55 protein-coding genes and 1 pseudogene (2 of these 56 running past the window's edge) are annotated in these 55,631 nt (G+C 65.6%); 22 read left to right on the forward strand and 34 right to left on the reverse strand.

Annotated features, from left to right (window positions below):
• The 3 genes from secB to RQI28_RS16740 all read right to left on the reverse strand — a co-directional run.
• A protein-coding gene (gene secB, locus RQI28_RS16730; protein WP_311222431.1) for a protein-export chaperone SecB crosses the window boundary here: on the reverse strand, positions 1–289 show its 5' portion. Its footprint begins 173 nt before the window's first position; the window shows 289 of its 462 coding nt (coding positions 1–289); the start codon lies at positions 287–289; the stop codon falls past the left edge of the window.
• A gap of 125 nt (positions 290–414) precedes the next feature.
• Positions 415–675: a glutaredoxin 3 gene (gene grxC / locus RQI28_RS16735; protein WP_311222432.1), complete on the reverse strand. Its 261-nt coding sequence runs from the start codon at positions 673–675 to the stop codon at positions 415–417.
• 73 nt (positions 676–748) lie between these two features.
• Positions 749–1,156 carry a rhodanese-like domain-containing protein gene (locus RQI28_RS16740; RefSeq protein ID WP_311222433.1) on the reverse strand — a complete coding sequence of 136 codons (408 nt, stop codon included), beginning with the start codon at positions 1,154–1,156 and terminating at the stop codon, positions 749–751.
• 82 nt (positions 1,157–1,238) lie between these two features.
• Here RQI28_RS16740 and gpmA point away from each other — a divergent pair, with 82 nt between their 5' ends.
• The 4 genes from gpmA to RQI28_RS16760 all read left to right on the forward strand — a co-directional run bounded on the left by gpmA (position 1,239) and on the right by RQI28_RS16760 (position 4,931).
• Positions 1,239–1,982 carry a 2,3-diphosphoglycerate-dependent phosphoglycerate mutase gene (gpmA, locus tag RQI28_RS16745; protein ID WP_311222434.1) on the forward strand — a complete coding sequence of 248 codons (744 nt, stop codon included), beginning with the start codon at positions 1,239–1,241 and terminating at the stop codon, positions 1,980–1,982.
• Positions 1,983–2,088: 106 nt separating this feature from the next.
• Positions 2,089–3,525, forward strand: a complete 1,437-nt coding sequence (locus tag RQI28_RS16750) for a S41 family peptidase (RefSeq protein WP_311222435.1) — start codon at positions 2,089–2,091, stop codon at positions 3,523–3,525.
• A gap of 131 nt (positions 3,526–3,656) precedes the next feature.
• Positions 3,657–4,415 (forward strand): molybdopterin-synthase adenylyltransferase MoeB, encoded by a 759-nt coding sequence (locus RQI28_RS16755; protein ID WP_311222436.1) that lies wholly within the window; start codon positions 3,657–3,659, stop codon positions 4,413–4,415.
• Positions 4,416–4,529: 114 nt separating this feature from the next.
• A complete protein-coding gene (locus tag RQI28_RS16760; RefSeq protein WP_311222437.1) occupies positions 4,530–4,931 on the forward strand; it encodes a response regulator in 402 nt (133 codons plus the stop codon).
• Positions 4,932–5,042: 111 nt separating this feature from the next.
• Here RQI28_RS16760 and RQI28_RS16765 read toward each other — a convergent pair whose 3' ends face one another.
• The gene (locus tag RQI28_RS16765) at positions 5,043–5,675 is read right to left on the reverse strand and encodes a response regulator transcription factor (protein ID WP_311222438.1); all 633 of its coding nucleotides are present in this window, start codon (positions 5,673–5,675) and stop codon (positions 5,043–5,045) included.
• Positions 5,676–5,822: 147 nt separating this feature from the next.
• Here RQI28_RS16765 and RQI28_RS16770 point away from each other — a divergent pair, with 147 nt between their 5' ends.
• From RQI28_RS16770 to RQI28_RS16795, 6 genes are all read left to right on the forward strand, one after another.
• Positions 5,823–7,160: a CHASE3 domain-containing protein gene (locus RQI28_RS16770; protein WP_311222439.1), complete on the forward strand. Its 1,338-nt coding sequence runs from the start codon at positions 5,823–5,825 to the stop codon at positions 7,158–7,160.
• Between the two features lie 182 nt (positions 7,161–7,342).
• Positions 7,343–7,507: a DUF1328 domain-containing protein gene (locus tag RQI28_RS16775; RefSeq protein WP_311222440.1), complete on the forward strand. Its 165-nt coding sequence runs from the start codon at positions 7,343–7,345 to the stop codon at positions 7,505–7,507.
• A gap of 69 nt (positions 7,508–7,576) precedes the next feature.
• A complete protein-coding gene (locus RQI28_RS16780; RefSeq protein ID WP_311222441.1) occupies positions 7,577–7,975 on the forward strand; it encodes a hypothetical protein in 399 nt (132 codons plus the stop codon).
• Between the two features lie 76 nt (positions 7,976–8,051).
• Positions 8,052–8,597 carry a bacterioferritin gene (locus RQI28_RS16785; protein ID WP_404976922.1) on the forward strand — a complete coding sequence of 182 codons (546 nt, stop codon included), beginning with the start codon at positions 8,052–8,054 and terminating at the stop codon, positions 8,595–8,597.
• Positions 8,598–8,712: 115 nt separating this feature from the next.
• On the forward strand, positions 8,713–9,027 hold the full coding sequence (locus tag RQI28_RS16790) for a BON domain-containing protein (protein WP_311222443.1): 315 nt from the start codon (positions 8,713–8,715) through the stop codon (positions 9,025–9,027).
• A gap of 180 nt (positions 9,028–9,207) precedes the next feature.
• Positions 9,208–10,563: a putative zinc-binding metallopeptidase gene (locus tag RQI28_RS16795; protein ID WP_311222444.1), complete on the forward strand. Its 1,356-nt coding sequence runs from the start codon at positions 9,208–9,210 to the stop codon at positions 10,561–10,563.
• A 45-nt stretch (positions 10,564–10,608) separates the two neighbouring features.
• Here the strand turns inward: RQI28_RS16795 and RQI28_RS16800 are convergent, their stop codons facing one another.
• From RQI28_RS16800 to RQI28_RS16830, 7 genes are all read right to left on the reverse strand, one after another.
• Positions 10,609–11,568 (reverse strand): transglutaminase family protein, encoded by a 960-nt coding sequence (locus tag RQI28_RS16800; protein WP_311222445.1) that lies wholly within the window; start codon positions 11,566–11,568, stop codon positions 10,609–10,611.
• Between the two features lie 25 nt (positions 11,569–11,593).
• Positions 11,594–14,242, reverse strand: a complete 2,649-nt coding sequence (locus RQI28_RS16805) for a circularly permuted type 2 ATP-grasp protein (protein ID WP_311222643.1) — start codon at positions 14,240–14,242, stop codon at positions 11,594–11,596.
• 98 nt (positions 14,243–14,340) lie between these two features.
• Positions 14,341–17,883, reverse strand: a complete 3,543-nt coding sequence (locus RQI28_RS16810) for a transglutaminase family protein (RefSeq protein ID WP_311222446.1) — start codon at positions 17,881–17,883, stop codon at positions 14,341–14,343.
• 95 nt (positions 17,884–17,978) lie between these two features.
• Complete coding sequence (coaD, locus tag RQI28_RS16815; RefSeq protein ID WP_311222447.1) at positions 17,979–18,479, reverse strand: pantetheine-phosphate adenylyltransferase; 501 nt, start codon at positions 18,477–18,479, stop codon at positions 17,979–17,981.
• Between the two features lie 137 nt (positions 18,480–18,616).
• Positions 18,617–19,348: a 16S rRNA (guanine(966)-N(2))-methyltransferase RsmD gene (gene rsmD, locus RQI28_RS16820; protein ID WP_311222448.1), complete on the reverse strand. Its 732-nt coding sequence runs from the start codon at positions 19,346–19,348 to the stop codon at positions 18,617–18,619.
• Complete coding sequence (locus RQI28_RS16825; RefSeq protein WP_311222449.1) at positions 19,345–20,781, reverse strand: pitrilysin family protein; 1,437 nt, start codon at positions 20,779–20,781, stop codon at positions 19,345–19,347. The genes rsmD and RQI28_RS16825 overlap by 4 nt, the downstream gene beginning before the upstream one ends.
• Before the next feature lie 22 nt (positions 20,782–20,803).
• Positions 20,804–22,303, reverse strand: a complete 1,500-nt coding sequence (locus RQI28_RS16830) for a pitrilysin family protein (RefSeq protein WP_311222450.1) — start codon at positions 22,301–22,303, stop codon at positions 20,804–20,806.
• Between the two features lie 413 nt (positions 22,304–22,716).
• Between RQI28_RS16830 and ftsY the strand changes: the two genes are divergently transcribed.
• The 4 genes from ftsY to RQI28_RS16850 all read left to right on the forward strand — a co-directional run bounded on the left by ftsY (position 22,717) and on the right by RQI28_RS16850 (position 27,432).
• Positions 22,717–23,889, forward strand: a complete 1,173-nt coding sequence (gene ftsY, locus RQI28_RS16835; RefSeq protein WP_404976923.1) for a signal recognition particle-docking protein FtsY — start codon at positions 22,717–22,719, stop codon at positions 23,887–23,889.
• A gap of 269 nt (positions 23,890–24,158) precedes the next feature.
• On the forward strand, positions 24,159–25,100 hold the full coding sequence (rpoH, locus tag RQI28_RS16840; protein ID WP_311222451.1) for an RNA polymerase sigma factor RpoH: 942 nt from the start codon (positions 24,159–24,161) through the stop codon (positions 25,098–25,100).
• Between the two features lie 142 nt (positions 25,101–25,242).
• Complete coding sequence (locus RQI28_RS16845) at positions 25,243–26,268, forward strand: tripartite tricarboxylate transporter substrate binding protein (RefSeq protein WP_311222452.1); 1,026 nt, start codon at positions 25,243–25,245, stop codon at positions 26,266–26,268.
• A gap of 318 nt (positions 26,269–26,586) precedes the next feature.
• Complete coding sequence (locus RQI28_RS16850; RefSeq protein ID WP_311222453.1) at positions 26,587–27,432, forward strand: Crp/Fnr family transcriptional regulator; 846 nt, start codon at positions 26,587–26,589, stop codon at positions 27,430–27,432.
• Here RQI28_RS16850 and RQI28_RS16855 read toward each other — a convergent pair.
• Genes RQI28_RS16855 through RQI28_RS16875 form a run of 5 tightly spaced genes read right to left on the reverse strand, consistent with a single transcriptional unit; the run spans position 27,378 to position 31,651 of the window.
• Complete coding sequence (locus RQI28_RS16855; RefSeq protein ID WP_311222454.1) at positions 27,378–28,001, reverse strand: SCO family protein; 624 nt, start codon at positions 27,999–28,001, stop codon at positions 27,378–27,380. The two genes, RQI28_RS16850 and RQI28_RS16855, sit on opposite strands and share 55 nt — an antisense overlap.
• Before the next feature lie 3 nt (positions 28,002–28,004).
• The gene (gene cyoE, locus RQI28_RS16860; RefSeq protein WP_311222455.1) at positions 28,005–28,925 is read right to left on the reverse strand and encodes a heme o synthase; all 921 of its coding nucleotides are present in this window, start codon (positions 28,923–28,925) and stop codon (positions 28,005–28,007) included.
• Entirely contained in the window at positions 28,922–30,142 is a 1,221-nt protein-coding gene (locus RQI28_RS16865) for a COX15/CtaA family protein (protein ID WP_311222456.1), read from the reverse strand. Before RQI28_RS16865 ends, cyoE begins: the two co-directional genes overlap by 4 nt.
• Positions 30,139–30,903: a hypothetical protein gene (locus RQI28_RS16870; RefSeq protein WP_311222457.1), complete on the reverse strand. Its 765-nt coding sequence runs from the start codon at positions 30,901–30,903 to the stop codon at positions 30,139–30,141. The genes RQI28_RS16865 and RQI28_RS16870 overlap by 4 nt, the downstream gene beginning before the upstream one ends.
• Positions 30,839–31,651, reverse strand: a complete 813-nt coding sequence (locus RQI28_RS16875; RefSeq protein WP_311222458.1) for an SURF1 family protein — start codon at positions 31,649–31,651, stop codon at positions 30,839–30,841. The genes RQI28_RS16870 and RQI28_RS16875 overlap by 65 nt, the downstream gene beginning before the upstream one ends.
• Positions 31,652–31,666: 15 nt before the next feature.
• On the opposite strand from RQI28_RS16875, the gene RQI28_RS16880 reads away from it, so the two are divergent.
• Positions 31,667–31,891: a twin transmembrane helix small protein gene (locus RQI28_RS16880; RefSeq protein WP_311222459.1), complete on the forward strand. Its 225-nt coding sequence runs from the start codon at positions 31,667–31,669 to the stop codon at positions 31,889–31,891.
• A gap of 258 nt (positions 31,892–32,149) precedes the next feature.
• Here the strand turns inward: RQI28_RS16880 and RQI28_RS16885 are convergent, their stop codons facing one another.
• The 7 genes from RQI28_RS16885 to RQI28_RS16915 all read right to left on the reverse strand — a co-directional run bounded on the left by RQI28_RS16885 (position 32,150) and on the right by RQI28_RS16915 (position 38,422).
• Positions 32,150–33,031, reverse strand: a complete 882-nt coding sequence (locus RQI28_RS16885) for a cytochrome c oxidase subunit 3 (RefSeq protein ID WP_311222460.1) — start codon at positions 33,029–33,031, stop codon at positions 32,150–32,152.
• An 88-nt stretch (positions 33,032–33,119) separates the two neighbouring features.
• On the reverse strand, positions 33,120–33,350 hold the full coding sequence (locus tag RQI28_RS16890; RefSeq protein ID WP_311222461.1) for a DUF2970 domain-containing protein: 231 nt from the start codon (positions 33,348–33,350) through the stop codon (positions 33,120–33,122).
• Positions 33,347–33,964, reverse strand: a complete 618-nt coding sequence (locus tag RQI28_RS16895; RefSeq protein ID WP_311222462.1) for a cytochrome c oxidase assembly protein — start codon at positions 33,962–33,964, stop codon at positions 33,347–33,349. The genes RQI28_RS16890 and RQI28_RS16895 overlap by 4 nt, the downstream gene beginning before the upstream one ends.
• A 102-nt stretch (positions 33,965–34,066) precedes the next feature.
• On the reverse strand, positions 34,067–34,171 hold the full coding sequence (locus tag RQI28_RS16900; protein WP_311222463.1) for a cytochrome oxidase small assembly protein: 105 nt from the start codon (positions 34,169–34,171) through the stop codon (positions 34,067–34,069).
• Between the two features lie 15 nt (positions 34,172–34,186).
• Positions 34,187–35,848: a cytochrome c oxidase subunit I gene (gene ctaD, locus RQI28_RS16905; RefSeq protein ID WP_311222464.1), complete on the reverse strand. Its 1,662-nt coding sequence runs from the start codon at positions 35,846–35,848 to the stop codon at positions 34,187–34,189.
• Between the two features lie 37 nt (positions 35,849–35,885).
• A complete protein-coding gene (gene coxB, locus RQI28_RS16910) occupies positions 35,886–37,055 on the reverse strand; it encodes a cytochrome c oxidase subunit II (RefSeq protein WP_311222465.1) in 1,170 nt (389 codons plus the stop codon).
• Between the two features lie 452 nt (positions 37,056–37,507).
• On the reverse strand, positions 37,508–38,422 hold the full coding sequence (locus tag RQI28_RS16915) for a biotin synthase (RefSeq protein ID WP_311222466.1): 915 nt from the start codon (positions 38,420–38,422) through the stop codon (positions 37,508–37,510).
• Positions 38,423–38,506: 84 nt separating this feature from the next.
• On the opposite strand from RQI28_RS16915, the gene RQI28_RS16920 reads away from it, so the two are divergent.
• Both RQI28_RS16920 and RQI28_RS16925 read left to right on the forward strand, forming a co-directional pair.
• Positions 38,507–39,253 carry a ComF family protein gene (locus RQI28_RS16920; RefSeq protein WP_311222467.1) on the forward strand — a complete coding sequence of 249 codons (747 nt, stop codon included), beginning with the start codon at positions 38,507–38,509 and terminating at the stop codon, positions 39,251–39,253.
• Positions 39,254–39,340: 87 nt separating this feature from the next.
• Positions 39,341–39,832: a tRNA (cytidine(34)-2'-O)-methyltransferase gene (locus RQI28_RS16925; RefSeq protein ID WP_311222468.1), complete on the forward strand. Its 492-nt coding sequence runs from the start codon at positions 39,341–39,343 to the stop codon at positions 39,830–39,832.
• 17 nt (positions 39,833–39,849) lie between these two features.
• Here RQI28_RS16925 and RQI28_RS16930 read toward each other — a convergent pair whose 3' ends face one another.
• From RQI28_RS16930 to RQI28_RS16940, 3 genes are all read right to left on the reverse strand, one after another.
• The gene (locus tag RQI28_RS16930; RefSeq protein ID WP_311222469.1) at positions 39,850–40,314 is read right to left on the reverse strand and encodes a MaoC family dehydratase; all 465 of its coding nucleotides are present in this window, start codon (positions 40,312–40,314) and stop codon (positions 39,850–39,852) included.
• Positions 40,315–40,369: 55 nt separating this feature from the next.
• Positions 40,370–40,990: a ParA family protein gene (locus RQI28_RS16935; protein ID WP_311222470.1), complete on the reverse strand. Its 621-nt coding sequence runs from the start codon at positions 40,988–40,990 to the stop codon at positions 40,370–40,372.
• Positions 40,991–41,180: 190 nt separating this feature from the next.
• Positions 41,181–41,825: a LysE family transporter gene (locus RQI28_RS16940; protein WP_311222471.1), complete on the reverse strand. Its 645-nt coding sequence runs from the start codon at positions 41,823–41,825 to the stop codon at positions 41,181–41,183.
• A gap of 231 nt (positions 41,826–42,056) precedes the next feature.
• Here RQI28_RS16940 and kefC point away from each other — a divergent pair, with 231 nt between their 5' ends.
• The 5 genes from kefC (at position 42,057) to RQI28_RS16965 (ending at position 48,712) form a co-directional block, all read left to right on the forward strand.
• Positions 42,057–43,943 (forward strand): glutathione-regulated potassium-efflux system protein KefC, encoded by a 1,887-nt coding sequence (gene kefC, locus RQI28_RS16945; RefSeq protein ID WP_311222472.1) that lies wholly within the window; start codon positions 42,057–42,059, stop codon positions 43,941–43,943.
• Positions 43,944–44,129: 186 nt separating this feature from the next.
• The gene (locus tag RQI28_RS16950; RefSeq protein ID WP_311222473.1) at positions 44,130–46,301 is read left to right on the forward strand and encodes a TonB-dependent siderophore receptor; all 2,172 of its coding nucleotides are present in this window, start codon (positions 44,130–44,132) and stop codon (positions 46,299–46,301) included.
• Positions 46,302–46,474: 173 nt separating this feature from the next.
• Positions 46,475–46,918 carry a helix-turn-helix transcriptional regulator gene (locus RQI28_RS16955; protein ID WP_311222474.1) on the forward strand — a complete coding sequence of 148 codons (444 nt, stop codon included), beginning with the start codon at positions 46,475–46,477 and terminating at the stop codon, positions 46,916–46,918.
• Positions 46,915–48,192: a type II toxin-antitoxin system HipA family toxin gene (locus RQI28_RS16960; RefSeq protein WP_311222475.1), complete on the forward strand. Its 1,278-nt coding sequence runs from the start codon at positions 46,915–46,917 to the stop codon at positions 48,190–48,192. The genes RQI28_RS16955 and RQI28_RS16960 overlap by 4 nt, the downstream gene beginning before the upstream one ends.
• 118 nt (positions 48,193–48,310) lie before the next feature.
• Entirely contained in the window at positions 48,311–48,712 is a 402-nt protein-coding gene (locus RQI28_RS16965; RefSeq protein ID WP_311222476.1) for a hypothetical protein, read from the forward strand.
• A gap of 201 nt (positions 48,713–48,913) precedes the next feature.
• Here RQI28_RS16965 and RQI28_RS16970 read toward each other — a convergent pair whose 3' ends face one another.
• From RQI28_RS16970 to pcaF, 8 genes and pseudogenes are all read right to left on the reverse strand, one after another.
• Positions 48,914–49,912 (reverse strand): tripartite tricarboxylate transporter substrate binding protein, encoded by a 999-nt coding sequence (locus RQI28_RS16970; RefSeq protein WP_311222477.1) that lies wholly within the window; start codon positions 49,910–49,912, stop codon positions 48,914–48,916.
• Between the two features lie 47 nt (positions 49,913–49,959).
• Positions 49,960–50,244 (reverse strand): muconolactone Delta-isomerase, encoded by a 285-nt coding sequence (gene catC / locus RQI28_RS16975; protein WP_311222478.1) that lies wholly within the window; start codon positions 50,242–50,244, stop codon positions 49,960–49,962.
• A 43-nt stretch (positions 50,245–50,287) separates the two neighbouring features.
• Positions 50,288–51,622, reverse strand: coding sequence for a TIGR00366 family protein (locus tag RQI28_RS16980; protein WP_311222479.1), 1,335 nt, complete (start codon positions 51,620–51,622; stop codon positions 50,288–50,290).
• A 63-nt stretch (positions 51,623–51,685) separates the two neighbouring features.
• On the reverse strand, positions 51,686–52,411 hold the full coding sequence (locus RQI28_RS16985) for an SDR family oxidoreductase (protein WP_311222480.1): 726 nt from the start codon (positions 52,409–52,411) through the stop codon (positions 51,686–51,688).
• Positions 52,412–52,448: 37 nt separating this feature from the next.
• Positions 52,449–52,745: pseudogene (locus RQI28_RS16990) on the reverse strand (YciI family protein).
• A 117-nt stretch (positions 52,746–52,862) separates the two neighbouring features.
• Positions 52,863–53,930: a cyclase family protein gene (locus RQI28_RS16995; RefSeq protein WP_311222481.1), complete on the reverse strand. Its 1,068-nt coding sequence runs from the start codon at positions 53,928–53,930 to the stop codon at positions 52,863–52,865.
• A 10-nt stretch (positions 53,931–53,940) separates the two neighbouring features.
• Positions 53,941–54,735 carry a 3-oxoadipate enol-lactonase gene (gene pcaD, locus RQI28_RS17000; protein WP_311222482.1) on the reverse strand — a complete coding sequence of 265 codons (795 nt, stop codon included), beginning with the start codon at positions 54,733–54,735 and terminating at the stop codon, positions 53,941–53,943.
• Between the two features lie 29 nt (positions 54,736–54,764).
• On the reverse strand, positions 54,765–55,631 hold the 3' portion of the coding sequence (gene pcaF, locus RQI28_RS17005; protein ID WP_311222483.1) for a 3-oxoadipyl-CoA thiolase. Its footprint extends 342 nt past the window's final position; the window shows 867 of its 1,209 coding nt (coding positions 343–1,209); its start codon lies beyond the right edge, outside the window; it ends in the stop codon at positions 54,765–54,767.

Genomic DNA, 55,631 nt, shown 5'->3' on the forward strand with positions numbered 1-55,631 from the left:
TGATCGGGCCCATCTGGTCTTCAGGCACGTTGCGGATCTCGAAGATGCCGGCTTGCTTGGCTTCGACCAGGAAAACGGTCTTGTCCTGGATCTTGGTCTGCACGGTGGCGGTCACGGCCACTTCGAAGATGCCTTCGGCCACGGGCGTGGCTTCCACGCCGAGCTGAATGTCCACGCTGGGCTGCTGCTGCTCCAGCAGGATGCCGGGGGAGTTCGGCTGCTCCAGGGAGGCGTCCTTCAGGTAGACGCGCTGGATCTGGAACACGGGGGTTGCTTCTTCGGTAGCCATGGTCTCGGTCTCTTTCAATCAATCGTCGTTCGGTCGTCGATTCTCAACAGGAATCGGCAAAACAAAGCCCGCCGGGGATGCTCCCGCAGCGGGCAGTCGGGCCGCATTATGCAGCCCTGTACAGGTCAAGCAGGGTTCAACAGCGGCATCAGGCCGCCCCGTCCGTCGAGCGCCACCAGATCGTCATGGCCGCCCACATGCGTATCGCCGATGAAGATCTGCGGCACCGTGCGGCGGCCGGTGATTTCCATCATCTGCGTGCGTGCGGCCGCATCGATGTCGATGCGGATCTCTTCGATCTGCTCGACACCCTTGGACTTGAGGATCTGCTTGGCGCGAATGCAGTAGGGACAGACGGCAGTGGTGTACATCTTCACGGTTTGCATGGCGGCCTTTCAGGTAATGCAGGAAAAAAGGGGAGTGCTAAAAAGCAGAACGTTGGCAGCAGATGGCGCCGACTCAGGCTTTTTCAACCGGCAGCGCCGCTTCCTTCCAGCCCTTGAGGCCCCCGGCCAAAGCCTGTGCGTTGTCGTAACCCAGCTTCTTGGCCACGCCCACGGCGCGCTGTGCCCGCGAACCCTTGGCGCACACCAGCACCACCGGCAGCGCCTTGTTCTTCACCACCTGCGGCAGGCGCTCTTCCAGCTGCGCCAGAGGAATGTTCTTGGCTCCGCCCACGTGACCCAGGGCAAATTCAGCCGGCTCGCTGACATCGATGACCACGGCCTTTTCGCGGTTGATGAGCTGCACCGCGTTCGCCGGAGACAGCGACCCGCCGGTGGCGCTGCGGGCCAGAGGCACCAGCAACATGCCGGCGGAGGCCAGCGCGATAAGCAACAGATACCAGTTGTCAATGATGAAATTCACGTCGATCCTCAAAAGAAGCAAAGGGAAGCAAAGCACGCAATTCTAGAATGTCAGGTTTTGAACCTGACTCCTTGAGGGAAACATGTACAAGCTCGTCCTGATACGCCACGGAGAATCGACCTGGAATCTGGAAAACCGATTCACCGGCTGGACCGACGTGGACCTGACCGACACAGGCGTGGAGCAGGCCAAGAACGCCGGCCGCCTTCTCAAGGCCGAGGGATACGACTTCGATCTGGCATACACGAGCGTGCTCAAGCGCGCCACGCGCACACTCTGGCATACGCTGGACGAGATGGACCGCACCTGGCTGCCCGTGCAGCACAGCTGGCGCCTGAACGAGCGCCACTACGGCGCTCTGCAAGGCCTGAACAAGGCAGAGACGGCCAAGGAATACGGCGATGCGCAGGTGCTGGTCTGGCGCCGCAGCTATGACACGCCACCCCCGGCGCTGGAAGCGGGCGACGCGCGCAGCGAACGTGGCGACATCCGTTATGGCGCGCTGTCGCCCGAGCAGATCCCGCTCACCGAATGCCTGAAAGACACCGTGGCCCGCGTGCTGCCCTTCTGGAACGACACCATGGCGCCGGCGATCCGCTCAGGCAGCCGTGTGGTGGTGGCCGCGCATGGCAACTCGATCCGAGCGTTGGTGAAGTATCTGGATAACATCGCCGACGACGACATCGTCGGCCTGAACATTCCCAACGGCATTCCACTGGTATATGAACTGGATGCCGATTTGAAGCCCCTGCGCCACTACTATCTGGGTGACGCAGAAGCGGCGGCGAAAGCCGCAGCGGCCGTAGCATCGCAAGGCAAGGCGTAAAGCCCCGGCAAAACCGTGCGGAGTCGCACGGTAGAGAGGCCCTGCAGGGAACTGCGCGGGGCCTGGCCCTTCCAAGGTATGTATATTGAAGCGGTAAAGGTGTTCTATGGGCCAGAAACTCAAGATTACGGGCTGGATTACGGTGGGTGTCGTCGCTGGCGCACTGACCACGGTGTCGCTGCAAACCGTGGCGCGCGGCGCCATGACCCCGCTGCCGCTGGAGGAAATCCAGCAGTTGTCCGCCGTATTCGGGCTGGTCAAGACCGACTATGTCGAGCCGGTGGATGACAAGAAGCTCATCACCGACGCCATCTCCGGCATGGTTTCCAGCCTCGACCCGCATTCCCAGTACTTCGACAAGAAGTCCTTCAAGGAATTCCGCGAGGGCACCTCGGGCCGCTTCGTGGGCGTGGGCATCGAGATCACGCAGGAAGACGGTTTGATCAAGGTCGTCTCGCCGATCGAAGGCTCCCCCGCCTTTCGCGCCGGCCTGAAGACGAATGACCTGATCACCAAGATTGACGACACCGCCGTCAAGGGTCTGGCCCTGAATGACGCGGTGAAGAAGATGCGCGGCGAACCCAACACGCAGGTCACGCTGACCATTCTGCGCAAGGACGAAAGCCGCAGCTTCCCCGTGACCATCACGCGCGAAGAGATCAAGACCCAATCGGTCAAGGGCAAGGTGGTGGAACCGGGCTACGCGTGGGTTCGCCTTTCGCAGTTCCAGGAACGCACGGTGGACGATTTCGTTCGCAAGATCGAAGAGGTCTACAAGCAGGAGCCCAACCTGAAGGGACTGGTGCTCGACCTGCGCAACGACCCCGGTGGCCTGCTGGATGCGGCCGTGGCCGTGTCGGCTGCCTTCCTGCCCGAGAACGTGACCGTGGTGTCCACCAATGGCCAATTGGCTGAAAGCAAGGCCACGTTCAAGGCTGCGCCCGAGTTCTACCAGCGCCGCGGCAGCGGTGACCCGCTGCGCCGCCTGCCGGCTGCCGTCAAGACGGTGCCCATCGTGGTGCTGGTCAACGAAGGGTCTGCTTCCGCCAGCGAAATCGTCGCCGGCGCGCTGCAGGACCACAAGCGCGCCACCATCATGGGCAGCCAGACCTTCGGCAAGGGCTCGGTGCAAACCGTGCGCCCGCTCGGCCCGGATACCGGCATCAAGCTGACCACTGCCCGCTACTACACCCCCAGCGGTAAATCCATCCAGGCCAAGGGCATCGTGCCCGACGTGATGGTGGATGAAACCGCCGAAGGCGATCTCTTCGCGTCGCTGCGCATGCGGGAAGCCGACCTGGAAAAGCACCTGGGCAGCGGCCAAGGCGAAGAGGTCAAGGACTTGGCGCGCGAGAAAGCCCGCGAAGAAGCCCGCAAGCGCCTGGAAGAAGAAACCAAGAAGCATGTGGCGGAACGCAAGATGCCCGAGTTCGGCTCCGACACCGACTTTCAGCTGGCGCAGGCGCTGAACCAGCTCAAGGGCAAAACCGTGCTGGCGAGCAAGACGCAGACAGAGCGCAAGGAAGAAAAGAAGGAAAACTGACGCTGGGGTGGGCCTCCGCCTCCACCACCAAGGCCGGGCCTGCAAGGGAATCCGGCCTTTTCCTTTTTGCACCGCCAGATGAACCCGCCCCACCCGCTTCTCTTGCCAAACCTGCGCCTATTCTTTGCACCATGAACGACGACCAACTCCTGCGCTATTCGCGCCATATCATGCTCGACGAAATCGGCATCGAAGGTCAGGAGCGCATCCTCGCAGCACATGCACTCATCATCGGCGCGGGCGGGCTGGGCTCGCCGGCAGCGATGTTTCTGGCGTCGGCCGGCGTCGGCACCCTGACGCTGGTGGACGATGACAGCGTCGATCTGACCAACCTGCAGCGGCAGATTGCCCACACGACGGATCGCGTGGGCCTGGCCAAGGTGGATTCGGCCGCGCAGGCACTTCTTGCCATCAACCCCGGCGTGCAGGTGCGACCCCTGCGCGAACGGGTGGACGCAGCACGATTGGACGCCTTGGTGGCACAAGCGAGCGTGGTGCTCGACTGCAGCGACAACTACGCCACGCGCCAAGCCGTCAACGCCGCCTGTGTCCGCCATGGCAAGCCGCTGGTGGCAGGGGCGGCAATTAGGCTGGATGGGCAACTGACCGTGGTCGACCCGACCCAGCCCGAGGCGCCCTGCTATGCCTGCCTTTTCTCACCGCACGCAAGCTTTGAAGAAGCACAGTGTGCGACGCTGGGAGTGTTCTCGCCCATGGTCGGCATCATCGGCAGCATGCAGGCAGCGGAGGCACTGAAGTTGCTCGTCGGCATGGGTGGATCGCTGGCAGGCTATCTGCTGATGTTGGACGGTCGCACCATGGAGTGGACCCGCATGCGCACCGCGCGCGACCCGGCATGCCCGGTATGCGGCACCACCAACGGAACCTAACGGTAGGATTGCTCCTACCCTTGTAGCGTGTTGCTGCTGGCAAAATAATGCACCCGGCGTGAATACAGTGGAGTAATGGTCACATTACCCACAGCGACCTGGACAGGAACCCCAGTGAAACTGCGCACCTATATTGTTGAAGACAATGCCACGATTCGCGAGAATCTGATCGGCACATTGGAAGAGTTGGCGCAGGTCGAGGCCGTTGGAATTGCTGAAACGGAAGACGATGGCAAGGAATGGCTGACAGCGCACCCCGCGCAGTGGGATCTGGCCATCGTAGATCTCTTCCTCAGACAAGGCAGTGGTCTGGGTGTGCTGGCAGCTTGCAGGAACCGCACTGCAGGCCAGAAGATGGTGGTGCTGAGTAACTACGCTACCCCCGACGTGCGCATGCGCTGTGCGCAACTGGGTGTTGATGCCGTCTTCGACAAGTCCAACGAAATCGACGCTCTGGTGGACTACTGCATCCAGCACAGCGCTCAGGGTGCCTCGGCCCGCGCGCAAGTTAATTGAGTCAATAAGTAGCGCAGATTTCCGCGCGCAATTTCCAGCCAACAGCTGCAAAGCCATAAAAAAGCCGGTGTGTTCCACCGGCTTTTTCGTTGCTTGTTCGTAACGCGCCTATCAATCGATCAGCTTGTTCTTCAGCGCGTAGTACGTCAGATCGCTATTGGACGACAGCGCCATTTTTTCCATCAAGCGTGTGCGATAGGTGCTCACCGTCTTGACGCTGAGGGACAGCGACTTGGCGATGTCGCCGGCCGTCTCGCCCTTGGCGAGCTTCAGGAAGACCTGAAACTCACGTTCGGACAACTGCTCGTGCGGCGGTGCATCGTCCTTGCGGTTGAGTTGCTGCGCCAGCAGGTCAGCGACTGCAGGGGTCAGGTAGCGCCGACCCAGCGAAATCGTGCGGATGGCCTCCACAATTTCCTTGGGCTCGCATTCCTTGTTCAGGTACCCGCTGGCACCCTGGCGGATCAGGTTGATCGCATAGTGCTCTTCGGGGTAGCCACTGAGAATCAGGATGCCCATGTCGGGCGCCTTCGCACGCAGCATGGCCAGCGCGTCCAGGCCGCTTTGACCGGGCATGGAAAGATCCATCAGCAGGACGTCGATTTCCTCTGCGCGCACCAGGTCGATGGCCTCACGACCATTGGAGGCTTCTCCCACCACGCGCAGGTCCACGTGCTCGGAAAGAAATTGCCGCAGTCCGGACCGGACAATGGCGTGGTCATCAACAATCCCAATCTTGATCATTAAGCTTTCTTTCAGAAGGTCGCTCTTTACGCGTTATCGTTCAGCCGCTGGTCTGGCATGCATCAGCGCATCGCCGCACATGCAGCAAGCTGCTCGCATGTGACATTATCCAGAAAACATCTGCCTGTCGTCCGGAGAAACCTATATATGCGCTGGCCCAATTTCCGCAAGATGGCCATCAGCCTGCCTTTGGCATTGCTGGCGGTGTCTGTGCTGGTGGGCATCAACGAAGTGGGGTACTCGCGTTCGGGCGACGCGGTAAGTGCGCTGTCGCGCAGCCATACCACCCGTGCGGCGCTAGACCGGCTGATGCAGAACACCCTGGATGCGGAAACGGGCCTGCGTGGCTATCTGCTCACCGGCGACGAGCGGTATCTGGAGCCATATCAGAAATCTGCAACCACCCTCAACAGCAATCTCGACGAATTGCGTGCCATCTTCGTGACGTCGCCTGACGATCTGGCCGATTTCGCGCAGTTGTCGCGGCAAATTGCCCGCAAGATGTCGGAGTTGGACCTGAGCCTGCGGCTGCGGCGGCAGAACAATGACGACGCTTGGAAGTTCGTGTTGTCCACCGACGTGGGCAAAGAGAACATGGATGCGATCCGGGCGCTGGCGTCACGATTGATCGAACGCAGCATCCAGCGTACAGAACACAGCACCGAAGACATACGGCATTCGCTGCTGCTCTCTCGCATCGGAATCGCCACCTTCGCTGCCATTGGGCTACTGGCGTTCTACATGTACCTGCACCAGGCGATCACTCTGCAATCGGTGAGCCAGCGCGAACAGGAAGTCCTGGCCCGCGAGCGCGACCGGCTTGAAGATCTGGTGCGCGAGCGCACGGCATCGCTCACCGAGCTGGCCAACCACTTGCAGCAGGTGCGAGAAGACGAGCGCGGCCATTTGGCGCGCGAGCTGCACGACGAGCTGGGCGCACTGCTCACCGCAGCCAAGCTGGATGTAGCCCGGCTCAAGTCGCGCGTGGATGTGCAGGTGCCGGAGATCGCCGAGCGCCTGCGGCACCTGACCGAGACGCTCAACAGCGGCATCGCGTTGAAGCGCCGCATCATCGAAGACTTGCGCCCCTCTTCGCTGTTCAACCTGGGGCTTACCACGTCGCTGGAGATCCTGACCCGTGAGTTCGCAGAGCGCAGCGGAGTCGAGGTTGATGTGAACCTGGAGACGGTGGATCTGCCAGAACCTGTGCAGCTGACCGTCTACCGCGTGGTGCAGGAATCGCTGACGAACATCGGAAAGTACGCTGAGGCGCACAAGATTCTGGTGGCCGTACACAACTACCCCACCCATGTGTCGGTACAGATTCGCGATGACGGCAACGGATTCGATACGTCCACCATCAGTACCAGCTCACACGGATTGATGGGCATGCGCCACCGGGTCGAGGCTGCGGGCGGCCGCCTGACCGTCACATCTGAAATGGCCGAAGGCACACTCGTTTCCGCCGTGCTCCCGCACGCCTGAAACCCCTCTTCGCACGAGCCCTCCTGCTCTCCTGCTCCACAGGGGTGCAGTCCTACATGCGTGCGCGCAAGCCACCGGCAGCTGCTTATAAGCCCTCTGGCTACATTGACTCCATGCACCGCCAACGTCGGTGCTTACGTTAAACCACCGGCCACTCCAGCGCCGGTCTACAGGAGATGGTTATGTTGCACTACGCAGTCGTTTTTCTGGTCATCGCCCTGGTGGCCGCTCTGTTCGGCTTTGGCGGCATCGCTGCCGGCGCGGTGGGTATCGCCAAGATCCTGTTCTTCGTGTTCGTGATCATGGCCATCGTGACCTTTGTCATGAGCCTGATGAAGCGCCGCTGATCGCTGCGCTTTCCCGTGAACTCCTGCGACACGCCGCAAGGCTGCTACCCATTCTGAAAGGCTATTCCCATGAATTTGCAAACCGCTACCCAGAAGGCTGCCGACACCGCCCACACCGTTGCTGACGGCGTGCTCGATTCCGCCAAGGACGCCGTGCAAGCCACGCGCCGCGCCACCGTCAACTCGCTCGACAAGGCGGAAGCGGGTGTAAACAGCCTCAAGGAAGGCGTAAACCCTGCCATTGACGACTTGGCAGTGCGCGCCCAGGAATTGGCCAATCGCGGCATCAACTACTGTGCCGAGACCAGCGAACGCGCCCGCCGCCAGTTGAACCAGGTGGCAGACACCACCACCCGCTACGTGGTGGATCAGCCGGGCAAGTCGATCTTGCTGGCCGCGGCAGCCGGCGCTGCATTCGCCACGATCATCTTCCTGTCTCGTGACAGCAGCCGGCGCCGCGACTACTGAGCCGATACCGAGACAGCATTAAACAAGTCTTTCGGCCCCAACCCACGAGTGCCCCATGAATACCACAACCACAAAAATGCAGGCCGACAACGACGGCAACAGTGCCATGGTGCTCGACGAACAAGCGCTGCACAAAGCAGCAACTGAAGATCTTGATGGGGGTGCTGTCACTCCTGCATACGGCCCCCACCGTGATGCCATCGTCAAGTTGCTCAACGACGCGCTGGCGACCGAGTTGGTTTGCGTGCTGCGTTACAAGCGCCACTACTTCACCGCTGACGGCCTCGAATCACCGGCCATCGCTGCTGAATTCTTGGTGCACGCGAACGAAGAGTCGGCCCACGCGGACTTGATCGCCCAGCGCATCGTGCAGTTAGGCGGAGAACCCGACTTTGCCCCCGACCGCCTGACCGCACGCAGCCACGCCGACTACGACGAATCGTCTGAATTGAAGGAGATGGTCCGTGCCAACCTGGTCGCAGAACGCATCGCTGTAGAAGCCTACCGCCAGATGATTGCGCTGATTGGCGACAAGGATCCGACGACGCGCCGCATGCTGGAAGGCATTCTGGCCGACGAGGAAGAGCATGCAGACGAATTGAAGGACTGGTTGCACCGCTGAACAAGCGGGACAACCGTTCCCCACCCACAGTCCATCGGTCACGGAGGGTGCAACAGGCCGATGAGCTGGAGACTCCCAGCACCCGTGTTTTTTAAACCATACAAGGAAATCAATCATGAAATACGCACGTGCCCTCGCCTTCGCAGCCCTTGCTGGCGCCACCATCATTTCCGCCGGTTGCTCGGTCGCTCGCGACCAGCAAACGATGGGCTCCTACGTCGACGACGCAGGCATCACCACCGCTGTGAAGGCCAAGATGGCCGAAGACAAGTCGGTTTCTGCAACGTCCATCAGCGTGGAAACACTGAACGGCACGGTTCAACTGTCGGGCTTCGCCAAGTCGCAAACCGAAAAGAACCAAGCTGAATCCATCGCACGCAACACCAAGCACGTGCGTGACGTGCGCAACAGCATCGTTGTTCGTCCCTGAACGATCTGAGGCCCTGACGGGCTCGGCCAGCACGCGCTAGCTTCGGCGGCGCTATGGCTGAGCTTCCGGGACTCTCACGGGCCACGGTTTTCTTCGCGGAAAGCCGTGGCTTTTTTGTCTCAAAGCGTTTTCCATTTTCCTGTCCCAGATTCCCAGCCCTGTTCCTCACCGGTATTCATCATGCGACTCTTTCATTGCACCCACTGCGGGTCCCTGGTGTTCTTTGATAGCTCCGAATGCCTGGGCTGCGGCAGCACCCTGGCGTTTGACCCTGCCCGGCTGGAGATGGTGGCCATGCAGCCCGCAGCTGATCTGCCTGGCGTGTGGCAGCGCCTGAATACACAAGCCGCGGCGCCCACCGAAACCACCGCTGTGTCTTTGGACGAGGCTCCGCTCTATCAGTTGTGTTCCAACCGCGAAGCGCACAACGCCTGCAATTTCTCGGTGCCTTATGTACCGGTGGAAAACGACGAACCCGTCACACCGCACCTCTGCGTTTCTTGTCAGCAAACGCGCGTGTTGCCTGATCTGTCCGACGTGAACAACGTGCGCCGCTGGACTGACATCGAAACCGCCAAACGCCGCCTCTACTACTCGCTCGCACAGCTGAACATTGCGCAGATCGAAGGCGAGCCCGGGCCTGTGTATGAATTCAAGGCCGACACGCCCGAAGCGCCAGTGATGACCGGCCACGATGAGGGCGTGATCACCCTCAACGTTGCCGAGGCCGATGACGACGAGCGTACTCGCCGCCGTGTCGAACTGGGCGAGCCCTACCGCACGCTGCTGGGTCACCTGCGCCATGAATCCGGCCATTATTTCTGGGACGTGCTGGTGCTGCGCGGCGGCCATGTCGATGCCTACCGCGCCGTGTTCGGCGACGAACGCGCCGACTACGGCGAAGCGCTGAAAGCCCACTACGCGAGCGCTCCGCACACCGGCTGGCAGAACGAATTCATCAGCGACTACGCCACATCGCACCCGTGGGAAGACTGGGCCGAGACCTGGGCGCACTACCTGCACATGGTCGACCTGTTGGAGACTGCGCAGAGCTATCGCACGGAAGTGTCCATCCCGAGCCCGCAGGGCGAACCGCGTTACTCGATGGTCAACCCCTTCGGCGAGCCCGCCCCCGATTTCGATGCCATGCTGGCCGCGTGGGTGCCGCTGACGCTGCTGCTCAACAGCCTGAACCGCAGCCTGGGGCAACTCGACGCCTACCCGTTTGCCATGGGTGCGGGGGTGAAGGAAAAACTGCGTTTCGTTCACGCGCTGGTCAACCGGCAGCTGACACCGGTGCCTTGGCAGCCCGAGCAAGCGCTGCCGGTCGATGCTGCCCCGGTGGTTGGCGATGCGTCGCTGCCGGTGGATGCGCCTGCTGCTGGCGACGTTATCGACGTACCAGCACAAACCGCACCGACGGAGCCGGTGCCAATGAACGATGGGTCGTTGAATGCGCCGCCCCTGGACGCGCCAGCCGATGCACCGCTGCAACCCATGGCTGAACAGCTGCCAGAGCCTGAACTTCAAAAATGATAGCTACCAGCGCTTACCCCATAAGCGCTGGAGCCTATTTTTACCCTAAATCGGCTTGGTGGCTTTCGCACCCGCTGCAAGCTCATCCACCGGTGCCACGGTGACTGCCACCAGCAGTTCGTGGCGCGCGCCCCCATGAATGACTCCGCGCAGCGGGGACACGTCTGCATAGTCGCGCCCCACTGCCAGGGTCACGTAGTCTTCGCCGGGGGCGCGATTGTTGGTCGGGTCCAAGTCATGCCAGACGCCGCTGCTGCCCTGCACCGCCGGGCCGGGCACCCATACCGCTACCCAGGCGTGCGACGCGTCGCTGCCCACCAGGCGCGGCTGCCCGGGGGGTGGCTGCGTGAGCAAGTAGCCGCTGACATACCGCGCCGCCAGCCCCAGGCCACGCAGGCAGGCAATCATGATGTGGGCGAAGTCCTGGCACACGCCGCGGCGCATGGCCAGCGCTTCCAGGGCCGGTGTCCCCACGTCGGTGGCCGATGCGGAATAGGTGAAGTCGTCATGGATTCGCGCCATCAGGTCCCGCGCGGCTGGCAGCAAAGCGCGGCCCGGCGTGAAACTGGGGCGCGCATAAGCCACGAAGTCTGCGTGCCGGGGGATGTACGGCGACGCGAACACGAACTCGGCAGCCGACTCATAGGCCGCAGCGCGGTGGTAGCGCAGGCAGTCACGCACCGCCTCCCATGCGGGCCCGGCCGGCTCATCGCGTTCTTCGCTTTCGCTCTCGTCTTCGCGGGCTGCCACTGGCTGGGTTTCCAGCAGGCTTTCTGCGCGCACGCGCAGCGACTCGTGCGTGAATGGCAGGCTGAAGAAGGTGCGCGTGTTGCCAAACACATCCACCATCTGGCTGCACTGCGCCGCGGGAGGGTCGATATGCAAGGTGTGCTGCAGCAGCCGCTGCGCCGCCGTGTCGATGGGCCGCAGATGCGCCACATGCTGGGCGTTGCTGACGGCCGGGTCGTATTCGTACACCGTTTCGTGAATGACGCGCAGCAGCATGGGCAGACCCTGGGTAAACAGTGCTTCAGGTGCCCAGGCTCTGGCGCTGGTCGCCAGAGTGGGTGAAATAGCGCGCCCCCAGTCGGTCGGACAAGCGCCATGCCTCACCGGCACAGCGCGCCAGCGTGGCGGCAAGTGCCGGATAACTGCCAGCAGCGTCTGGGGTGCACAAAGCTTCCAGTGACAGCGCGGCAGGATCGAACAGACCCATGTCGGCCTCGGCATCTGGGGCATTCTTAACCGACGGCGCGGCGGAATGGCCATCGGCGCCGCGATGCAGCTTACGCAGTCGCCCGCGCAGCGTCTGCGCCACCCAGGCCAGCGACCGCGGGTTGTCGGGATCGAGCACCAGCAGGTCCACCAACGCAGGCACGTCATGGCGCAACTGGTACTGCGCGCGGAAGGTGATGGTGCTGTCGAACAGCGCGACGATGGCGTCGAAGCCACCTTCGTCCGCCACGGCACTGCTGTCGAAGCCGCGCGCCAGCGCATCGGCCAAAAAGCCCAGGCGCTCTATGTGCCGGCCGATGGACAGCAGCCGCCAGCCATCGTCGCGCATCATGCGGTCGGTCTGCGCGCCGGTCATGGCCGCCATGTGGCCGCTCAACACCTCCAGCACGCGCAGCGATTCGGGCGCCGAAAAGTCGCCGCCATGGGCACCCGTGGGGCATTGCTGAAAGAAATCGGCCTCGGCCCGCACGATCAGGTTCCACTGCTCCTGCGACAGCCGGTCGCGCACCGCGGCCGCCGCGCTCTTGATGCCGCGCAGGTTGTAGCCCACGCTGGTCGCACGCGTGGTGTCGGCCAGGCCCGCGATCAGTGAGCGCTCGAACACCCGCCGCCCTTGCGCCGCACCGGGCACGCCAGGTGTGACCAGGCCCTGGCTTTGCGCCAGCGCGCTCAGCCAGGCCAGCAGCGGCTGGGACGACTGGTCTTCGCCATTCAGGCTCTGCAATGCCAGGCGCGCCAGGCGAATGGTGTTCTCGGCCCGCTCGGTGTAGCGGCCCAGCCAGAAGAGGTTTTCGGCCGAGCGGCTCGTCACCTGCCGGCTGCGGTGCGCCACGGCCGGCGCGGCCTGCGCGGCAGGCAGCAGCGTGGTGGTGTCCACCGCGCCATCGGTCAGCGCCCACACGTCGGCACTGCTGCCGCCGCGCTGCATGGACGTGATCTCGTGCGTGCCGGTAGCGATGCGCGCCAGCCCGCCGGGCAGCACACGCCAGGCGCCCGGCCCGTCGGAGACGGCGAACACCCGCAGCATCACCGAGCGCGGTGCGATGTTTCGCCCGCCGGGCACATTGCGCCAGGTGGGCATTTGCGACAAAGGCTGGTAGGCCTGCACGGTGTACGCGTCGCCTTCGTGCTCGATACGCTCGGCCCAAGCGGTGAGCTCAGCGCGCGAGAGCGCATGGCACAGCACCGGCATCTCGCCGCGCGCGCCCACGCCGGGCCACGTCGGGCGGATGACGCTCTGCGCCAGATGGGGCAGCACCGATTTGCGTGCCGCGTCTTCACCGCACCACCACGTGGGCAGCGACGGCAGTGCCAGCTCTTCGCCCAGCAGTTCGCGCGACAGCGCGGGCAGAAAGCCCAGCAGTGCCGTCGATTCGAGAAAGGCCGATCCCGGCGCGTTGGCCACCAGCACGTTGCCCGCGCGAATGGCCTGCAGCAGCCCGGGCACGCCCAGACGCGAGTCGCTGCGCAGTTCCAGCGGGTCGAGGAACTCGTCGTCCAGCCGCTTGAGGATGCCGTGCACCGGCTGCAGGCCGTGCAGCGTTTTCAAATAGAGATGTTCTCCGCGCACCGTGAGGTCGCTGCCTTCGACCAGCGTGAGGCCCAGGTAGCGTGCCAGGTAAGCGTGCTCGAAATAGGTTTCGTTGTACGGCCCGGGCGTGAGCAGCACGATGCGCGCGTCTGCCCCGGCCGGTGTGCGCTGGCGCAGGCTGTCGAGCAGAGCTCGGTAGGTGGCGGCCAGGTGCTGCACCGGCATCTGCCCAAAGGCCTCGGGGAAAAGGCGCGACACCAGCAGCCGGTTCTCCAGCAGGTATCCCAGCCCCGAAGGCGCCTGGGTGCGCTGCGACACCACCCACCAGTCGCCCTCATCGTCGCGCGCCATGTCGAACGCGGCGATGTGCAAGTGCGTGCCGCCCACCGGCACCACGCCGTGCATGGACCGCAGGTAGCCCGGGTGGCCCTGCACCAGTGCGCTGGGCAGCAGGCCACCCGACAACAGCCGCTGTGGGCCGTAGACGTCGGCCATGATGCCTTCGAGCAGGCGCGTGCGCTGCAGCACGCCGGCTTCGATGCGCTCCCAGCATTGCGGCGTGAGGATGAGCGGAAACAGGTCCACCGCCCAAGGCCGCTGCGGGCCGTGGCCGTCGGCATAGACGTTGTAGGTGATGCCGTTGTCACGCACCTGCCGGCGCAGGCTCAGCGTGCGGCGGTCCAGGTCGCCAAAACCGTCCTGGCCCAGGTGGCCAAAAAATGTTTCCCAGGCGGGTGTGAGCGGTGCGTCGACAGACGCGACTGGTCCGGTTGTGCCTGCCGCAGCGGGCACGCCGATGCCGCGCAGCTCATCGTAATGGCCGGGCAGGGCCGCAGGCGCCAGGGCAGCGGCCAGCTCGGCGGGCGTTTCCTGCGCATCAGGCTCGAACAGGGATTCGTTGGGGTGTTCCACAGCCCCGGGATTGTGCGGGAATTCCAACGCGCCGCCCGCCTCGGTTGCGGCAGGCGGCGCGCCCTTGCCGGCGCCGTCAACACCGGTCGGGGCGTCCTTCAAGGCCGCATGGCGCGGCGCAGGTCGAGCGTGAACGGAAACTCGCGGCTGCCGGGCAATTCGATGGTGGCTGGCGGCACGGCCAGGCGGCCGGGCGTATGGCCCATGCGGAAGAAGCGCGACAGGCGGCGGCTCTCGGCCTCGTACGCGTTCACCGGGAAGGTGGCGTAGTTGCGGCCGCCCGGGTGCGCCACGTGGTACTGGCAGCCGCCCAGCGAGCGCTGCGACCAGGTATCGACAATGTCGAAGGTGAGCGGCGCATGCACGTCGATGGTGGGGTGCAGCGCGCTGGGTGGGTTCCAGGCCTTGTAGCGCACGCCGGCCACGAATTCGCCCGTGGTGCCGGTGGGCTGCAGCGGCAGCGGCTGGCCGTTGACGGTGATGACGTAGCGGCTTTCGTTGAAGCCGGTGACCGCTACTTCAATGCGCTCCAGCGACGAATCGACATAGCGCATCGTGCCGCCAATGACGCCCTCCTCGCCCATCACGTGCCACGGCTCCAGCGCGTTGCGCAGCGTGAGTTCCACGCCGCGCGACTGCACCTGCCCGACCAGTGGGAAGCGGAATTCGAAGTGCGGCGCGAACCAGGCATCGTCGAAGTCGTAGCCGGCCTGGCGCAGGTCGGCCAGCACGTCGTGCAGGTCTTGCTGCACGAAGGTGGGCAGCAGCCAGCGGTCATGCAGCTCGGTGCCCCAGCGCGCGGCGGGTGCCTTGTACGGCGTCTTCCAGAAGCGGGCGATCATGGCGCGAAGCAGCAGCTGCTGCACCACGCTCATGCGCGCATGCGGCGGCATCTCGAAGGCGCGCAGTTCCAGCAAGCCCAGGCGGCCGGTGCTGCTGTCGGGCGAATACATCTTGTCGATGCAGAACTCGCTGCGGTGGGTGTTGCCCGTCACGTCGATCAGGATGTTGCGCAGCGTGCGGTCCACCAGCCACGGCGGCATGTCCTGCCCGTGGATAGCGCGGTTGTTCTCGATCTCGCGCAGGGCGATCTCCAGCTCGTACAGCTGGTCGTTGCGCGCTTCGTCCACGCGCGGCGCCTGGCTGGTAGGGCCGATGAACATGCCGCTGAACAAGTAGCTCAAGCTGGGGTGGTTGTGCCAGTACAGGATCAGGCTGGCCAGCAGTTCGGGGCGGCGCAGGAAGGGCGAATCGGCCGGCGTGGCGCCGCCCATTACGAAGTGGTTGCCGCCGCCCGTGCCGGTGTGGCGGCCGTCGGTCATGAACTTCTCAGCCGACAGGCGCGTCTCGAATGCCGTCTGGTAGAGGAATTCGGTGTGCTGAACCAGTTCGCCCCAGTTGTGCGCGGGGTGGATGTTCACCTCGATCACGCCCGGGTCGGGTGTGACCTGCAGCAGCTGCAGGCGCACGTCGCGCGGCGGCGGGTAGCCTTCCAGCACGATCTGCACGCCCAGTTCCTCTGCCGTGGCTTCCACAGCCGTCAGCAGATCGAGGTAGTCGTCCAGGCGCGCCAGCGGCGGCATGAAGACGTACAGCGCGCTGAAGGCTTCGCCCACGAGCTCGGACTTTGGCCCGTTGGCGCGTCGCGGATCGCGCGCTTCCACGCACAGCGCAGTGCGGGTGTGGCCCTGGGCCGATTCGAACTTGCCTGGCACTTTCACGAAGTCGGCCGGTTCTTCCTGCCCGGTGCCGGGGACACCGGAGCGGCCGGTGCCATCGGTAGAGCCGGCATGGCCGCCGATGTGACCCACGCCGTCCGGCCGGACCTGCACCACGCGGCGTGCCTCGCCCGGCGCGCTGGCGCCCGCCAGATAAGGCAGATCACGCCCGCCGGCCAGCGGCGCGGCATAGCGCGCGCGCAGCACCGCGGAAGCCGGCAGACCCTGCGTGGTGAGCGACGGGTCTTGTTCGATGAGATACGGGTAGTCGGATTCGCTGACCCAGGGCAGCGAGTCCAGCGGCAGGCGGTAGCCCATCGGCGAATCGCCAGGAATGAGGTACATGCGCTCGTCGCGGAAGAACCAGGGCCCGGTCGTCCATGTGGTGCCGGACAGCGCTGCAGATGAACCCGCCTCGGCCGGCTCGATGGGCAGCATGTAGCCGACCACGCTGTCGAGTTTTTGCGCGAAGACGCGGCGCAGGCGGGCGCGTTCGAGCTCGTCGTCCAGCCGCGCGTCGAAAGGGTCCACATTGACCGGCAGGCGCCGCTCGCGCCACAGGTAGTACCAGGTGTCTTCATAGCCGGGCTGGATGAAGCTGCTTTCGAGGCCCAGCTTGCCCGTCAGGTGCTGGATGAAGCGGCGCGCATCTTCGCTGGTGTAGTGCTGCGGCTGGCGCTCGTCGGCAAAGAGCGCTGGGTTGTTCCAGGCCGGCTCGCCGTCGGCGCGCCAGCAGATCGACAGGGCCCAGCGCGGCAGTTGCTCGCCCGGGTACCACTTGCCCTGGCCGAAGTGCAGAAAGCCACCCGCGCCGTATTCGGCCTGCAGCTTGTGCACCAGCTCCGTCGCATAGCCGCGCTTGGTCGGCCCCAGCGCGTCGGTGTTCCATTCGGCGGCGTCGCGGTCTGCCACGGCGACGAAGGTGGGCTCGCCGCCCATGGTCAGGCGCACGTCGCCGGCCACCAGTTCGGCGTCCACCGCCTCGCCAAGGGCTAGCACGGCCTGCCACTGCTCTTCGCTGTAGGGCTTGGTGACGCGCGGCGATTCGTGGATGCGGGTCACGCGCATGTCGTGCCGGAACACGACCTCGGCCTCGTCCACCAGCCCTTCGATGGGCGCGGCGGTGGATGGCTGCGGCGTGCAGGCCAGCGGAATGTGGCCTTCACCGGCCATCAAGCCGCTGGTAGCGTCTAGCCCGACCCAGCCGGCGCCAGGCAGGTACACCTCGCACCAGGCATGCAGATCGGTGAAGTCGTGGTCGGTGCCGCTGGGGCCGTCCAGCGACTTGACGTCGGGCGTCAGCTGAATGAGGTAGCCCGACACGAAGCGCGCGGCCAGCCCCAGGTTGCGCAGCAGTTGCACCAGCAGCCAGCCGGAGTCGCGGCACGAGCCGCTGGCGCTGGCCAGCGTTTCCTCGGGTGTCTGCACGCCCGGCTCCATGCGGATCAGGTAGCGGATGTCTTGCGATACCTGCTGGTTGATGGCGACGAGGAAGTCCATGGTCGGCCGCTCGGTGACATCGACCTTGTCCAGATAACTCTGCAGCAACGGCGTGACTGGGTCGGTCGCCAGGTAGGGTGCCAGTTCCTGCGCCTGCTCTGCGCTGTAGCGGAAAGGGAAGGCCTCGGCGTGCGGCTCCAGGAAGAAGTCGAACGGGTTGTAGACCGACATTTCCACCACCAGGTCGACCGTGACCTTGAATTGCGTGGCTTTTTCAGGAAAGACCAGCCGCGCCTGGTAGTTGGCGAAAGGGTCCTGCTGCCAGTTGATGAAGTGGCTGGCTGGCTCGACGGTCAGCGAATACGAGACGACGTGGCTGCGGCAATGCGGCGCCGGCCGCAGGCGCACGATCTGCGGGCCCAATCCAATGGGCCGGTCGTACGTGTAGTGGGTGACGTGGTGGAGTGCGGCATGGATGGACATATGGCAGCCATCCTAGCAAGTCCCAAGCCCGTTGCGGCCTGTGCTGAAGCGCAAATGACGCCGAACGCACGCGCGCGGCGGGGTTCGGAGCGTGTTTAGCGCTCTTGAAGCCGGCCGACCTTGACCAGCAGGCGCTGCAGAACAGCCGGCGATACGAACTTGTCCACCTCTCCGCCGAGCGTGGCGATCTCGCGCACGAAGGTGCTGCTGATGAACTGAAAGCGGTCGCTGGGCGTGAGGAACACGGTCTCCACATCGGGCATCAGCGTGCGGTTCATGCCGGCGAGCTGGAATTCGTAGTCGAAGTCGGTCACGGCGCGCAGACCGCGCACCATGGCCTTGCCGCCGCGCTCCACGACGAAGTCGCGCAGCAGGCCCGAAAAGCTCTCGACCTGCACCTGCGGATACGGCGCTACAGCTTCACGCACCAAAGCGATGCGCTCGTCCAGGCTGAACATGGTCTTCTTGTGGTGCCCGGCCGCCACTGCCACGATCACCCGTCCGAAAAGCTGGGTCGCGCGGCGCACCACGTCTTCATGGCCCAAGGTGATGGGGTCGAAGGTTCCGGGATATACGGCGAGCACGTTCTGGGCCATGGCGGGTGCGGAGTGGGCGTGAAGGTGGGCGGATTATGCCGGGAGCTGCACTTTGCCGCGCCCTTTCCACAGTTTGAATAAAAACGTGCTGTAGCGCTTGATGGATAAGCGCAAGCAGCTATGTTTTTAATAGCAAATCATATGGCAGCCGGCGGCTCCACCGACTGCGCCGCCGCTGCCGGCCGCAGCAGGTGCGCATGCACTGCGCCAGCCTTCAGGTGGCGGTGCAGGGCCAGCCCCAGCGGCGCCAGCGCTTCATCCGTCCAGGCGACGGGTGCCTCCAGGTAGACGAAGCCTTCGGGCGCCAGCGCGCGGGCGGCGGCCTGCAGCGCGGCGTCGAACAGGTCGCCGGTGAAGGGCGGGTCGATCAGCACCAGGTGCTGGCTGGCCGGCGTGGCCGCGCGCAACACCGCCACGCCGTCGCCGCGCTGCACGCGCACGGCCTGGGCATCGAGCTTGTGGCGCACGGTCTCCAGCTGCGCGGCCAGGGCCGAATCGCTCTCCACCAGCAGCACCATGGCGGCGCCGCGCGACGCAGCTTCCAGACCCAGCGCGCCGGTGCCGGCGAAGGCATCGATGACGCGCCAGCCGGTCAGGTCTTGCCCTAGCCAGTTGAAAAGCGTCTCGCGCACGCGGTCGGGCGTGGGGCGCAGGCCGGGGCGGTCGGCCACGGACAGGCGAGTGCGCTTCCACAGGCCGCCGATGATGCGGATCTCGCCCGCGCCACCCGGCTTGGCGGGTTTGGCAGGCAGGCTGGACTTTGCCGGTCTGGCGAAAGCGCTTGGCCTTGACTTCGACTTTGGCTTTGCCTTGGGCTTTGACTTGGGCGCAGCGGCGCCGCGGCGCGGTGCGGTGGTACGGGCGTTCATGGCTTGGCTCCGGTCGCAGTGGCTGGGGTGGCTGGGGCAGCGGCGGCAGGCGCTACCGGCGCTGCCGAGGCCCCGCCCACCACCACCGTCACCATGCGGTCGGGCTGCAGCTTGCGCTGCATGGCGGCGCGAATGTCGGCCACGGTGAGCGCGGCCACGCGGTCGGTCCAGTGCTCCAGGTAGTCCAGCGGCAGGCCGTTGGTGGCGATGTTGACCACATTGCCCAGCAGCTTCTTGTTGCTGTCGATGCGCAGCGCGAAGCCGCCGATCAGGTTGTCCTTGGCGGCGCGCAGCTCGGCCTCGGTGGGGCCTTGTTCCACGAAGCGCTTGAGCACGTCGCGCGAAACCTGCACGGCTTGCTCTGCTTGGTCGGGCCGGGTCTGCAGGCCCACGGTGAACGAGCCGGCATTCAGCCCGGGCGAGAAGCCGCTGCCCACGCTGTAGCTGAGGCCGCGCTTCTCACGCACCTCGTTCATCAGCCGCGACGTGAAGCTGCCGCCGCCCAGGATGTGGTTGCCCACCAGTAGCGCGAGGAAGTCGGGGTCCTTGCGCACGAAGCCGGGCTGGCCGATGTAGACGTGCGCCTGGGCCGATGCGAACGGAATCTTCTCTTCCACGGCGCGCGTCAACGGCTGCACCTCGGGCACGGCCGGCAGCGGCGCGCAGGCTGCTGCTGCATCGCCTTGCGGCGCAGGCAGCTGAGCCAGCAGCGTCTGCACCAGCGTTTGCGCCTGCGCACGGCTCACAGCGCCCACGATGGCGACATTCGCGCGGCAGGCCAGCACGTAGCGCTGGTGAAAGGCCTGCAAATCGCCCACCTCGATGCGCGCGAGCGTGTCGGGCGTGGCGCGCTGACCATAGGGGTGGTTGCCGTACACCGCTGCCGAAAAGGCCTTCGCGGCGATGGTGCCGGGGCGGGTTTCGGCTTCTTTCAGCGCGGCGCTCCAGCGGGCGCGCTCACGCTGCCAGATGTCTGCCGGGTAGCTGGGCTGGCCTAGCTGGCGCGCGGCCAGGCGCGCAGCGCGGTCCAGCAGGTCGGGCTCGGTCAGCGAGCGCAGCGAAAAGCTCAGCGCGTCGCGCTCAGCGCCTGCGTCGAACGCCGCGCCCAGGTCGGCCCAGGCCTCGCCCAGCGCGTTTTCGTCCAGCGCGGGCGCATCGCCCGAGCCGGCCTTCACGCCCTTGGACACCATGGCCGCCGCCGCGCTGGCCAGGCCCGCCTGCGCGGCCGGGTCACGCCGCGCGCCGGCGTCGAAATCGACCTGCACGTCCACCATGGGAATGCCGGGGCTTTCGACCAGCCAGACGCGCGCGCCGCTGGGCTCCGTCCAGTGCTGGATAGGCAGCAGCGCCCAGGCGGAATTGGCATAAAAAACGGCTCCAGCGCTTATGAATAAAGCGCGAGCAGCTATCTTTTTAATAGTATTTTGAAACATGGGGGAGTATCGACTTTCTGGCTCAGTGCAGGCGGCCGGCCGCGTCGGCAGGCAGCGTGGGGGCGCGCTTGGCGTTGGGGTCGATGGGTTGGGGCAGCAGCGTGCCCACGGTGAGTTGGTCGTCGCCAAAGTAGCGCGCGGCCACCGCCTGCACTTCGGCGGGCGTCACCTGGCGCAGCAGCGCCAGCAGGCGCGCATCGGCGTCCAGCGGCAGGCCTTGCACCCAGTTGCTTCCGAGGTCGCTGGCCTGGCTTTGCAGCGAGTCGCGTTCGTAGATGGTGGACGCCGCCCACTGCGTCTTGACGCGGTTGAGTTCGGCCTCGCTCACGCCTTCCTTGGCGATGCGGGCGACCTCGGCGCGCAGGCCCTCTTCCACCTGCGCGGCGGTTTTACCTGCTGACGGCACGCCGGTCAGCAGGAAAAGGCCCGGCCCGCGCCCGAAGACCGACGCCCCGCTGTTGGCGCCGTCGGCCACGCGGCCTTCGCCCTGACGCAGCGCGCGGTCCAGGCGGGCGCCGTCGTAGCCGCTCAGCACGGCCGACAGCACCACCAGCCCGAGCGCGTCGCGGTCGGTAGCGGTCATCTGTTCGATGCGCTCCAGGCTGGGCGCACGAAAGGCGAGCGCCACGTAGGCCTGTTCGGCCGGCGCCTTGAAGGCGATGCGGCGAATGCCGCGCTGTTCGGGCTCGGGGCGCGGCTTGCGCGTGGGCACGGCGCGCACCGGAATGCGGCCGTAGGTCTGTTCAGCCAAGGCGCGCACGCGCTGCGGGTCCACGTCGCCGGCCACCACCACCACCGCGTTGGCGGGCACATACCACTGGCGATGGAAGGCGCGCACGTCGTTCGGCGTGAGCGAGTCCAGGTCGCCCATCCAGCCAATGATGGGCCGGTGATAGGGCGACGCAACGAAGGTGGCGGCGTAGAGCTGCTCCATCAGCGCAGCGCGCGGCTGGTCGTCGGTGCGCATGCGGCGCTCTTCCTTGATAACCTCGATCTCGCGCTTGAACTCGTCGTCAGGCCACTGGTTGTTGGCGAAGCGATCGGATTCGAGCTTCATCACGTCCGCCAGCCGGTTGGCCGGAATTTGCTGGTAGTAGCCGGTGTAGTCGTAGCTGGTGAACGCGTTCTCCTGCCCGCCTAAAGCGGCCACGCGGCGGGAGAATTCACCCGGCTTCACGGTCTTGGAGCCCTTGAACATCATGTGTTCCAGCGCGTGGGCCACGCCCGAGGTGCCGTCGACCTCGTCGATGGCACCCACCCGCACCCACACCATGTGCACCGCCGTCGGCGCGCGCCGGTCGGGCTGCACGATGAGCTGCATGCCGTTCTTCAGCGTGAACTGCTGCGGCGCGAACGCTGCCGCGCCGGGCGACGCAGGTTGTGCTGGCACCGTGGCGGCAGGGGCTGCACCGGCAGAGGAAAGGGCCGCGAGCGATGGCGCGGTGGATGCGTGAGATGCGGGGGATTGCGCCCCGGCATGCACACAGGCCAACAGGCCCAGGAGGGTGATAGCGCGTTTCATAGAATGGATGCGATTCTAAGAAGCCACCAATGTTCAGTTTTTTCAAGAAAAAGACCCCTTCCCCTACCGAGGCTTCATCCGCACCCGCGGCCGACCCGGCGCAAGCGCCTGAGAGCGAGTCCGCCGCGTCGGTGACTGCGAGCACCACCCCACCCGTGCCTGCCGCGCCGCCAGAGCAGGAATCATTGACGGCGAAGGGGCTCGGCTGGCTGCGCAATTCGTTCGGGGGCAAGGCCGCCGCGCCTGAGGCCCCGCAAGCGCAGGCGGCACCCGTGACACCCGTGTTGCCGGCTCCGGTTCCAGCGCAGGTACCGACAACGGTGCCCGTTCCTGCGGCTGTTCCCGCGCCCGCTGCGAACCCGGTCCCGAACCCGAACCCGAACCCGAACCCGAACCCGGCCACGGCCACGGTGATCGCACCGGCACCGGCACCGGCACCGGCACCTGCGCCAGCGCCCATCGCCCCACCGCCAGTGCAGCGGGTGCCCGCCGCGGCGGCTCCAGCCATTGCGCCGGCGCCGGTTCGGGAGCCAACGTCCGCGCCCGTACCCCCACCGGCGCCCGCTCTGGCGCCAGCGCAGGTATTCATGACCCCCGCTCCGCGGCCTGTGCCAGCCCCCATCGCCGTGCCCGCTCCCGCAGCGGTGGTGGCCCCTGCACCAGCGCGCGCGCCTGAGCCGCCCGCCGAGCGCAAGGGCTGGCTCGACCGCCTGAAAACCGGCCTGCGCAAGACCGGCACCAGCATCACCACCGTCTTCACCGGCACGCAGATCAACGACGCACTGTATGAAGAACTGGAAGAGGCCCTGCTGATGGCCGACACTGGTGTGAAGGCTACGCAGCATCTGCTGGACGACCTCAAGCGCCGCGTGAAGGACACCAAGACCACCGACCCGGCGGCAGTGAAGGGCCTGCTGGCCGATGCGCTGACCGATCTGCTGCGGCCGCTGGAGAAGGCGCTTGTCATCGGCCAGTACACCCCCACCGTCATCATGGTGGCGGGCGTGAACGGCGCGGGCAAGACGACTTCCATCGGCAAGCTGACCAAGCACCTGGCCAACGAAGGCGCTGCCGTGTTGCTGGCAGCAGCCGACACCTTCCGTGCCGCCGCACGCGAGCAGTTGGGCGTCTGGGCCGACCGCAACACCGTGGAGATCGTCAGCCAGGAAGGCGGCGACCCGGCAGCCGTCAGCTTCGACGCCGTCACCGCCGGCAAGGCGCGTGGCAAGGACGTCGTGCTGGTCGACACCGCCGGCCGCCTGCCCACGCAGTTGCACCTGATGCAGGAGCTGCAGAAGATTCGCCGCGTGGTCACCAAGGCCGACGCCACAGCGCCGCACGAGGTGCTGCTGGTGATCGACGGCAACACCGGCCAGAACGCCCTGGCCCAGGTGCGCTCTTTCGACGATGCGCTGCAGCTCACCGGCCTGATCGTGACCAAGCTGGACGGCACTGCCAAGGGCGGCGTGCTGGCCGCCATTGCGCAGGAGCGGCCGATTCCGGTGTACTTCATCGGTGTGGGCGAGAAGCTGGAAGACCTGGAAACCTTCAACGCCCGCGAATTCGCACAGGCGTTGCTGACCTGAGCGGACAGGCATCGACCCGGGCCCGCGTGCGGCCCGGGGCAACAGCCCGCCAATGGGCACGATTGCGGCAACACACTGTTCACGAATCGCCGACTTTGCATAAATTTACTATCAAATCGATAGCTTGAAGCGCCCTACTATCCAGCGCTTCTGGGGGTTTTGGTTCAAATCGCAAGCCCGACACGTCCTACGTCCTGAAGGGAACTCCACCCTTAGCACTCACTCAAACCGAGTGCTAACATGAATGCATGGAAGAAAGGACTTCTGGAATGACGATTCAGTCTGGAACCGCTGCAACGGCCCTGGCGCCGGCCAACCCGTGGGCTCTCATCCCCCCGCTGGGCAATTTGGACGCCTACATCTCTGCCGTGAACCGTCTGCCGATGCTGACGGCCGACGAAGAGCGTACGTATGCACGCCAACTCAAGGATGACGGCGATGTGGACGCCGCCGGACGCCTGGTGATGTCCCACCTGCGTCTGGTCGTGTCCATCGCCCGCCAATACCTGGGCTACGGCCTGCCGCACGGCGACCTGATCCAGGAAGGCAACGTGGGCTTGATGAAGGCCGTGAAACGTTTCGACCCTGATCAGAACGTGCGCCTGGTGAGCTACGCCATGCACTGGATCAAGGCCGAGATTCACGAATACGTGTTGAAGAACTGGCGCATGGTGAAGGTGGCCACCACCAAGAGCCAGCGCAAGCTGTTCTTCAACCTGCGCTCGATGAAGCAAGGCTTCAAGGCCGACGCTGCAGCGCAAGATGCATCGACGCACCGCGACACACTCTCCGACAAGGAGATCGATCTGGTCGCCGCGCAGTTGAACGTCAAGCGTGAAGAAGTGATCGAGATGGAAACCCGGCTGTCGGGCGGCGATGTGCTGCTGGACCCGGCCCCGTCCGACGACGGCGAGCAGGCCTTCGGCCCCATCGCTTACCTGGCGGACCGCGCCCATGAGCCGACCGCCATGCTGGAAACACGCCAGCGCGACGTGCTGGCCACCGACGGCATCGCCACCGCGCTGGCAGGCCTGGATGACCGCAGCCGCCGCATCGTGGAAGAGCGCTGGTTGAAGGTGAACGACGATGGCTCTGGCGGCATGACGCTGCATGAGCTGGCTGCCGTTTACGGCGTCAGCGCCGAACGCATTCGCCAGATCGAAGTGGCGGCCATGAAGAAGATGAAGAAGTCGCTGGCGGAATACGCCTGAGGCACCGCCCGCCACCCGCCAGCAGCGGGATCGGCAGGCCCATAATCGACGCGCGCAGCCTGCAAGGGCCGCGCGCTTTTTTTTATGGCCGGGCCAACGGCCGGGCCGTTTTTGCCCGCCATCGATTCCAGGAGACGCTTTCATGACCCGCCCCGACACCACCCGCAGAGCCTGGATCGCCGCCGGCCTGGCCGCAGCCGCACTGCCGCTGTGCCTTTCCGGCAATGCGCTGGCCCAGCCCTCCGCGCCAGCCACGCCGGGCTGGCCGGCCAAGCCACTGCGCATCATCGTGGGCTTTCCACCCGGCTCTTCACCCGACCTGACGGCACGCACCTTCTCCGAGCCGCTGTCGCTCGCGCTGGGGCGGCCGGTCATCGTCGAAAATAAGGTGGGCGCGGGCGGCAACATCGGTGCAGACGCAGTGGCCAAGGCGACCGACGGGCACACCATTGGCCTGTTCATCAACGGCAACATGACCATCGCGCGGCTGATCAACCCGCAACTGCCGTACGACCCGCACAAGGATCTGGCCCCGCTCAGCCTGATCGGCGTGTCGCCGCTGGTGCTGACCGCTCCCGCCAGCCAGCCCGACGTGCCGGCCGGCGCCGATGCACGTGCGTTTCTGGAGGCCGCGCGCCGCGCCGGCGACCGCTGGAGCTACGGCACCCCCGGCGTGGGCACGGTGGGCCACCTGGGCACCGAACTGCTCAAGGCACGCGCCGGCATCGCACCTGTGCATGTGCCCTACCCCGGCTATCCGCAGGTGGCCACCGCCATGCTGGGCGGCCAGTTGCAGATGGCGCTGCTGCCGCCCGCGCTGGCCCAGGCGCAGGAGCGCACGGGCAAGCTGCGGCTGATCGGCGTGACCTCGGCCGGCCGCAGCGCGTTGGCGCCCGGCGTGCCCAGCATGGCCGAAGTGGGCGTAAAGGATTTCAACCTGGAGATCTGGAACGCCTTCGCCGCGCCCGCCAGCCTGCCCGCGCCGGTGCGTGCGCGCCTGTCTGTGCTGCTGGCGGACATCGCTCGCTCGCCGGACGTGCGGGCCAAGCTGTTCCAGCAAGGTTGGCAAACGGTGGGCTCATCAGCCGAGGGGCTGGCCAACCGCATCGAAGCGGACACAGCCCAGCTCGGACGCGTGATCCGCGAACGGGGCATTCGCGCGGAGTAAATAGCGCGCCAGCGACGGCCCCATCGGCGGGGACCGGTCGCTTTGATGTAGGTCATGCCCCTGAAGCCCGGTCACCGGCAGACTGCGGGTTTCGACTCGAAGGGGTGTGATGCACCGTTGCGCATCGCTGTCATCGGCACCGGGCACATGGGTATGCGTTTGTGGCGCTGGCCGCCGTGACGAGCGTGGCCGACCTGGACTGCGTGCTCGGTAAGTAAGTCTTGGCACCCAGCCTTATTGCTCACTACTAAATTAATAGCTGCTAGCGCTTGATAGGCAAGCGCTAGGGGCCATTTTCATTCAAAAACCCCACGCACCATGACCCAGCCAGCCCCGGATCGCAAGGCCTGCCCCGACTGCGCCTGCCGGCAGCACTGCCTGCTGGGCCGCCAGGACGCAGCGGTGCGCGCAGCGTGGGAGCCGCACGTGCGCGAACGGCGCTTTCGCAAGGGCGAAGTGCTGCAGCGCCAAGGCGACGTGCTGGCTGCGGTACAGGTGGTGAAGGTCGGCACCGTGCTGCTGCAACGCAGTGCAGGCGACGGCGTAGATCGCCCTGTGGGCATGGCGGGCTGCGGCCAGGCGCTGGGCACCGCGGCGCTGCTGCAGCAGCCGGCGGAGCTGTCATGCGTCGCGGTCATGCCCGGCCGGGTGTGCGAGATCGAAGTCGCGCCGCTGTGGCCAGGCAAACCGCAGAGCAGTCTGCTCGATGCCGCTTTTCTGCGAGATCTGGCCGTCGACCAGTTGCACGCGCACGCACTGACGGCCGACTGGGCCCGCATTCTGCGGGTGCGCGGATCAGTGGGGCAGTTGGCGGGCGCCCTGCTGCTGCTGGCCACTCTGCAGCGCAGCACGCTGGTGCGGCTGCCGAGCCACGCTGTGCTGGCGGGCCTGCTGACCACCACGCGTGAAACGGTCGCGCGGGGCATGGCGCTGCTGATTCGTCAGGGAGCACTGCTGCGCCAGGACCGCTGGCACTGCGAACTTGTGCGTGACCGGCTGACCGAACTGGCGCGGGGCCAGCGACCGGTAGCGCAGACCGTGATGGCTGCGGCAGCAGCGGCCACGCCGGCCTGCCGCCCTCCGCCAGCTAGGGCGGAGCGGAGCGCCCGTCAGGCGGGCTTGGGCTCGCTCAGCAGCGCCTGTACGTCGGCGGCCAGCGCCTGAGCGCCGCTGCCGTAGCGGTTGTACACGCGCAGCCGGCCTTGCGGGTCGTACACGTAGCTGCCGGCCGAATGGTCCATCGTGTAACTGGTGGGGGTCTTGCCGTCCACCTTCTTGTAATAGACCTTGAAGTCTTTCGCCACGGCCGCGAGCTGCTCTGGCGATCCGCGCAGCGCCAGAAAGCCGGGGTCGAAATTGGCCATGTAGGCGCGCAGCACCTCGGGCGTGTCGCGCTCCGGATCGACGGTGATGAAGAGGCCCTGCAGCCGCTCGCTGTCCGCGCCCAGCGACCGCTTCACCTCGGCCAGTTCCACCATCGAGGTGGGGCACACGTCGGGGCACTGCGTGTAGCCGAAGAACACCACCACGACCTTGCCGGCGAAGTCCTTCAGGCTGCGGGTCTGGCCGTTCTGGTCAGGCAGCTGGAAGTCGCGCGCATATTTGGCACCGGTGATGTCCACGCCCTTGAACTCGGGCGCTTTCTCTTTCTTGGAACAAGCTGCCAAAAGGCCCGCAGCCCCCGTGTACAGGGCGCCAGCAGCTATCAAACGGAGAGTATTGCGTTTATTCATGGTTCACAGCACATAGTGATCCACCAGCAGCGCTGCGAAAAGCAGGCTCAGGTGGATCAAGGAAAAACGGAAGGTCTTGCGCGCAAGCGCGTCGGAGTAATTGCGCCACAGGGCGAAACCGTAGCCACAGAAGCCCAAGCTCAGCACCACGGCGGCAGCCAGGTAGATCCAGGAACTCATGCCGTACACGAACGGCATCAGGCAGCCGGCGAAAAGAATCAGCGTGTAGAGGAACACCTGCAGGCGCGTGAATTCATTGCCGTGCGTGACGGGTAGCATGGGCAGGCCGGACTTGCGGTAATCGTCGACGCGGTAGAGCGCCAAGGCCCAGAAGTGCGGCGGCGTCCACAGGAAGATGATCAGGAAAAGGATGAGTGCTTCCGGGCCCACCTCGCCCGTCATGGCCGCCCAGCCCAGCACGGGCGGCATGGCGCCCGAGGCGCCGCCGATCACAATGTTCTGCGGCGTGAGGGGCTTGAGGATCACGGTATAGATCACAGCGTAGCCCACGAAGGTGGCGAAGGTCAGCCACATCGTCAGCGGGTTCACGGTCAGGTACAGCAGCGCAGAGCCGGCCAGGCACAGCGTGGCGGAAAACAGCAGCGTCTGCGTATTGGACAGCTCGCCTTTGGCTGTCGGCCGCCAAGCGGTGCGCTTCATGCGCGCATCGATACCCTGTTCCACCACGCAGTTGAACGCGGCCGCAGCCCCGGCCACCAGCCAGACGCCGGCACTGGCCAACGCCATTTGCGCCCATTGGTGGCCACTCGGCATGCCGGGCACAGCCAGCACCATGCCGATGAAGGCGCAGAACACGATCAGCTGCACCACGCGCGGTTTGGTCAGGGCATAGAACTGCGACCAGCGCGAAGCGCGGCCAAGCGATGCCGTAGGAAGGGGCGCGGGGGCGGGGGCTGCACTCATGCGGAAATTCTCGTGGCGTCGGCTGACGCAGGTGTCGGTCGCGGCGCCGCATCGGTACCAGGCAAGGCGAGCGGGTCGGCCGCCGTGGCGGCGCGGCTGGCGCTGAGCGCCCAGGTCAGCACGACCACCAGCGCGGCGGCGCCGCCGGTGTGCAGCACGGCAGCCACCAGGGGCCAGTCGAGCACCACGTTGGATAGGCCGGTGGCAAACTGCAGCAGCGACAGGCCCGCCAGCCATCGGGCGGGCGACTGCAGGGCCTGGGCGCGACGCAGGCGCCACACCAGCAACGCCAGCGCAGCCAGCACCACATAGGCCGCCAGCCGGTGAATGTAGTGAATAGCGGTGAGCCCGGCAAAGCTGATGCTGGAGCCGTCCGGCAGCAGGCCCAGCGGACGCCAGACCTCAAAGGCGTGAGCGAAATCCATCTCAGGCCACCAACTGCCCTGGCATGTCGGGAATGTGGTGCAGGCCAGTACGGCGTAGTTGGTGCTGACCCAGCCGCCCAGCACGATCTGCACAGCGACCAGCGCGGTCGTCGCGATCAGCAGCCAACGCAGCGCGGCGCGCAAGGGAACGGGCGCCGTGCCCAGCGAGGCCTGCGTTTGCCGCACCGCCTGTACGCACAGCATGGCCAGCAGCACGATGCCGCCGATCAGGTGCAGCGTGACGATGGCCGGAAACAGCTTCATCGTCACAGTGAGCGCACCGAACGCGCCCTGCAGGCAGACCCATACCAGCGTGGCCGTGGGCCACCACGGGCTGAGCGCAGGCGCAGGCGGCCCGCCCGGGCGCCGCGAGGCACGCTGCTGGCGCCAGGCGCCGACGGTAATGGCGATGATGAGCACGCCCACCCCCGTGGCCAGATAGCGGTGGATCATCTCCACCCAGGCCTTGCCGTGGGTGACGGGGCCGGTCGGCATGGCCTCTTGAGCCGCCGAAATCTCAGCACGCGCACCCACGGGGCTGGCGTTGCCGTAGCAGCCGGGCCAGTCGGGGCAGCCCAGGCCGGAATCGGTCAGCCGCGTGAACGCGCCGAACAGCACCAAGTCGAACGTGAGAAACAGCGTGAGCACGGTGAGCGCCTGCAGGCGCCGCACGGGCGAGCTGCGGCGGTTGCGCAGCCACACCCAGGCCAGCGGCCCCAGGGCGATGACGATGCCCAGCAGCATCAGGCGCAGCAGCGGCGCCAGGTCGTAGAGGGGTTGGGCGTCGGTCATGGCTGCTGGGCCTCGGGGCGGCCAGGTTGGTCCCACGACGAGGAAGCGCGCAGAAGACGGTCCAGGTCGCGCTTGGCCTTGGCGGCGCCGGCGCGGTCCAGCCCTGCCGGAAAGCGCATCATCCAGTTGCCCATCGGGTCGACGACATAAAGGTGGTCAACCAGCGCATGGCCCGCAGCGGGCGCCAGCCATTGCGCCAGCGCGGCGAGGTCGGCGCGCAGCACGGTGGCCGATTGCAGGCCGGGGGCGATGTCGCCAGGCACCAGCGCCGCATCGGACACCAGCCAGACCCAGTCCATGCGGTCTTTTTCCTTGCCCAGGCTCTCGCGCAACTGGCGCTGCAGGTACAGGTGGTTGCGGCAGGCTTCGGCGCAGGCGCCCGGCGCCACGCTGACGATCAGCCACTGCCCTTTCAACTGGCTCAGCACGCCGCCTGGGCGGCCGTCGAGCATGGCGACCGGCAACTGCGCCGGCAACGGTTTTTGCGGGTTGATGAGCTCACCGAAATTGCGGCGGCCATCGGGGCGCAGCACGTAGTAGGTGAAGTACGAGGCGATGACCGGCGCGGCGCAGACCAGCATCACGCCGATCATCTTCCAGCGGCCCGTGCGGGAATGCGGCGCATCGCGCAATGCCTGGGAGGCTTCGGGAACGCTGTGCACGGTCAGTCCGAGCGGGTGCGCCTCACCCGCAGCATCAGGCGGCGGCGGAAGGCTTGCCGCGTGGGCGAAGGAAGCGTCGGACGATTTGGAACCAGACATAGAGGATCACCACCAGGCCACTGAGCCCGAACCATTGGAATGCGTAGCCGTAATGCTTGTCGACGCCGCTGTCGATGGCGGGCCAGTCGCGCCGCAGCCCTTGCGGGCCGGTGTCGTCGTTGCCGGTCTGCAGCAGCGACAGGGGCACGAGCACCAGACCATGTTCGGCGCCGTAGGCGGTCAGGTCGAGATTTTGCCGGATGCGGGAAGACCCCTCGCCCGCGCCGGTTCCACCGGGGTCGTAGAGGCGTGACGGGGGCGATGCGATACGGCCGGTGACTTCGACCTCGCCTGCGGGCGTGGGCACCTCGGGCAGCCGCGTGCGGTCCTGGAAATCTCGCGGTACCCAGCCGCGCTGCACGACCACGGTAGCCGCGGATTGCCCGGCCAGTTTGAACGGTGTCAGCACGAAGAAACCCGGGCGTCCGTGCATCTGCCGGTTGTCAAGAAATACGGTGGCACCTGCCACCCATTGCCCGCGCAGCACCGCCGTGCGATGGACCAGCGCGTCAATGCCCTGCCCATCCGAAGTCTGCTGCGGCACTGCAGCCGCCAGCGCAGCCCCTCCGACGGGCGGCTGCGCCGCACGCTCGTCCATGGCCGCCTGCAGTGCTTCTTTTTGTGCGGCGCGCGACAACTGCCACCGGCCCAGCGATGCGGTCAGCAGCACGGCGATCACTGCGGCCAAGGCAATGCACCAAAATCGCAGCCCCAGGGGAACGCCCTCTGTGCGGGTGGCGGTGTTCACTGGATAATGCCCTGCATGCGATATGTAGTGGTGCTGGCTTTTCTCTGCATTCTGGCGACCCTCGGTTCGGCCTTGTTTTTCATGATGCGCAACGGCCGCAACGACAAGGCGCGCAGCGGCCGCATGGCCGGCGCGTTGGCGCTGCGCGTGGCCCTGTCGATTGTGCTCTTCATCAGCCTGATCGCAGCATGGAAGCTGGGGTACATCCAGCCCACGGGCCTGCCGGCCTCGCCGCGCTGAACCCTAGGAGCCTGCGCGGCAGAAGAGTCGTCGGCTGCGAAGCGGCCGCAGCGGTTCATTTTTCACCGACTTCTTGACCCATAGCCGAGCTATGGGCCTGCGAATCAGGCGAAAACTGCTCTCGCTGGGGCCGCTTCTCGCTATCGACGCCTTATACCGCGCAGACTCCTGGCCTTCCACAACCAGACGGGCGGGCGGGCGTGCTCGCAACGCAAAAAAGCGCCCGATGGCGCTTTTTTTGGTGGCGCGCTGCAGCGCTCAGAACCAGTACACCAGCACGTACAGGCCCAGCCAGACCACGTCCACGAAGTGCCAGTACCAGGCAGCGCCCTCGAAGCCGAAATGGCGCTCGGCAGTGAAGTGGCCTTTTTGCAGGCGCAGCGTGATGAACAGCAGCATCAACATGCCGATGAACACATGGAAGCCGTGAAAGCCGGTCAGCATAAAGAAGGTGGAGCCGAAAACCCCTGAGTTGAGCTTCAGGTTCAGATCGGTGTAGAGGTGGTAGTACTCGTAGCCCTGCACGCACAGAAACACGAAGCCGAGGACCACGGTCGCCCACATGAAGGCGATGGCGCGCGCGCGGTGCCCGTCGCGCAGCGCGTGGTGGGCGATGGTCAAGGTAACGCCGGACGTCAGGAGCAGCGCGGTGTTGATGGTGGGCAGCCAGAACGGACCCACGGTCTGGAACGGCTCGACAATGCCAGCCGGGGACGCCGTGGCGCCCGCCATCATGCTGGGCCAGACAGCCTTGAAGTCGGGCCAGAGCAAGGCGTTGTCCAGGCTGCCCAGCGCGGGTATCGAATGCGCGCGCGCCCACCACAGTGCTGTGAAGAAGGCGCCGAAAAACATTACTTCGGAGAAGATGAACCAGCTCATGCTCCAGCGATACGACAGGTCGATCTTGTGGCCGTAGAGCCCCGCCTCGCTCTCGCGCACCGAATCGCGGAACCACTGGTAAAGCACGAACAGCCACCACACCATGCCGATGGCGAGCGAGTACTTGCCCCATTCGTGGCCATTGATCCATTGGGCCGCGCCCAAAATAACAAAGAACAGGCCGGCCGCCGCCATCACGGGGTGACGCGACTCGGCGGGCACGTAGTAATACGGCGTGGTGCCGTGGGTGGGTGCGCTCATGTCAGCTCCTCAGTCTCGAATCTCTGTTGTAGGTGTGTCTCAACCCGGCTGCAGGCGAGCCAGCAAACGTTGGGGTAATTCAAAACGATCATGTCCGTACGACCCAATTGACCAGCACGATCAGCAGCGCCACCAAGACGAACACCGCCAGCAGGCCGACGATGACAAGGTGCAGCGGGTTGATCTTCTCCAGGTCTTTCTCGTATTCAGACCCCTTGCGCAACCCGATGAGCGACCACGCCACGGCACGGATGGTGCGCGGCAACGATCCCCTGCGCGGTGCGGTGTCGGTTGGCCGTGGCTTGCGCTCATCGGTCATGTGCCTGCCGGTGGGGCGACAGCAGGCAAGGCTGCTGTCGATTCAGGGGCTGCCGGCGTTCTGCCGCCCACTTCGAAGAAGGTGTAGGACAGCGTGATCGTGGTCACGTCTTTGGACAGTCTGGGGTCGATGATGAAGGCGACCGGCCATTCCTTTTTCTCGCCCGGTTCCAGCGTGTATTGGTTGAAGCAGAAACATTCCAGCTTGTTGAAATGCGCGGCGGCTTGGCGTGGTGCATAGCTGGGAATGGCCTGCGCGGCCATGCGGCGGTTCTGGATGTTCTGGAACTCGTACATCACCGTAGTCAGCTCGCCCGGGTGCACCTTGACCGAGCGCTGCGCGGGCTTGAAGTCCCACGGGCCACGCGCGTTAGCATCGAATTCCACCGTGATGGTGCGGCTGGTGTCCACCTGGCTGTTGGTGGGTACTTTCACGTCACGCCCCGCCACGCCGTTGCCGGGCACCTGGCGCTCCGAAAGCGACAAGATGTTGATGCCGGTCATCTCGCAGATGTGCTTGTAGATGGGAATCAGCACATAGCCGAAGGCGAACATGCCGACCGAAATCACGGCCAGCTTGCCCACCATCTTGAAGTTTTCGCGGCGCAGGTTCATGGTCTGGCCCTTATACGCTGCACGAGCTCTGCAACGCCTGGCATTGGCGTCGCCACCCTGGAGGGGGAAAGTGCGGAGCGACTCAAGGAGTGCTTCATGTCGTTACCAGGTCATCTTGACCATGAAGCCGATGAAGAACGCGAAGGCAATGGAAGCCAAGATGAGCCCCATGCGCAGGTTGGCCTTCTTCTGTTCAGGTGTCGCCATATCGTCCCTTGCAGATCAGCCGACGACGCGCGTTGCGGACGAGTCGAGCTTCGGCGGAGTCTCGTACGTGTGGAATGGCGCGGGCGAAGGCACTTCCCACTCCAGCCCTTCAGCGGCTTCCCATGGGCGCTGTGGCGCAGGCTCGCCCTTGCCGCGCATAGCGGGCAACACCACGGCCAGGAAGAAATACACCTGCATGAAGCCGAAACCGAACGCGCCGATGGACGCAACCATGTTGAAGTCGGCAAATTGCATGGGGTAGTCGGCATAGCGGCGTGGCATGCCGGCCAGGCCCAGGAAGTGCATCGGGAAGAAGGTGATGTTGAACGTGATGAGCGAGCCCCAGAAGTGGATCTGCCCGCGCCGCTCGGAATACATGACGCCCGTCCACTTGGGCGCCCAGTAGTAGTAGGCCGCGAACATCGAGAACAGCGAGCCGGCCACCAGCACGTAGTGGAAGTGGGCCACCACGTAGTAGGTGTCCTGCAGCTGGATGTCGATGGGCGCCATCGACAGGATCAGGCCCGTGAAGCCGCCCATCGTGAACACGAAGATGAAGCCCACGGCGAACAGCATGGGCGTCTCGAAGGTCATGGAGCCGCGCCACATCGTGGCGATCCAGTTGAAGATCTTCACAGCCGTGGGCACCGAGATCAGCATGGTGGCGTACATGAAGAACAGCTGGCCCGTCACCGGCATGCCCGTGGTGAACATGTGGTGCGCCCACACGATGAACGACAGGATGGCGATGGACGAAGTGGCATACACCATCGAGGCGTAACCGAAGAGCCGCTTGCGGCTGAAAGCCGGCACGATCTGGCTGATGATGCCGAAGGCCGGCAAGATCATGATGTAGACCTCGGGGTGGCCAAAGAACCAGAAGATGTGCTGGTACATCACCGGGTCGCCGCCGCCGGCGGGATTGAAGAAGCTGGTGCCGAAATGGCGGTCGGTCAGCGTCATGGTGATGGCGCCGGCCAGCACGGGCATCACGGCGATCAGCAGGTAGGCAGTGATGAGCCAGGTCCAGACGAACATGGGCATCTTCATCAGCGTCATGCCCGGGGCGCGCATGTTCAAGATGGTGACGATGATGTTGATCGACCCCATGATCGACGAGGCGCCCAGGATGTGCATCGCGAAGATGCCGGCATCCATCGACGGGCCCATTTGCAGCGTGAGCGGGGCATAGAGCGTCCAGCCAGCCGCAGGAGCGCCGCCCGGCATGAAAAACGAGGACACCAGCGTGATGGCCGCCGGAATCATCAGCCAGAAGCTGAAGTTGTTCATGCGCGCGAAGGCCATGTCGGATGCGCCGATCTGCAGCGGAATCATCCAGTTCGCAAAGCCCACGAAGGCCGGCATGATCGCGCCGAACACCATGATGAGGCCGTGCATGGTGGTCAGCTGGTTGAACAGCTCGGGGTTCACCAGCTGCAGGCCGGGCTGGAACAGCTCGGCGCGAATCAGCAATGCCAGCACGCCGCCCACCATCAGCATGGTGAACGAGAACAGCAAGTACAGCGTGCCGATGTCCTTGTGGTTGGTGGCGAACACCCAGCGGCGCCAGCCGGTCGGCGCTCCGTGGTGGTGGTCGTCATGGCCGCCGTCGTGGGCGCCATGAAGCCCGTGAATGCTGCCGTCCACCGGTGCGTGGTTGTCGATAACTGCGCTCATCTTGTTTTCCTCAATGCATTGGGCGTTGCGGCTCGGCTCACTTGCCGCGCTGGGCCAAGACTTCTGCCGGCTGCACCAGCTGGCCGGTCTTGTTGGACCACGCATTCTTCGTATAGCTGGCGACGGCCGCGAGATCGGTGTCGCTCAGCTGCGCCCAGGACGGCATGGCACCGCCCGCCGCGCCCTTGAGCAATATCTGGATCTGCTTGGCATGATCTTCATCCTTGACGACGGCGGAGCCATCGAGCGGCTTGATTGGGCCGGCGCCCTTGCCATTGGCTTGGTGGCAGGCTGCACAGTTGGCCGCATAGACCTTCTCGCCACGCGGCAGGATCTGCTCCAGCGTCCAGACGCGGGATGGATCGTCCAGTTTGGCTGCTGCCCTCTTCTTTGCTTCGGCCACCCACTGCGTGTAGTCCGCGGCGGACACCACCTTCACATGGATGGGCATGTACGCATGCTCCTTGCCGCACAGCTCGGCGCACTGGCCGTAGTAATCGCCCACTTGATCAGCGCGAAACCAGGTGTCGCGCACAAAGCCAGGGATCGCATCCTGCTTGATGCCGAAGGCCGGCACCATGAACGAGTGAATGACGTCGTTGGCGGTGGTGATCACGCGCACCTTCTTGCCCACCGGCACGACCATCGGGTTGTCGACCTTCAGCAGGTAGTCGGTGGGCGCGTTGGTCACATTGCCGCTGTCGGACATCTGGCGGTGGCTGCTGTCCAGCGTGGAGATAAAGGCCAGGCCTTCGCCCTCGCCCGTGATGTAGTCGTAACCCCACTTCCACTGATAGCCGGTGGCCTTGATGGTGAGGTCGGCATTGGTGGTGTCTTTTTGCGCCACCAGCACCTTGGTAGCGGGCAACGCCATCAGGATCACGATGATGAACGGAACAATCGTCCATGCCACTTCGACCGTCACCGATTCGTGGAAGTTGGCAGGGCGCGCGCCGCGCGATTTGCGGTGTTTCCAGATGGAATAGAACATGACCGCGAACACGGCCACGAAGATCACCGTGCAGATGATCAGCATCATCCAGTGCAGGTAATGCTGCTCCTGGGCGATGCGCGTGACGGGCGGCGCCATGTTGAGCTGGCGCACCGCCGGTCCACCGGGAAGGTCCTGCACTGCATGGGCCAAGGTGCCCAAGCCTGCCGTAGATACCAGCAGCAAAGAAGCCAGCGTGTTGGAAATGCTCTTCATAGTTCTCACTTAACTTCCCTGCCTCAATTTGGACCCATCCTTGCCGCGCCTGCGTGGGGTCAGGCTGCGCACAAGGCCATGCGAACGTCTCGTGCCTGGCACCTGGTGCGCTGCCGCTGGCTGCGCCCACCAAGGTGACCTGGCTCACATGAACCCGGCTTGTCTCCATCCGAGGGCAAGCATGCCCACCCGCGCGCACTAATGCAATACGCAATAGCCCGGGGACAGTGGCATGGCGACGACGCAAGAGAAAGCCCGGGGACGCAACGCCACCGGGCTGAAAGAAAATTCGGCAGCGTGCTGGCCGCAAGCGGGGCAGCTTTCATCGATACGCCACCCCGCTGGTTCACCAGTCCGCGCGCGCGGAAAGCGAAAATTGTAGCCCGCCTTGATGTGGCGCATGGACCGCATCGCCCGGGCCATGCACCAGCGGGTTGCCACCAGGCAAAGATTCAGCCGCCCATCCCCGGGCCGCGCCCGCCATGCAACATGGCCCGCATGTCCTCCAGCGACACGGCGCTGTTCGGGCTCACCCGCACGCGGGGCGCGGGCTTGAAGGCATGGCCGTAGACGATCTCGAAGGTCAGGGCCAACTGGCAACCCTGGTTCGGATCGGCCAGTTGGTCGGCCAGGGCCTGCTCCAGCCGCTGGCGCCAGGCACGCCCTCGCAATGCCGGAAAGCGCTGTGGGTGCAGGTTGCAACCCAGCCCGCGCAACTCCTCCAGCAGCCGTCGCGGCGTGGCGAAGGTGAGCGTGACGCGTTCCATGTCCATCACCGGCTCGGCAAAGCCTGCCTGCACCAGCATGTCGCCCCAGTCGTGCATGTCGGTCATGGCATGCCCGGCGGGCGGCCAGCCCAGCGCGGCATACACGCGGTGCAGTTCCTGGGCCGTATCGGGCCCCAGGCAGGAAAACATCAGGTAGCCGTCGACCGCCAGTGCGCGGTGCCAGCGCGCGATCAATGCCTGCGGGTTGGCGGCCATGTGCAGCGCCATGTTGGCCCACAGCATCTGCACGCTGCCATCGGCCGGCACGCCCAGGCGCGGTGCGTGGCCCGTCCAGCGCGAAGGTTTCCACCACGGGGTAGCGAAATGCGCCTCGGCCAGCGCCTGGCCGTGGGGCGATGATGTTTCGGCGACATGGCACTGCGCCTGGGGGTAGCGCTGGCGCACCAGGGCATGGCCCTGCAGGCCGCCACGCAGCGGATCCCAGTCGCACCAGGTTGCGGGTGGCTTGGTGATCCATTGCAGTCGGTCGTCCATGCGGCGGGCGATCTCCTCGTGCAGCCAGGGGGACTGAGGCGGCGCGGCCGCGTGCCAGCGGGCCGCGGCGACCGGATCGATGGTGGGGGGCAAGGAGTCAGGCATGGGAGCGGGTGCGCGAAAGACGGTGCGTGAAGACGCGGGGTACGGTGAGCCGTTGCGGCCAGTGCGCGCGAGTATATTGAGCCGATGCCCGCTACGCAGACCCAAGGGATATCGCCCGCTAGGCCCGCCTGGCGCCAGGTGCTGTCTGGACTGACCCGACTCGCCCTGCGCGTGCCCAGCCAGTGCGCCGTCTGCCATGCCTGGCCGGCTGACCGCCTTTGCGCGGACTGCGTGGCACGGTTCGCCACCCACCGCAGCCGTTGCCGCACCTGCGCCCTGCCCGTGCCGGCTGGCGTCGATCAATGTGGCCGCTGCGTGCGGCAAACGCCGCCGCTGGACGCATGCCTGGCCGCTATGGACTACGGCTATCCCTGGGCCGGTCTGCTGGCCGAGTTCAAATTCAAGAACGACCCGGGCTGGGCCGCCACACTGGGCGCACACCTGATGGCCGCGCCCGGCGTAATGGCCGCCGTGGCGCAGGCAGACTGGCTGCTGCCCATCCCCCTGTCGAACGAGCGGCTGCGCGAGCGCGGCTTCAACCAATCACTGCTGCTGGCCCGGCAACTGGACCGCCAGCGCACCCGCGCCGACTGGCTGCTGCGCCTGCGCGCGACCGAGGCGCAAAGCAGCCTGACGCGCGCCCAGCGCCTGCGCAACCTGCGCGGCGCCTTCGCGCTGGAGCCGCTGGCCGCAGCGCAGGTCGCAGGCCAGCGCGTGGTGCTGTTGGACGACGTGATGACCACCGGCGCCACGCTGCAGATGGCCGCCACCGTGCTGCGCCAGGCGGGTGTGGCGCACATCACCGGGCTGGTGCTGGCGCGCACGGCCTGAAAAACCGCGCTGGGGCGAGATACCTTTTGTTGCGTTCGCAGTGGCTGCCTGGTGTTACAGACCCCGTGCCCGCCTCAGAATGGCGGCATGTTTCACATTGTTCTCGTCGAACCTGAAATTCCGCCCAACACCGGCAACGTGATCCGGCTGGCGGCGAACACGGGCTGCACGCTGCACTTGGTGGAGCCCTTGGGATTCTCGATGGAAGACCGGCTGATGCGGCGCGCCGGGCTCGACTATCACGAGTACGCACAGGTGCGTCGCCACGCCGGCTGGACAGCCCTGCTGCGCGACGAGCAACCCGATGCCGCGCGCATGTTCGCCATGACAACGCATGGCACGCAGACGGTGTACGACACGGGTTTTCGACCTGGTGACTGGCTGGTGTTCGGCGCCGAAACGCGCGGCCTGCCGCCTGAGTTGCGCGAGACCTTCCCACCCGCGCAGCGCCTCAAGCTGCCCATGGTGCCGGGGCAGCGCAGCCTGAACCTGTCGAACGCCGTGGCGGTGACGGTGTTCGAGGCCTGGCGACAGAACAGCTTCATGCAAGGCCCGGCCGAGCCAGCCAGTGGCGAGTAAGAAAGCGGCGAAGGAATCTACGGCGCAGCGCCGTAATTGCGGGCGAGCGATTCAGCCACGCACACGGGCTTGTCGCCGCCCTCGCGTTCCATGGTGACCTGCCAAGTCATCTGCATACCATCCGGCTCGGCCTTCTCCAGCGCCAGCAAGGTCAGCCGGGCCCGCACCCGGCTGCCGGCCGGCACGGGCGCGGTGAAGCGCACGCGGTTCAGGCCGTAGTTCACGCCCATGCGGGCGCCGGCGATGGTGAAGGCCGCTTCGAAAAATCGGGGGATCAGCGACAGCGTGAGAAACCCGTGCGCGATGGTGGTGCCGAACGGGCCCTGCGCGGCGCGCTCCGGGTCCACGTGGATCCACTGGTGATCGCCGGTCGCCTCGGCGAACAGGTCGATCTGTTTTTGCGTGACCGTGATCCAGTCGGTCACGGCCACTTCCTGGCCCACGCAGGCGGCCAGCTCGGTATAGCTCTGGAAGGTTTTCATGCGGCCACTCTAGCGCCGCAGGCGCGCGCGGGCGTGTCCAGCCGGCGACAAGGAATCAGCCGGCGTCCAGCCAGTCGCAGATGGGCCGCCACTGCTCCAGGTCGCGCACCACGCGGCCGCGGGCGACGTCGAACAGCGTGAGCCCGTGCGCGGCCAGGTGCACGTAGTTCTGCGTGTCGCGCAAGTAACCCAGCACCGGCAGGCCCAGGCCGTCCACGAATTCGTGCAGCCGCTCGGCCGCCAGCGTGCGTGCGTCGACCCGCATGCCGACGATGCCGACCTGCGCCTGCCCGCCGTGGCGGTGGCTGGCCAGCTCGTCCAGAAAGTCACGCGTGGCGAAGATGTCGAACACACTGGGCTGCAGTGGCACGATGATCTTGTCGGCCAGCTTGAGCACGTCTTTGAGCCGCCAGCCGTGCAGGCCGGCCGGCGTGTCCAGCACGGCGTGGGTGGTGCCGTGGGGCGGGCGGGTGATCAGGTCGTGCGCCACGTCCCACAGGCCGATGGGACGGGCCTGCGCGGGCCGCTGGCCCAGCCATAGATGGGACGAGCGCTGCCGGTCGGCATCGCCCAGGATCACGGCGTGGCCCTGGCTGGCGTAATACCCTGCGATCTGGGTCGACAGCGTGGACTTGCCCACGCCGCCCTTGGGATTGGCGACTACGACCACCGGCATGCGGGCCTCCTTGGCGCGTGACTGACTGGGTTGCACAAAGCGGGGACAACGGTTGCAGCGCACATCGTAGCGCCGGCAGGCATGCCTGCAGATGCGACAGCTGAAATCTGCATAGAAACAGCCTCAAGCGCTTATTCATCAAGCGCAAGTAGCTATTAATTTAATAGCAAACCTGATACGGAGCGACTGATTAGGCGTGCTGCCCACCGCGCTTGACGAAGAAAAGCCCCGCACCCACCGCCATCAGCAGGCCGCCGAACACGCGGTTCTGGTTGCGCGCGGCGCGCGGGCTGCGCATCAGGCGGCGCAGCGCGCTGGCGCTGGCGGCGTAGCCATGCATCACCACCACGTCTACCGAGAGCGTGGTGGCGGCCATCACCAGCAGTTGCGTCCACAGCGGGCGCGCATCGGTCATGAATTGCGGCAGCACGGCCACCATGAAGATGATGCCCTTGGGGTTGGTGGCGTTGGTGAGAAAGCCCGTCAGCACGCGGCGCTGCCACGGCCCGGCGTTGGCAGGCGCGGCCTCGGCGCCGTCTTGCGGGGCTGCACCACCGGCACGCCACTGGCTGAAGCCCAGGTAGATCAAGTAGCACGCACCCAGCACCTTCACGGTGCTGAACGCCACCTCCGACGCGATCAGCAGCGAGCCCACGCCGGCGCCGGCAACGACCAGAATCAGCAGCAGCCCCAGCTGCAGCCCAAAGATGGTGGCGCTGGTCTTGCGCACGCCGTAGGACAGGCCATGGCTCATGGACAGCACCGCGCCTGAGCCGGGGGATACCGCGATCAGGCACGACGCGGCGAAGAAAGCGATCCAGGTATGTAGGTCCATGGGAGTCGATCAGAGAAGGGAATCAGGAGGTTGCGGATTCTAGACGGAGCCTCACCCGCGCAGATTACATGCAAAATAGGGCTCCAGCGCTTATCCAATAAGCGCAAGTAGCTATATTTTTTATAGCAAAAGGCAACCAAGGCACGGGCGCTGCGCGTGATCTGTGCCTGCTCGCTTTTCCATCGGCTCCTGCCGGGCGATCCATCGCCCAGGCCATAACCCAACGCCCTCATGGAACACATCCCCGCTTGGCTCAATTACGGATTCCTCTACCTGGCCGCCGCCGTGGTGGCCGTGCCCATCGCCCGCGCGCTGGGGCTGGGCGCCATCATCGGCTACCTGGCGGCGGGCATCGCCATCGGGCCGTGGGGTTTGGGGCTGGTCAGCAACGTGCAGGACATCCTGCATTTCGCTGAATTCGGCGTGGTGCTGATGCTGTTTCTCGTCGGGCTGGAACTGCAGCCCAGCCGGCTCTGGGCGCTGCGCCGCCCCATCTTCGGGCTGGGTTCGGCCCAGGTGCTGGGCTGCGCGGCCCTGCTGTGGCTGGCCGCGTGGGCCTGCGGCGTGCCTTGGTCAATTGCGCTGGTGGCCGCGCTGGGGCTGGCGCTGTCGTCCACCGCCATTGCGCTGCAGACGCTGGCCGAGCGCAACCTGATGCGCACCGACGGCGGCCAGAAGGCGTTCTCCATCCTGCTTTTTCAGGACGTGGCGGCCATTCCCATCCTGGCGCTGCTGCCGCTGCTGGGCGCCGCAGCGCTGGGCGCGGGCGGCACCGCGCCGCACCACACGCCGGCCGAAATGGCGCTGGAGGCGGCCAAGATCATCGGCGTGGTGGCGGCCATCGTGCTGGGCGGGCGGCTGGCGCTGCGGCCGCTGTTGCGCTGGATCGCGCGCAGCAAGACGCCCGAGATCTTCACCGCCGCGTCGCTGCTGCTGGTGGTGGGCATTGCCTACCTGATGGTGCTGGTGGGCCTGTCGATGGCACTTGGCGCCTTCCTCGCCGGCGTGCTGCTGGCCGACAGCGAATATCGGCGCGAGCTGGAGGCCGACATCGAGCCCTTCAAAGGCCTGCTGCTGGGCCTCTTTTTCATGGCCGTGGGCATGTCCATCGACTTCGGCGTGCTGATGCGCTCGCCGGGACTGATGGCGCTGGTGCTGGTGGGTTTTCTGGCCATCAAGGGCGTGGTGATCTACACGCTGGCGCGGGTCACCGGCACGCCGTACCAGGAACGGCCGGTGTTCACGCTGCTGCTGGCACAGGGCGGCGAATTCGCGTTCGTGGTGTTCCAGGCCGCAGCGACGGCGGGCGCGCTGCCGACCGAAACCGCGTCGCTGCTGATCGGCGCGGTGGCGCTGTCGATGCTGCTGTCGCCATTGCTGCTGGTGCTGCTGGACCGGGTGCTGCTGCGCCGCTACGCGCGGCTGAAGACCGATGTGCCGACGGCCGCCAAGATATCGGAGCCGCAGGAAGCGCCCGTCATCATCGCGGGCTTCGGCCGCTACGGGCAGATCGTCGCGCGCACCATGCTGCTGCAGGGCGTGCCCACCACCGTGCTGGACCACAGCGTGGAGATGCTGGAGGTGGCGCACACCTTCGGCTACCGTGTGTTCTACGGCGATGCGACCCGGCTGGAGCTGCTACGCATCGCCGGCGCGGCGCAGGCCCGCATTCTGGTCATCGCGGTGGACGACGCCGAACAGTCGGTGAAGATCGCCGCGCTGGCGCGATCGCACTTTCCGCAGCTGAAGATCGTGGCGCGTGCGCGCAACGTGGGCCACTGGAATGCGCTGCGCGACCTGGGCGTGGAGCATGTCGAGCGCGAGCTGTTCGAGTCCAGCCTGAAGACCGCCCGCACGGTGCTGGAGCTGATGGGCCTGCCCGAGCAAGAGGCCCTGCGCGTGGCAGATCGCTTTCGCGAGCACAACATCGCCCTGGCCAACCGCATGTATCCGCACCACAAGGACCAGGAAAAGTTCATTGCCGTGGCGCGGCAGGGCCGCCAGCAACTGGTGGAACAGATGGCCAAGGAAAGACAGGAAAAGGCGGAGGGATCGAAGCACGATACCAATCCGAGCCTTGAGCCATTGCCGCAATCACCGCCTCAGAGCCGCGATTGAATCAGCGCGCGCCAGCCACAGGCGCGCGCTTTGGTTGATGCGGGCGTGAGCAAACGGCAGGCGAAAAAACAACATGGATGAAAATGATTCTCATTAAAATGAGAATCGCGCCGCGTTTCCATCGCCCAGCTTGAGCTTGGGTGGCAGAGCCGGCGCCCCCTTCATTCCGCTCGTTCGATCGCCGTCATGACCACTCCTTCGCACCCCATCGCCGGGGCAGCCAGCTCCCGCGCGCCTGCTCTCTCCGTGCCAGTAACGCGCACCCGCCGTGGCGGCGCAACGCTGTGGGCCTTGAGCCCGCTGGCACTGTGCCTGTCGCAAGCCGCCGTTGCACAGCCCGCGCCCGACACGGCGCCGCAATTGCAGGAAGTGCGCATCAACGCCAGCACCGAAAAGGACGTGGGCTTTGCCCCCGTCGAAGCGCAAACCGCCGGCAAGGCGCCGATGCGCCGGCTGGAAACCCCGCAGTCGGTGAGCGTGGTCACGCGCGAGCAGATGGAGTCGCGCCAGATCAACAACCTGCAGCAGGCGCTGCAGACCGTGGCCGGCGTCAGCCCGGTCAACTTCGGGCGGCGCGGTTTCGACGACATCAACATTCGCGGCTTTCGCTCAACCGAATCCATCCTCATCGACGGCCTGGTGCAAAGCCCCGGCATGTGGACGCGCCTGACGCCCTACGGCTACGAGCGCTTTGAAGTGCTCAAGGGCGCGGCCTCGGTGCTGTACGGCCAGGTGCAGCCCGGCGGCATCGTCAACGCGGTGAGCAAGCGGCCCAAGCGCGATGCTTTAAGCGAAGTGGGCGTGGAAGTGGGCAGCTTCGGCCAACGCACGCTGCAGGCCGACATCAACCGGCCGCTGAACGAGTCGGGCAAGGCGGCGTTCCGCATCAACGCGCAAGTCTCGAACAGCGACGACCCGACCGACTTCGTCTACCGGCGCGACCGCTGGATCGCGCCTTCGCTGTCACTGGACCTGGGCGCGCAGACCGATCTGGTGCTGTTTGCCACTTACAGCCAGAGCAGTTGGATGCGCCAGCAGGGCATCACGCCCTACGGCACCGTGCTGCCCAATGCCAACGGCACGCTGCGGCGCACGCTCTACACGGGCGACCCCAGCTTCGGCAACTACGACATGGAGACGACGTCCATCGGCTATGCGCTGGAACACCGGCTGTCGCCGCAGCTGACGCTGCGCCAGAACGTGCGCTATGAAACCGAAAAGGGCACGGGCAGCTTCGTGGCCAACCTGGCGCTGCAGGCCAACCAGCGACTGCAAAACCGCCAGGCCACGCACCAGTACATGGACGACGACCTGCTGGCTACCGACACGTCGCTGCTCTCGCAGTTCTCGACCCTGGGCGTGCAGCACCGCCTGGTTACCGGACTGGACGCGCGCACCGGCCACACCTGGCAAGGCCAGCGGCGCTGCACCATTGGCGCACTCAATCTGTTCAACCCGGTGTACGGGGTAGCGGCCACCTGCCCCACAGGCTACACCGGCGATGCGCCGGCAAAGCTCAGCGTGATGGGCCTGTACGCGCAGGACCAGATCAAGTTCAACCCGCAATGGACAGCCCTGGTCGGCCTGCGCCGAGACTGGTCCACCAACGAGATCGACAACCGGCTGACCAGCCAGCAGACGCGCCAGAAAGACTCCGCCACCACCCTGTCCGCCGGGCTGGTCTATGAATTCACGCCCGGCTGGGCGGCCTACACCAGCTACGGCGAATCGTTCTTGCCTGTGTCAGGCACCACGTTCAGTGGCGCTGCGTTTGCGCCCGAAACCGGCAAGCAATGGGAAGCCGGCCTGAAGTACGAGGCGCCAGGCGGCGGGCTGACCGGCGCGCTGGCGCTCTTCAACCTCACGCGACGCAACGTCACCACGGCCGACCCGTCCAACACCGGCTTCAGCGTGCAGACCGGCGAGCAGCGATCGCGCGGACTGGAACTGGAAGTGGGTGCTGACCTGCGCCAGAACATCAAGCTGACGGGCGCCTACACCTATACCGACACGAAGGTCACGCGGGACAACAAAGCCGCCATCGTGGGCCTGCCGCTGAACCTCACGCCGCGCCACACGCTGGCGCTGTGGGCCACCTACAAGCTGCCGCAGATGCCGCAAATCACGCTGGGCGCCGGCGCACGCTATGTCAGCGAGCAGGTCGGCTCGTACCCCTTCACCCTGCCCGCCTACACCGTGGCAGACCTGTCCGTCGGCTATGCCGGCTCCAACTACCGCGTCACGGCGGGCGTGAAGAACGTGTTCGACAAGGCCTACTACGACGGTGCCATCAACGCCAACGTGGTGTCGCCGGCACTGCCACGCAGCTTCAACGTGGGATTGACGTACTTCTTCTGAAAAAGCAGAACCCCGCCACTTTTCAATACGGCTTTATTTATAGATATTTTTCAATTTACAAAAACAGAGCTTCTATGAATTTTATGTCCAGCTTTAATCAATTTCTTTGCAGTTAAGCAAGCAAATAAAATTCATAGACTTTTCTTTTCATAGATTTTTAGTAATATCTATGAATGCCAAGGCAAAACACTTCTCCTGCTGACTACCCGCAGGCGGTGCTGCAGCAAATTGCGCAGCTCGCCCAGAACATCGTCATCGCCCGCAAGCGCCGCAAGGAAACGCAGGCGCAGTGGGCGCAGCGGCTGGGCGTGTCGCAGCCGACGATGGCGCGCATCGAACGGGGCGACCCGTCGGTGGCGATGGCGTCGTATGTGATGTGCATGTGGCTCATCAACCAGGCGCAGGGCCTGGCCGACCTGGTGGCGCCGCAGCGCGACCTTGCCTCGCTGGAGCGCGAAGTCGCCAGAACCCGCCCACGCTCCGCTGCCAAGCGGACGGTGAAAAACCAGGTGGCGGAACCGGCCGCGCCGGGGTGGAGCCCGCCAGAACGGGCTGCCAACCGCTCTGCCGAAGGCCTGGCGGCACTGGTGGCCGGCATCAAGAAAGCGCAGCCATGAAGCTGGCGCAGGTCACGCCGCGCACCTACGCGCCGCAAGACGAGCTCTTCGTCTGGGCGCTGGTCAACCCCGCCGCCCCGGTGCTGACCGGCTCGCTGGCCTTGTCGCATCTGGTGCCCAACTGCGCCACGTTCACCTACACGCCGGACTGGTGGGAGTTCGCGCTGAGCGAAAACCTGCCCCTCGTCGCAGGCCAGGCCTTCAGCGCAGGGCTGAAGGACAGCGCGCCCGGCGCCATCGACGACGCACGGCCCGACCGCTGGGGCGAGCGCATCATCCGCCACATCGACCGGCCGGCGCGCCTGTCGATACTGGAGATGCTGCTGTTTGCCGGCGATGACCGCTTTGGCGCACTGGGCATCTCCACCTCGGCCGAGCGCTACGTGCCCCGGCGCATCGGGCCGTATCCGCAGCTGCGCGACCTGGCGTCGCTGGCGCAGGCGGTGGAGGACGTGCAGACACAAGCGCCCGTCACGCCGGATATCCAGCGCCTGGTGCAGCCCGGTGTCACCTTGGGCGGCGCGCGGCCCAAAGCACTGCTGCAGACTGACAACGGCCCCTGCGTGATCAAGTTCAGCGAACTAGACGACCCGGTAGACACGCCGCTGATCGAACACGCCACCATGACGCTGGCCGCCCTTGCCGGCATCACCGTTGCGCAAACGGGCGTGCTGCCGCTGCCATCACGGCATGTGCACGGCACGCAGCGCCACGCACTGACCATCCAGCGCTTCGACCGGCTGGACGCCAACGGGCAGACCTTGCGGCTGCATTGCATCTCCGCCAGAACTGCGCTGGCGGCTGCGGGCCTCACGGAAAGCTACGGCGCCCTGGCTACCGTGTTGCTGCGCCAGGCGCATCCTGACCGGCAGAAAGCCCAGCGCGAAGAGCTGTTCCAGCGCATGGTGTTCAACATCCTCATGGACAACACCGACGACCACGAGCGCAATCACTGCCTGCGCCTGGGTTTGGACGGCTACTACGCGCTATGCCCCGCGTTCGACGTGGTGCCGACACTGCAGAACATGGGCTACCAGGCCATGGTGGTCGGCCAACATGGCGCTGAGTCGACCCTGGACAACGCGCTGACCGAACTAAGCGAATTCGGCATTCAGCGCGCCCGAGCCATCGAACTCGTGCAGGCCGTGGCCCGCACGGTGGACCAGTGGCCGCAACACTTCGCCCGCCAGGGCGTGAGCGCAAAAGACATGGAGCTGCTGCACGCCAGCATCGACCGCAACGCACTAAAAGCGCAACGCAAGGCGTTCTGCTGACCGCGCTGGATGGCGTGGGTGCGGGTGCTCTTTTCCGACACACGCCTCTGCCTCGCGCCTACACAGCGGGCACGGCAGTGAGGCGACAGTGCACTGTCTTTCATCCAATGAGGTACCTATGAAAACCAACGTGATTGCAGCGCTCGTCGCTTCGGGCTTCCTGGCCTGCACTGGCGCACACGCCCTGACGGCCGACCAGCACAAGGCGGCCAAGGCGAAAATCGAAGCCGACTACAAGTCGCAAAAGGTGCAATGCGACACCCTCAAGGACAACGCCAAGGATGTCTGCGAAGAAGAGGCCGAAGCTAAGGAAAAGCTGGCAAAGGCCGAGCTGGAGCAACAGTACAAGCCCAGCGCCGCTCATGCACGCAAGGTAGCCGAAGTTCGGGCTGAAGGCGTTCACGACGTCGCCAAGGAAAAGTGCGACGACCAGACGGGCGACGCCAAGAACGCATGCGAAAAGCAGGCCAAGGCTGACTATGACAAGGCCAAGGCCGACATCAAGGCAACGAAGTACTAAGCGAAGTACTGAGTCGAACGCCAGTTCGATTCGCTCCCAGTGCTGACTGGGAAACGAGCCCCCATGGCTGCATGAGTGAAGGCCCCTGTGACCTGCTCAGGCGCATGGGGGTTTTGTCATGCCGCGCCAACAAAGGATGGCAGAGCCTGCGCAATGGGTCCCTACCGCGCGGCCCCGCATTTGGCGAAGCGATGCGATGCGTCAATCCACGCTGGCGCCGGACTCCTTGACCACCTTGCCCCACTTCACGGCTTCGGTCTGGATGAAAGCGGCAAACTGCTCCGGCGTCTCGCCCGCGGTTTCGGCGCCCTGCTCGTTGATCTTCTTCTTGACGTCCGGCTGGGCCAGCACCTTCACCAGCGCCTTGTTCAGCTGCGCGACGATGAGCGCGGGCGTGCCGGCAGGGGCGAACATGCCGAACCACGACGTGGCCTCATAGCCCGGCACGCCGGCTTCGGCGATGGTGGGCACGTCGGGCAACTCGGGCGAACGCTTGGCCGTGGTCACCGCGATGGGGCGCAACTTGCCCGAGCGCACGTGCTGGATGGCCGATGGCATGTTGTCGAACATGATGCCGATCTGGTTGCCCAGCAGGTCGGTCACGGCCGGTGCGCTGCCCTTGTAGGGAACGTGCTGCATGTCCACCTTGGCCATGCTCTTGAACAGCTCGCCCGACAGGTGGATGGAGCTGCCGCTGCCCGACGAGCCAAAGTTGACCTTGCCGGGGTTGGCCTTGGCGTACGCGATGAGTTCCTGCACCGTCTTGTATGGCTGCGCGGGGTTGGCGACCAGCAGGTTGGGCACGTTGGCGACGCGCGTGAGCGGCGCGAAGTCCTTCACCGGGTCGAATGGCATCTTCTTGTACAGCGATGCATTGATGGCGTGCGTGCCCACGGTGCCCATGAACAGGGTGTAGCCATCGGCCGCAGCGCGCGCAGCCAGCTGGCCACCGATGTTGCCGCCAGCACCGGCACGGTTGTCCACCACCACGGACTGGCCGAGCTCGGTGGTCAACCCCTGCGCAATGATGCGCGCCAGAATGTCGGTGGTGCCGCCCGCTGCAAACGGCACGACGATGGTGATGATCTTGGTCGGATAAGCCTGCGCAAAGGCCATGGCGGGAACGGTGCCGATGGCAGCAGCCGCCAGGGCGGCGACGACGGTGCGGCGGGTAGCGAATCGGGTGAAGTGAACGGACATGTGTTGTTTCCTCGGATCTCTTATAGGGATGGGGCTCAGCAGCGCGGTTATTCCTGCACGATGGACGACGGATGATTGGCCAGCGGCGTCACCTTGATCTGCATGTAGGGGAACAGCGGCAGGCCGCTCAGAATGGTGTGCAGTTCGTCGTTGCTGGCCACGTCGAAGATGCTCACGTTGGCGTATTCGCCGACGACGCGCCACAGGTGGCGCCACTTGCCGTCTTGCTGCAACTGCTGCGAATACGCTTTTTCCTTGCGCTTGATTTCGTCGGCCACCTCGGGGGCCAGCGTGGACGGGATCTGCACGATCATTTCAGCCATGAACAGCATGGGATTTCTCCTTGAAAAGAGGTGGGGTAAACGAGAGAGGGAATCAGAGGTGCGGCCAGACCAGCATGGTCACGGCGTAGATGGCGCCCACCAGCAGCATGGAAACCACCGTGTAGCCCATGATGTCTTTGAGCTTGAGCTTGGACAGCGCCAGCGCCGGCAAGATCCAGAACGGCTGCACCAGATCGTTCCAGCCGTTGCCCAGCATCACCGACATGGCGGTCTGCGCCTGCGATGCGCCCAGCGTGGTGGCCGCGTTGATCATGAACGGGCCCTGCAGCACCCAGTGGCCGCCGCCCGAAGGCGCGAAGAAGTTGATGACGAACGAACTCACCAGGCCCCACAGCGGCAGCGTGTCGGCGGTGGAGACGCTCACGAACACGTGCGCGATGGACTCCACCAGCCCCGAGCCATGCATGATGGCCATGATGCCGGCGTAGAACGGAAACTGCAGAATGATCCCGCCGATGGTCTTCACGCCTTCGTTGACCTTCTCCACGTATGCCATCGGTGTGCGCAGCAGCAGCACGCCGAGGAACAGGATGAAGAAGTTGATCATGTTCAGATCAAGGTTGCCGCCCTTGATGAAGTGCATGGCCACATAGGCCATGCCGCACAGGCCGATCAGCAGGCTCAGCACGCGGCTGTGGTTCAAGCGGTAGGCCAGCGTCTTCTCGTCGCCCATCACGCTCTCGGCGCCGGCCGGTTTGGCATCGGCCACGGAGGCCGGATCCAGCTCGACGACCTTCTCGCCCTTCTTGGGGTGCATGGTGGCGTTCAGCAGCGGCAGCGCGATCAGCACGGCCAGGCTGGTCAGCAGGATGGGTGTGGAGAAGATCGTCTGCGTGAGCGGGATCAGCCCCATCGTGCCTTCGAACGCATGGCCCTTGGTGGAGATCAGCACGGGGATGGTCGCCGAAAAGCCCAGGCTGTACATGGTGAAGCCCGTGTAGGCAGCCGCAATGATGAGCGGGTAGTGCACGCCCTTCACTTTGAGCGCCAGCTTGCGCGCCATGATGCCGCCGATCACCAGGCCGAAGCCCCAGTTGAGGTAGCTGCCCACACAGCCCACGATGGTGGCGACGATGATGGCCTGGCGCGGCGTTTGCACGTGCGATGCGATGCGGTTCAGAAACCGGTCCACGATGGGCGCGGCCGCCAGCACGTAGCCCATCACCAGAATCACCGCCATCTGCGTGGTGAACGCCAGCAGGCTCCAGAAGCCCTTGCCCCAGTCCTGCACCACGTCGTTGATGGGACGGTTTTCTACACCGAAGGCAAGCGCCATGGTCAGCAGCGTGAGCATGATCGCGAAGACGAACGGGTCGGGCAGGTAGCGCCGCATCAGCTCGGTGAAGAAGGCAGTGATTTTCGACATTGGGGAAGGTCTCTTGTTGTGATGTTGAATTTGTGAAAGCTCGGATCAGGACAAGCGTGACCGTCAGACGCCTGCGATGCCCACCGTCATGCCGCCGCAGACGTACAGCACCTGGCCCGTGACGAAGCCGCTGCGGGCATCCAGCAGGTACGACACCGCATGCGCCACATCGTCGGGCGTGCCCACGCGCTTGACGGGCACCGAATCGATGATGGCCTTCGTGCGCGGCGCATCGGGCGGGTTGGCGCGGTCGAACAGCTCGGTGCGGATGGGGCCCGGGCCGATGGCGTTGGCCGTCACGCCGTGGCGGCCCAGCTCCAGCGCCCACACGCGCGTCATGCCGATCAGCCCGGCCTTGGTGGCCGAATACGCGGTGCGCAGCTCCTTGCCCAAAGCCGCACGGGAGGACATGTTCACGATGCGCCCGAAGCCCGCCGCCCGCATGCCCGGCAGCAGCGCCTGCATGCACTGGAGGCTGCAGCGCAGGTTCAGCGCCACGGCCAGGTCGAACTGTTCCAGCGTCTGCTCGGCCGCTTCGGCCGGCACCACGATGCCCACGTTGTTCACCAGCCTCGTGATGGGGCCGCCGGCCAGGGCCTCCTGCAAGGCCCGCGCGGTGTCGGTGGTGTTGGACAGGTCGGCCTGGATGCCGCCGGGCACATGGCCTACGGCGCGGTCGATGATGACGGGCTCGTAGCCGTCGGCGCGGCAGCGCTCGGCCGTCGCCGCGCCGATGCCGGCGCCGCCGCCGGTGATGAGAACGCGCTCGCGTGCAGATGCTGTGGTCATGGGAGAGAAGTCCTTCAGAAGATGCGAAGCGGCGGCGTCAGAGAAAGCACTGGCCGTCGACGTAAGCCTTGCGCCAGCGGGTGAGCGTCACGCGCTCGAACAGGCCGGCGGCGTGGAACGGGTCGGACTCGATGAAGCGCTGCGCCTCTTAGCGCGAGTCCAGCGCCACCACGTACAAGCCGCCGCCCAGATCCTTGCCCTCGTCGTCCAGCTTGGCGCCGCAGGCCAGCAGCAGGGCTTTGTGTTGGTCCAGAAACTCCAGGTGTGCGGCCCGAGCGGCTTTGCGCACGTGCTGGTGCTCGGGCTTGTCGAAGGTTTCGATGATGTAAGGCAAAGCACTCTCCTTATGCACGCGACAGCGGCACATGGCATACGCCGGTCAACCGGCTTCAGGGGATGGATTTCCGTGCAGTGCGCACTGCACGGAACGGGGCGACAGTCAGAACACCAGCTACACGGTGGCGACGGGTGTCACAGGCGAGGCAATGGCCCCGGGCAGATTCAACGGCGGCGCCGTCAGCAGAAAACGCGAGCGGCCCCGCGCACGCAGCCATTCGGCCAGCGGCGTCAGGTGCCACAACTCGCCCAGATGCACGCCCAGCTTGAACAGGCAGTGTTCGTGCAGCGGCAGCGCGGCGCAGCAGGCCGGGCCCGCCTTGGCGGGAAAAGCCTCGACGGCGTAGTTGTCGGCGGCGATGGCGGCCAGCTGGCTGTCGGTGATCCACTGCAGCAGCTTGTCGTCGCGCCCGTCCAGCACGGCGCAGCTGCCCGCCAGCACGGCCGCGTCGGGGTGCTTGCGCATGCCCAGCACCACGTCGGCAAAGCCGGTGTGCAGGCACACGATGTCGCCCGGCTCCACCGCCACGCTGTCGGCATCCAGCACACGCATCAGCGTGTCGTAGCCCACCACCGTGCGGGCATCGCCCAGGTGGGCGCGCAAATCGATCATCACGCCACGGCCCTGCACGCCCGTGCGGGCCATGCCCTCGATGCCCAGCGCATGCGCGGCCGAAGTGCTGGCGGCCGAGCCCGGCGCGTCAGGCACGCCGGCATCGCGCACGTCGCTGGGGCCGACCACATCGCGGCCAGCGGCGTAGCCGTTGTAGTACAGCGCTTCGGGCAGGCCGTCGCCATTGGCGTCGAACATCGAGCCCGCGTGTGCCAGGCCGTCCCACTGCGTGGAGTACTGCAAATGCAGGATGGCCAGGTCGTCCGACAGCACGTCGGTGCGGCCCGGCTCCAGCGCGCCCAGCAGGCAGTTGAAGTTGACCAGCCCCTTGCGCAGCAGCGGACGCAGCACGGGCGGGTTGCGGTTGGGGTTCAGCGCATTGCCGCCGGGGTAATCCAGCGGCAGGCTCAGCGCAAAGGCCAGGCCTTCGTGCGCTTCGGCCACGCCCTGGCGCACCTTCTCGGGCGTGAGCAGGTTCAGGCGGCCAAGCTGGTCGTGGGGCCCGAAGTCGCCCCAGTTGGAGCCCTCCGGGCGGCGCTGCCAGCGAGGATTGGTGGGCTTCGAACACATAGGGCGAATCTCAACGCGCAAGGAAGGCGGCCAGCGCGGCGTCGAACGCGGCGGGCGCTTCCAGGTTGGACAGGTGCGAGGCAGGCACTTCGGCCAGTTGCGCGCCCGCAATGGCAGCCTGCATGGCCTGCGCGTCGGCCACGGTGGTCACCGGGTCGGCACTGCCGGCAATCAGCAGCGTGGGCACGGTGATGGTGCCGATGGCGCTGCGCAGGTCGGCCTGGGCCAGTGCCTCGCAGCAGGCGGCATAGCCTTCGGGTGCGATGCCGGCAATCCAGCCTTGCGCACGCTGCACCACCCCGGGCTGCGCGGAGGCAAAGGCGTCGGTGAACCAGCGGCCGGGCGACGATGCGGCCAGCTCGGCCATCGCGGCCGCGCCCTTCTCGCGCACCAGCGCGGCACGAGCAGTCCAGCCATCGGCCGTACCGATCTTCGCGGAGCTGTTGGCCACCACCAGATGCGTCAGGCGACCAGGCGCATTCACGCCCAGCCACAGCCCGGTGAAGCCGCCCATCGAGATGCCGCAGAAGCTGGCGCGTTCGATGTGCAAGGCATCCAGCAAAACGATCACGTCACCTCCGAGCTGGTCGAAGCTGTACGGGCCGGGCGACACCACGGTGCCGCCGTGGCCGCGCGTGTCGTAGCGCAGCACGCGGTGCGTCTGGGCAAAGCGCTCGGCCTGCGCGTCCCACATCTCCAGCGTGGTGCCGAGCGAGTTGGACAGCACCAGCACCGGCGCACTGGCAGGCCCGTCGATGCGCACGCGAAAGGCTCCGCCGGGGGTCTGGATGGTTGTGATGGACAAGAGGGTTTCCTTCGGTCTTTGCCGCGTGCTCAGACGCGTTCGAGGATGACGGCAATGCCCTGCCCCACGCCGATGCACATGGTGCACAGGGCGTACTTGCCGGCGTGCTCGTGCAGGCGGTTCACGGCCGTGGTCACCAGCCGCGCGCCGCTGGCGCCCAGCGGGTGGCCCAGGGCGATGGCGCCGCCCCAGGCATTCACGCGGGCGTCGTCGTCTTTCAGTCCCAGCGCGCGCAGCACGGCCAGGCCCTGCGCGGCAAAGGCTTCGTTCAGCTCGATCACGTCCATGTGGTCGATGGTCAGCCCGGTCTGCGCCAGCACCTTGAGCGTGGCGGGCGTGGGGCCAAAGCCCATGATGCGCGGCGCCACGCCGGCCGTGGCCATGCCGACCACGCGGGCACGCGGCTTGAGGCCGTACTTGGCCGCGCTGGCTTCATCGGCCAGCAGCAGCGCGCAGGCGCCGTCGTTCACGCCGCTGGCGTTGCCGGCGGTCACGGTGCCGTCAGGCCGCACCACGCCCTTGAGCTTGGCCAGCGCTTCCAGGCTGGTTTCACGCGGGTGCTCGTCCTCGCTGACGATGAGGGCGTCGCCCTTCTTCTGCGGGATGTGCACGGGCACGATCTCGCGCGCCAGGTAGCCCGCCTTGATCGCCGCCACAGCGTTGAGCTGGCTGGCCAGGGCCATGCGGTCCTGCGCTGCGCGCTCGATGCCGAAGTCGGTGGCCACGTTCTCAGCCGTTTCAGGCATCGAATCTACGCCGTACTGCGCCTTCATCAGCTTGTTGACGAAGCGCCAGCCAATCGTCGTGTCATACACCGCGTTGTTGCGGCTGAAGGCGCTTTCGGCTTTGGGCATGACGAAGGGCGCGCGGCTCATGCTTTCCACACCGCCCGCAAT

Origin of the sequence: Acidovorax sp. WCS2018Noco2-16, assembly GCF_031843945.1 — a bacterium.
In the GTDB taxonomy this organism is placed as follows: Bacteria; Pseudomonadota; Gammaproteobacteria; order Burkholderiales; family Burkholderiaceae_C; genus Paracidovorax.

What these genes read in the sequence shown, in the direction of transcription:
- RQI28_RS16880 (WP_311222459.1), top strand. Translation starts at nt 31,667, where the DNA reads ATGCGATATGTAGTGGTGCTGGCTTTTCTCTGCATTCTGGCGACCCTC.
- RQI28_RS16960 (WP_311222475.1), top strand. Translation starts at nt 46,915, where the DNA reads ATGAAGCTGGCGCAGGTCACGCCGCGCACCTACGCGCCGCAAGACGAG.
- RQI28_RS16750 (WP_311222435.1), top strand. Translation starts at nt 2,089, where the DNA reads ATGGGCCAGAAACTCAAGATTACGGGCTGGATTACGGTGGGTGTCGTC.
- catC (WP_311222478.1), bottom strand. Translation starts at nt 50,244, where the DNA reads ATGCTGTTCATGGCTGAAATGATCGTGCAGATCCCGTCCACGCTGGCC.
- RQI28_RS16965 (WP_311222476.1), top strand. Translation starts at nt 48,311, where the DNA reads ATGAAAACCAACGTGATTGCAGCGCTCGTCGCTTCGGGCTTCCTGGCC.
- RQI28_RS16920 (WP_311222467.1), top strand. Translation starts at nt 38,507, where the DNA reads ATGCCCGCTACGCAGACCCAAGGGATATCGCCCGCTAGGCCCGCCTGG.
- RQI28_RS16825 (WP_311222449.1), bottom strand. Translation starts at nt 20,781, where the DNA reads ATGTTTCAAAATACTATTAAAAAGATAGCTGCTCGCGCTTTATTCATA.
- cyoE (WP_311222455.1), bottom strand. Translation starts at nt 28,925, where the DNA reads ATGAGTGCAGCCCCCGCCCCCGCGCCCCTTCCTACGGCATCGCTTGGC.
- RQI28_RS16900 (WP_311222463.1), bottom strand. Translation starts at nt 34,171, where the DNA reads ATGGCGACACCTGAACAGAAGAAGGCCAACCTGCGCATGGGGCTCATC.
- rpoH (WP_311222451.1), top strand. Translation starts at nt 24,159, where the DNA reads ATGACGATTCAGTCTGGAACCGCTGCAACGGCCCTGGCGCCGGCCAAC.
- RQI28_RS16940 (WP_311222471.1), bottom strand. Translation starts at nt 41,825, where the DNA reads ATGGACCTACATACCTGGATCGCTTTCTTCGCCGCGTCGTGCCTGATC.
- RQI28_RS16985 (WP_311222480.1), bottom strand. Translation starts at nt 52,411, where the DNA reads ATGACCACAGCATCTGCACGCGAGCGCGTTCTCATCACCGGCGGCGGC.
- RQI28_RS16865 (WP_311222456.1), bottom strand. Translation starts at nt 30,142, where the DNA reads ATGACCGACGCCCAACCCCTCTACGACCTGGCGCCGCTGCTGCGCCTG.
- RQI28_RS16795 (WP_311222444.1), top strand. Translation starts at nt 9,208, where the DNA reads ATGCGACTCTTTCATTGCACCCACTGCGGGTCCCTGGTGTTCTTTGAT.
- RQI28_RS16870 (WP_311222457.1), bottom strand. Translation starts at nt 30,903, where the DNA reads ATGTCTGGTTCCAAATCGTCCGACGCTTCCTTCGCCCACGCGGCAAGC.
- RQI28_RS16755 (WP_311222436.1), top strand. Translation starts at nt 3,657, where the DNA reads ATGAACGACGACCAACTCCTGCGCTATTCGCGCCATATCATGCTCGAC.
- grxC (WP_311222432.1), bottom strand. Translation starts at nt 675, where the DNA reads ATGCAAACCGTGAAGATGTACACCACTGCCGTCTGTCCCTACTGCATT.
- RQI28_RS16915 (WP_311222466.1), bottom strand. Translation starts at nt 38,422, where the DNA reads ATGCCTGACTCCTTGCCCCCCACCATCGATCCGGTCGCCGCGGCCCGC.
- RQI28_RS16785 (WP_404976922.1), top strand. Translation starts at nt 8,052, where the DNA reads ATGCAGGCCGACAACGACGGCAACAGTGCCATGGTGCTCGACGAACAA.
- RQI28_RS16855 (WP_311222454.1), bottom strand. Translation starts at nt 28,001, where the DNA reads ATGAATAAACGCAATACTCTCCGTTTGATAGCTGCTGGCGCCCTGTAC.
- RQI28_RS16935 (WP_311222470.1), bottom strand. Translation starts at nt 40,990, where the DNA reads ATGCCGGTGGTCGTAGTCGCCAATCCCAAGGGCGGCGTGGGCAAGTCC.
- RQI28_RS16970 (WP_311222477.1), bottom strand. Translation starts at nt 49,912, where the DNA reads ATGTCCGTTCACTTCACCCGATTCGCTACCCGCCGCACCGTCGTCGCC.
- RQI28_RS16845 (WP_311222452.1), top strand. Translation starts at nt 25,243, where the DNA reads ATGACCCGCCCCGACACCACCCGCAGAGCCTGGATCGCCGCCGGCCTG.
- RQI28_RS16770 (WP_311222439.1), top strand. Translation starts at nt 5,823, where the DNA reads ATGCGCTGGCCCAATTTCCGCAAGATGGCCATCAGCCTGCCTTTGGCA.
- RQI28_RS16885 (WP_311222460.1), bottom strand. Translation starts at nt 33,031, where the DNA reads ATGAGCGCACCCACCCACGGCACCACGCCGTATTACTACGTGCCCGCC.
- coxB (WP_311222465.1), bottom strand. Translation starts at nt 37,055, where the DNA reads ATGAAGAGCATTTCCAACACGCTGGCTTCTTTGCTGCTGGTATCTACG.
- rsmD (WP_311222448.1), bottom strand. Translation starts at nt 19,348, where the DNA reads ATGAACGCCCGTACCACCGCACCGCGCCGCGGCGCCGCTGCGCCCAAG.
- RQI28_RS16890 (WP_311222461.1), bottom strand. Translation starts at nt 33,350, where the DNA reads ATGACCGATGAGCGCAAGCCACGGCCAACCGACACCGCACCGCGCAGG.
- RQI28_RS16980 (WP_311222479.1), bottom strand. Translation starts at nt 51,622, where the DNA reads ATGTCGAAAATCACTGCCTTCTTCACCGAGCTGATGCGGCGCTACCTG.
- RQI28_RS16895 (WP_311222462.1), bottom strand. Translation starts at nt 33,964, where the DNA reads ATGAACCTGCGCCGCGAAAACTTCAAGATGGTGGGCAAGCTGGCCGTG.
- RQI28_RS16790 (WP_311222443.1), top strand. Translation starts at nt 8,713, where the DNA reads ATGAAATACGCACGTGCCCTCGCCTTCGCAGCCCTTGCTGGCGCCACC.
- RQI28_RS16775 (WP_311222440.1), top strand. Translation starts at nt 7,343, where the DNA reads ATGTTGCACTACGCAGTCGTTTTTCTGGTCATCGCCCTGGTGGCCGCT.
- RQI28_RS16850 (WP_311222453.1), top strand. Translation starts at nt 26,587, where the DNA reads ATGACCCAGCCAGCCCCGGATCGCAAGGCCTGCCCCGACTGCGCCTGC.
- RQI28_RS16765 (WP_311222438.1), bottom strand. Translation starts at nt 5,675, where the DNA reads ATGATCAAGATTGGGATTGTTGATGACCACGCCATTGTCCGGTCCGGA.
- kefC (WP_311222472.1), top strand. Translation starts at nt 42,057, where the DNA reads ATGGAACACATCCCCGCTTGGCTCAATTACGGATTCCTCTACCTGGCC.
- RQI28_RS16950 (WP_311222473.1), top strand. Translation starts at nt 44,130, where the DNA reads ATGACCACTCCTTCGCACCCCATCGCCGGGGCAGCCAGCTCCCGCGCG.
- RQI28_RS16925 (WP_311222468.1), top strand. Translation starts at nt 39,341, where the DNA reads ATGTTTCACATTGTTCTCGTCGAACCTGAAATTCCGCCCAACACCGGC.
- RQI28_RS16810 (WP_311222446.1), bottom strand. Translation starts at nt 17,883, where the DNA reads ATGTCCATCCATGCCGCACTCCACCACGTCACCCACTACACGTACGAC.
- RQI28_RS16995 (WP_311222481.1), bottom strand. Translation starts at nt 53,930, where the DNA reads ATGTGTTCGAAGCCCACCAATCCTCGCTGGCAGCGCCGCCCGGAGGGC.
- RQI28_RS16955 (WP_311222474.1), top strand. Translation starts at nt 46,475, where the DNA reads ATGCCAAGGCAAAACACTTCTCCTGCTGACTACCCGCAGGCGGTGCTG.
- gpmA (WP_311222434.1), top strand. Translation starts at nt 1,239, where the DNA reads ATGTACAAGCTCGTCCTGATACGCCACGGAGAATCGACCTGGAATCTG.
- RQI28_RS16800 (WP_311222445.1), bottom strand. Translation starts at nt 11,568, where the DNA reads ATGCTGCTGCGCGTCATTCACGAAACGGTGTACGAATACGACCCGGCC.
- RQI28_RS16830 (WP_311222450.1), bottom strand. Translation starts at nt 22,303, where the DNA reads ATGAAACGCGCTATCACCCTCCTGGGCCTGTTGGCCTGTGTGCATGCC.
- RQI28_RS16930 (WP_311222469.1), bottom strand. Translation starts at nt 40,314, where the DNA reads ATGAAAACCTTCCAGAGCTATACCGAGCTGGCCGCCTGCGTGGGCCAG.
- RQI28_RS16780 (WP_311222441.1), top strand. Translation starts at nt 7,577, where the DNA reads ATGAATTTGCAAACCGCTACCCAGAAGGCTGCCGACACCGCCCACACC.
- ctaD (WP_311222464.1), bottom strand. Translation starts at nt 35,848, where the DNA reads ATGAGCGCAGTTATCGACAACCACGCACCGGTGGACGGCAGCATTCAC.
- coaD (WP_311222447.1), bottom strand. Translation starts at nt 18,479, where the DNA reads ATGGCCCAGAACGTGCTCGCCGTATATCCCGGAACCTTCGACCCCATC.